This is a genomic window from Bradyrhizobium sp. CCGUVB23 (assembly GCF_024199885.1).
GTDB lineage: Bacteria > Pseudomonadota > Alphaproteobacteria > Rhizobiales > Xanthobacteraceae > Bradyrhizobium.
In genome coordinates, this window is the sequence record NZ_JANADQ010000001.1 from 3488408 (window position 1) to 3546078 (window position 57671).

General features: G+C 62.2%; 50 protein-coding genes, 1 tRNA gene and 1 pseudogene (1 of these 52 cut by a window edge). 23 read left to right on the forward strand and 29 right to left on the reverse strand.

Annotated features, from left to right (window positions below; all coding sequences use genetic code 11):
• Positions 1–36 precede the first annotated feature (36 nt).
• Genes NLN62_RS15915 through NLN62_RS15925 form a run of 3 tightly spaced genes read left to right on the forward strand, consistent with a single transcriptional unit; the run spans position 37 to position 2254 of the window.
• A complete protein-coding gene (locus NLN62_RS15915) occupies positions 37–1200 on the forward strand; it encodes a PLP-dependent cysteine synthase family protein (protein ID WP_254109350.1) in 1164 nt (387 codons plus the stop codon).
• Positions 1197–1685, forward strand: coding sequence for a CMD domain-containing protein (locus tag NLN62_RS15920; RefSeq protein ID WP_027527021.1), 489 nt, complete (start codon positions 1197–1199; stop codon positions 1683–1685). The genes NLN62_RS15915 and NLN62_RS15920 overlap by 4 nt, the downstream gene beginning before the upstream one ends.
• Positions 1682–2254, forward strand: coding sequence for a peroxidase-related enzyme (locus NLN62_RS15925; RefSeq protein ID WP_254109351.1), 573 nt, complete (start codon positions 1682–1684; stop codon positions 2252–2254). Before NLN62_RS15920 ends, NLN62_RS15925 begins: the two co-directional genes overlap by 4 nt.
• Positions 2255–2278: 24 nt before the next feature.
• Here NLN62_RS15925 and NLN62_RS15930 read toward each other — a convergent pair whose 3' ends face one another.
• On the reverse strand, positions 2279–2479 hold the full coding sequence (locus NLN62_RS15930; protein WP_156944741.1) for a hypothetical protein: 201 nt from the start codon (positions 2477–2479) through the stop codon (positions 2279–2281).
• 285 nt (positions 2480–2764) lie between these two features.
• Here NLN62_RS15930 and NLN62_RS15935 point away from each other — a divergent pair, with 285 nt between their 5' ends.
• The gene (locus NLN62_RS15935) at positions 2765–3325 is read left to right on the forward strand and encodes a carboxymuconolactone decarboxylase family protein (RefSeq protein ID WP_027527018.1); all 561 of its coding nucleotides are present in this window, start codon (positions 2765–2767) and stop codon (positions 3323–3325) included.
• Between the two features lie 21 nt (positions 3326–3346).
• On the opposite strand, the gene NLN62_RS15940 is transcribed toward NLN62_RS15935, so the two are convergent.
• Positions 3347–4927: a diguanylate cyclase gene (locus NLN62_RS15940; RefSeq protein ID WP_027527017.1), complete on the reverse strand. Its 1581-nt coding sequence runs from the start codon at positions 4925–4927 to the stop codon at positions 3347–3349.
• A 391-nt stretch (positions 4928–5318) separates the two neighbouring features.
• Between NLN62_RS15940 and NLN62_RS15945 the strand changes: the two genes are divergently transcribed.
• Both NLN62_RS15945 and NLN62_RS15950 read left to right on the forward strand, forming a co-directional pair.
• Positions 5319–5570 carry a hypothetical protein gene (locus NLN62_RS15945; RefSeq protein ID WP_027527016.1) on the forward strand — a complete coding sequence of 84 codons (252 nt, stop codon included), beginning with the start codon at positions 5319–5321 and terminating at the stop codon, positions 5568–5570.
• A 345-nt stretch (positions 5571–5915) separates the two neighbouring features.
• Complete coding sequence (locus NLN62_RS15950) at positions 5916–7223, forward strand: TadE/TadG family type IV pilus assembly protein (protein WP_254109352.1); 1308 nt, start codon at positions 5916–5918, stop codon at positions 7221–7223.
• A gap of 151 nt (positions 7224–7374) precedes the next feature.
• Here the strand turns inward: NLN62_RS15950 and NLN62_RS15955 are convergent, their stop codons facing one another.
• The 7 genes and pseudogenes from NLN62_RS15955 to NLN62_RS15985 form a co-directional block, all read right to left on the reverse strand.
• Positions 7375–8925 (reverse strand): amidase family protein, encoded by a 1551-nt coding sequence (locus tag NLN62_RS15955; RefSeq protein WP_254113518.1) that lies wholly within the window; start codon positions 8923–8925, stop codon positions 7375–7377.
• A 177-nt stretch (positions 8926–9102) separates the two neighbouring features.
• Positions 9103–9952: pseudogene (locus NLN62_RS15960) on the reverse strand (IS3 family transposase); the annotation flags it as partial.
• 75 nt (positions 9953–10027) lie between these two features.
• Complete coding sequence (locus tag NLN62_RS15965; protein ID WP_254109353.1) at positions 10028–10552, reverse strand: hypothetical protein; 525 nt, start codon at positions 10550–10552, stop codon at positions 10028–10030.
• A complete protein-coding gene (locus NLN62_RS15970; RefSeq protein ID WP_254109354.1) occupies positions 10549–11133 on the reverse strand; it encodes an ABC transporter substrate-binding protein in 585 nt (194 codons plus the stop codon). Before NLN62_RS15970 ends, NLN62_RS15965 begins: the two co-directional genes overlap by 4 nt.
• Before the next feature lie 46 nt (positions 11134–11179).
• Complete coding sequence (locus NLN62_RS15975) at positions 11180–12514, reverse strand: hypothetical protein (protein WP_254109355.1); 1335 nt, start codon at positions 12512–12514, stop codon at positions 11180–11182.
• Positions 12515–12516: 2 nt separating this feature from the next.
• Positions 12517–13854 carry an O-antigen ligase gene (locus NLN62_RS15980; protein WP_254109356.1) on the reverse strand — a complete coding sequence of 446 codons (1338 nt, stop codon included), beginning with the start codon at positions 13852–13854 and terminating at the stop codon, positions 12517–12519.
• Positions 13851–14798, reverse strand: coding sequence for a hypothetical protein (locus tag NLN62_RS15985; protein ID WP_254109357.1), 948 nt, complete (start codon positions 14796–14798; stop codon positions 13851–13853). Before NLN62_RS15985 ends, NLN62_RS15980 begins: the two co-directional genes overlap by 4 nt.
• Before the next feature lie 494 nt (positions 14799–15292).
• On the opposite strand from NLN62_RS15985, the gene NLN62_RS15990 reads away from it, so the two are divergent.
• A complete protein-coding gene (locus NLN62_RS15990; RefSeq protein WP_254109358.1) occupies positions 15293–15877 on the forward strand; it encodes a hypothetical protein in 585 nt (194 codons plus the stop codon).
• A 59-nt stretch (positions 15878–15936) separates the two neighbouring features.
• Here NLN62_RS15990 and NLN62_RS15995 read toward each other — a convergent pair whose 3' ends face one another.
• Together NLN62_RS15995 and NLN62_RS16000 are read right to left on the reverse strand one after the other, a co-directional pair.
• Positions 15937–16581 (reverse strand): TRAP transporter large permease subunit, encoded by a 645-nt coding sequence (locus tag NLN62_RS15995; protein WP_254109359.1) that lies wholly within the window; start codon positions 16579–16581, stop codon positions 15937–15939.
• The gene (locus NLN62_RS16000; protein WP_035664501.1) at positions 16581–17069 is read right to left on the reverse strand and encodes a TRAP transporter small permease subunit; all 489 of its coding nucleotides are present in this window, start codon (positions 17067–17069) and stop codon (positions 16581–16583) included. The genes NLN62_RS15995 and NLN62_RS16000 overlap by 1 nt, the downstream gene beginning before the upstream one ends.
• 931 nt (positions 17070–18000) lie before the next feature.
• Here NLN62_RS16000 and NLN62_RS16005 point away from each other — a divergent pair.
• From NLN62_RS16005 to NLN62_RS16025, 4 genes are all read left to right on the forward strand, one after another.
• Positions 18001–18291, forward strand: a complete 291-nt coding sequence (locus NLN62_RS16005; RefSeq protein WP_245288229.1) for a hypothetical protein — start codon at positions 18001–18003, stop codon at positions 18289–18291.
• Between the two features lie 531 nt (positions 18292–18822).
• Positions 18823–19089 carry a hypothetical protein gene (locus NLN62_RS16015; RefSeq protein WP_156944738.1) on the forward strand — a complete coding sequence of 89 codons (267 nt, stop codon included), beginning with the start codon at positions 18823–18825 and terminating at the stop codon, positions 19087–19089.
• Positions 19090–19338: 249 nt separating this feature from the next.
• The gene (gene lpxD, locus NLN62_RS16020) at positions 19339–20364 is read left to right on the forward strand and encodes a UDP-3-O-(3-hydroxymyristoyl)glucosamine N-acyltransferase (protein WP_027527012.1); all 1026 of its coding nucleotides are present in this window, start codon (positions 19339–19341) and stop codon (positions 20362–20364) included.
• 394 nt (positions 20365–20758) lie between these two features.
• Positions 20759–21802, forward strand: a complete 1044-nt coding sequence (locus NLN62_RS16025) for a class I SAM-dependent methyltransferase (protein ID WP_371932990.1) — start codon at positions 20759–20761, stop codon at positions 21800–21802.
• Between the two features lie 232 nt (positions 21803–22034).
• Here NLN62_RS16025 and NLN62_RS16030 read toward each other — a convergent pair.
• Positions 22035–22124, reverse strand: a tRNA-Ser gene (locus tag NLN62_RS16030).
• A gap of 199 nt (positions 22125–22323) precedes the next feature.
• On the opposite strand from NLN62_RS16030, the gene NLN62_RS16035 reads away from it, so the two are divergent.
• Positions 22324–22662 (forward strand): hypothetical protein, encoded by a 339-nt coding sequence (locus NLN62_RS16035; RefSeq protein ID WP_027528042.1) that lies wholly within the window; start codon positions 22324–22326, stop codon positions 22660–22662.
• A gap of 180 nt (positions 22663–22842) precedes the next feature.
• Here the strand turns inward: NLN62_RS16035 and NLN62_RS16040 are convergent, their stop codons facing one another.
• The 3 genes from NLN62_RS16040 to NLN62_RS16050 all read right to left on the reverse strand — a co-directional run bounded on the left by NLN62_RS16040 (position 22843) and on the right by NLN62_RS16050 (position 26837).
• Positions 22843–24306, reverse strand: a complete 1464-nt coding sequence (locus tag NLN62_RS16040) for a trehalose-6-phosphate synthase (protein ID WP_254109360.1) — start codon at positions 24304–24306, stop codon at positions 22843–22845.
• A 239-nt stretch (positions 24307–24545) separates the two neighbouring features.
• Entirely contained in the window at positions 24546–25355 is an 810-nt protein-coding gene (gene otsB / locus NLN62_RS16045) for a trehalose-phosphatase (RefSeq protein ID WP_254109361.1), read from the reverse strand.
• A 3-nt stretch (positions 25356–25358) separates the two neighbouring features.
• Positions 25359–26837, reverse strand: a complete 1479-nt coding sequence (locus NLN62_RS16050; RefSeq protein WP_254109362.1) for an MFS transporter — start codon at positions 26835–26837, stop codon at positions 25359–25361.
• 128 nt (positions 26838–26965) lie between these two features.
• Here NLN62_RS16050 and NLN62_RS16055 point away from each other — a divergent pair, with 128 nt between their 5' ends.
• Positions 26966–27367 carry a DUF3175 domain-containing protein gene (locus tag NLN62_RS16055; RefSeq protein ID WP_051390281.1) on the forward strand — a complete coding sequence of 134 codons (402 nt, stop codon included), beginning with the start codon at positions 26966–26968 and terminating at the stop codon, positions 27365–27367.
• 242 nt (positions 27368–27609) lie between these two features.
• Here NLN62_RS16055 and NLN62_RS16060 read toward each other — a convergent pair whose 3' ends face one another.
• Together NLN62_RS16060 and NLN62_RS16065 are read right to left on the reverse strand one after the other, a co-directional pair.
• The gene (locus NLN62_RS16060; RefSeq protein WP_254113523.1) at positions 27610–29613 is read right to left on the reverse strand and encodes a methyl-accepting chemotaxis protein; all 2004 of its coding nucleotides are present in this window, start codon (positions 29611–29613) and stop codon (positions 27610–27612) included.
• 438 nt (positions 29614–30051) lie between these two features.
• Entirely contained in the window at positions 30052–32091 is a 2040-nt protein-coding gene (locus NLN62_RS16065; protein WP_254109363.1) for a methyl-accepting chemotaxis protein, read from the reverse strand.
• Positions 32092–32351: 260 nt separating this feature from the next.
• Between NLN62_RS16065 and NLN62_RS16070 the strand changes: the two genes are divergently transcribed.
• A complete protein-coding gene (locus NLN62_RS16070) occupies positions 32352–33518 on the forward strand; it encodes an FIST N-terminal domain-containing protein (RefSeq protein WP_027526342.1) in 1167 nt (388 codons plus the stop codon).
• Positions 33515–34873: a hybrid sensor histidine kinase/response regulator gene (locus tag NLN62_RS16075; protein WP_254109364.1), complete on the forward strand. Its 1359-nt coding sequence runs from the start codon at positions 33515–33517 to the stop codon at positions 34871–34873. Before NLN62_RS16070 ends, NLN62_RS16075 begins: the two co-directional genes overlap by 4 nt.
• A gap of 397 nt (positions 34874–35270) precedes the next feature.
• Here NLN62_RS16075 and NLN62_RS16080 read toward each other — a convergent pair whose 3' ends face one another.
• From NLN62_RS16080 to NLN62_RS16100, 5 genes are all read right to left on the reverse strand, one after another.
• Positions 35271–35957 carry a response regulator transcription factor gene (locus tag NLN62_RS16080; protein ID WP_254109365.1) on the reverse strand — a complete coding sequence of 229 codons (687 nt, stop codon included), beginning with the start codon at positions 35955–35957 and terminating at the stop codon, positions 35271–35273.
• Between the two features lie 103 nt (positions 35958–36060).
• Positions 36061–36747: a response regulator transcription factor gene (locus NLN62_RS16085; RefSeq protein WP_027526345.1), complete on the reverse strand. Its 687-nt coding sequence runs from the start codon at positions 36745–36747 to the stop codon at positions 36061–36063.
• Between the two features lie 138 nt (positions 36748–36885).
• Positions 36886–38073: a c-type cytochrome gene (locus NLN62_RS16090; RefSeq protein ID WP_371932991.1), complete on the reverse strand. Its 1188-nt coding sequence runs from the start codon at positions 38071–38073 to the stop codon at positions 36886–36888.
• Between the two features lie 127 nt (positions 38074–38200).
• Complete coding sequence (locus NLN62_RS16095) at positions 38201–39916, reverse strand: PQQ-dependent methanol/ethanol family dehydrogenase (RefSeq protein WP_063621772.1); 1716 nt, start codon at positions 39914–39916, stop codon at positions 38201–38203.
• A 294-nt stretch (positions 39917–40210) separates the two neighbouring features.
• A complete protein-coding gene (locus NLN62_RS16100; RefSeq protein WP_027526348.1) occupies positions 40211–40660 on the reverse strand; it encodes a carbon monoxide dehydrogenase subunit G in 450 nt (149 codons plus the stop codon).
• A 508-nt stretch (positions 40661–41168) separates the two neighbouring features.
• Between NLN62_RS16100 and NLN62_RS16105 the strand changes: the two genes are divergently transcribed.
• The 4 genes from NLN62_RS16105 to NLN62_RS16120 all read left to right on the forward strand — a co-directional run bounded on the left by NLN62_RS16105 (position 41169) and on the right by NLN62_RS16120 (position 46224).
• Positions 41169–41654 carry a (2Fe-2S)-binding protein gene (locus NLN62_RS16105; RefSeq protein WP_027526349.1) on the forward strand — a complete coding sequence of 162 codons (486 nt, stop codon included), beginning with the start codon at positions 41169–41171 and terminating at the stop codon, positions 41652–41654.
• A gap of 83 nt (positions 41655–41737) precedes the next feature.
• Complete coding sequence (locus NLN62_RS16110; RefSeq protein ID WP_254109367.1) at positions 41738–44080, forward strand: xanthine dehydrogenase family protein molybdopterin-binding subunit; 2343 nt, start codon at positions 41738–41740, stop codon at positions 44078–44080.
• 14 nt (positions 44081–44094) lie between these two features.
• Positions 44095–44895, forward strand: coding sequence for a xanthine dehydrogenase family protein subunit M (locus NLN62_RS16115; protein WP_027526351.1), 801 nt, complete (start codon positions 44095–44097; stop codon positions 44893–44895).
• Between the two features lie 204 nt (positions 44896–45099).
• Positions 45100–46224, forward strand: coding sequence for a CaiB/BaiF CoA-transferase family protein (locus NLN62_RS16120; protein WP_254109368.1), 1125 nt, complete (start codon positions 45100–45102; stop codon positions 46222–46224).
• Between the two features lie 199 nt (positions 46225–46423).
• Here the strand turns inward: NLN62_RS16120 and hppD are convergent, their stop codons facing one another.
• Entirely contained in the window at positions 46424–47542 is a 1119-nt protein-coding gene (hppD, locus tag NLN62_RS16125) for a 4-hydroxyphenylpyruvate dioxygenase (protein ID WP_027526353.1), read from the reverse strand.
• 121 nt (positions 47543–47663) lie between these two features.
• Here hppD and NLN62_RS16130 point away from each other — a divergent pair, with 121 nt between their 5' ends.
• Both NLN62_RS16130 and NLN62_RS16135 read left to right on the forward strand, forming a co-directional pair.
• Entirely contained in the window at positions 47664–48143 is a 480-nt protein-coding gene (locus tag NLN62_RS16130) for an Lrp/AsnC family transcriptional regulator (RefSeq protein WP_254109369.1), read from the forward strand.
• A gap of 182 nt (positions 48144–48325) precedes the next feature.
• Positions 48326–48637 carry a DUF1272 domain-containing protein gene (locus NLN62_RS16135; RefSeq protein ID WP_027526355.1) on the forward strand — a complete coding sequence of 104 codons (312 nt, stop codon included), beginning with the start codon at positions 48326–48328 and terminating at the stop codon, positions 48635–48637.
• Positions 48638–48759: 122 nt separating this feature from the next.
• On the opposite strand, the gene fahA is transcribed toward NLN62_RS16135, so the two are convergent.
• The 5 genes from fahA to NLN62_RS16160 form a co-directional block, all read right to left on the reverse strand.
• Positions 48760–50031, reverse strand: a complete 1272-nt coding sequence (gene fahA / locus NLN62_RS16140; RefSeq protein ID WP_254109370.1) for a fumarylacetoacetase — start codon at positions 50029–50031, stop codon at positions 48760–48762.
• Positions 50032–50195: 164 nt separating this feature from the next.
• Entirely contained in the window at positions 50196–51542 is a 1347-nt protein-coding gene (hmgA, locus tag NLN62_RS16145) for a homogentisate 1,2-dioxygenase (protein ID WP_254109371.1), read from the reverse strand.
• 2 nt (positions 51543–51544) lie between these two features.
• Positions 51545–52501 (reverse strand): MBL fold metallo-hydrolase, encoded by a 957-nt coding sequence (locus NLN62_RS16150; RefSeq protein WP_254109372.1) that lies wholly within the window; start codon positions 52499–52501, stop codon positions 51545–51547.
• Positions 52502–52520: 19 nt separating this feature from the next.
• Complete coding sequence (locus NLN62_RS16155) at positions 52521–52745, reverse strand: DUF2783 domain-containing protein (RefSeq protein WP_027526359.1); 225 nt, start codon at positions 52743–52745, stop codon at positions 52521–52523.
• Between the two features lie 29 nt (positions 52746–52774).
• A complete protein-coding gene (locus NLN62_RS16160; RefSeq protein WP_254109373.1) occupies positions 52775–54388 on the reverse strand; it encodes an FAD-dependent oxidoreductase in 1614 nt (537 codons plus the stop codon).
• A gap of 110 nt (positions 54389–54498) precedes the next feature.
• On the opposite strand from NLN62_RS16160, the gene NLN62_RS16165 reads away from it, so the two are divergent.
• On the forward strand, positions 54499–55035 hold the full coding sequence (locus tag NLN62_RS16165) for a MarR family winged helix-turn-helix transcriptional regulator (protein ID WP_027526361.1): 537 nt from the start codon (positions 54499–54501) through the stop codon (positions 55033–55035).
• Positions 55036–55156: 121 nt separating this feature from the next.
• Here the strand turns inward: NLN62_RS16165 and NLN62_RS16170 are convergent, their stop codons facing one another.
• Positions 55157–55963, reverse strand: a complete 807-nt coding sequence (locus NLN62_RS16170; protein ID WP_254109374.1) for an N-acyl homoserine lactonase family protein — start codon at positions 55961–55963, stop codon at positions 55157–55159.
• A gap of 361 nt (positions 55964–56324) precedes the next feature.
• Here NLN62_RS16170 and NLN62_RS16175 point away from each other — a divergent pair, with 361 nt between their 5' ends.
• Positions 56325–57671, forward strand: the 5' portion of a protein-coding gene (locus tag NLN62_RS16175) for a caspase family protein (RefSeq protein WP_254109376.1). It continues 237 nt past the right edge of the window; only the first 1347 of its 1584 coding nucleotides appear in the window; its start codon is at positions 56325–56327; the stop codon falls past the right edge of the window.

Sequence of the window (57671 nt, forward strand, 5' to 3'; positions counted from 1 at the left end):
CTTGATGCGCAAGAAGAATTATGAGAGATTTTTGTCATGCCAAAGGAGCCAGTCCCTTTCCGCCATCAAGACCCGGCCGGACCGGCCTACAGGCGCGGCTGGGTCGACGAGGCCGTGGCGGCGATCGAAGCGGACCAGTGCCGCACGGCTGATACGCATCTGATCCGCCTGATCGTGCCGGCGCTGGCAGGCATCGACATCTATCTCAAGGATGAGTCGACCCATCCGACCGGCAGCCTGAAACACCGGCTGGCCCGATCGCTATTCCTCTACGCGCTCTGCAACGGCCACATCCGCGAAGGTACGCCTGTGATCGAGGCCTCGTCGGGATCGACGGCAGTCTCGGAGGCCTATTTCGCGCAGATGATCGGCGTGCCCTTCTATGCCGTGATGCCGCGCACGACCTCGGCGGAAAAAATCGCCGCGATCGAGCATTACGGCGGCAACTGCCATCTGATCGACGACGGCCGCGCGCTCTATGCGGAAGCCGCTGCGCTCGCCGCGCGGCTGAACGGCCACTACATGGATCAGTTCACCTTTGCCGAGCGTGCCACCGACTGGCGCGGCAACAACAACATCGCCGAGTCGATCTTCACCCAGCTCAAGGGCGAGCCGCGCCCGGTGCCGGACTGGATCGTGATGGGCGCCGGCACCGGCGGCACTTCGGCGACGATCGGCCGCTATTTGCGCTATCGGCAATATCCGACACGACTGTGCGTCGCCGACGTCGAGCATTCCGCCTTCTTCGACTGCTTCAGCACCCAGGACCGCACGCAGATCTGCGAGCGGCCCTCGCTGATCGAAGGCGTCGGCCGTCCGCGCTGCGAGCCCTCCTTCGTGCCCGGTGTGGTCGACCGCATGATGAAGATTCCGGACGCCGCGACGATCGCCGCGATGAATTTGCTGACACGCCGGCTGCGCCGGGCGGTCGGCGGATCCACCGGCACCAATTTCCTGGCGCTCTGCCGGCTCGCCGACGAGATGCGCAACGCGGGCGAGACGGGATCGCTGGTGACGCTGATCTGCGATTCCGGCGAGCGCTACCGTCAGACCTACTATGAGCCGCAATGGCTCGCCGCGCGCGGGCTCGACCCCGCGCCCTATGAAGCCGAGTTGTCGGCCTTCCTGGAAACAGGCAAGCCGCTCAGCTTTGCGGTCGCGGATGCCGCGAACCCACAGAGTTCGCGAGGTGCCGCGTGACGCTGATCGAAACGATGGCCGGCGTGCCCGAGGGGTCACGGCTTGGTCAGGCGCTGAAAGCGCGTGCCGAGATTCTTCGGCTGAGCGAAGCCGCCCATGACGCGGTGCTGGTGCCGCGGGAGCCGGGCGGGCTGAGCCACGGCCTGCGCGCTGCGCTCGCGGCACGGATGTGCCGGCATGTCGGCGATGCCGCGCTGACCGCACATTACGAATCCTATCTCGCGCATTCGCATGATCTGGATGTCGTCGCCCTCGCCGAGCCCGGCGGCGCTTGCGGCAATGCGCTGGACGACGCCATGGCGCGTCACGCCGACCTGTTGACGCTCTCCCCGCGCGAGGCGACGCGACAGGACATCGAGACGCTGAAGGCCGCCGGCGTCAGCGAGGCCGACATCGTGCGGCTCTCGGAGCTCGCCGCCTTCGTGAACTATCAGTTGCGGGTCGTTGCGGGCCTAAAGCTTCTCAAAGCAGTCGAGGCCCGATGAGCAAGGTCGTTCACACCTTCACCGCTGCGATACCGACCTGGTCGCCCTACGTTACCCCGGTCGAGCTCGCCTCCGCAACGCCGGAGCAGCTCGCGGCGATGAAGGTCACGCCGTCGAACAAGGGCGTGTCGCCTTACGTGCTGACGCTGGCGCACGATCCGGAATCGCTCGAGGTCCGCTCGCCGCTGTTCAACATGATCATGTACGGCAAGAACGGCCTGTCCTCTGCCGAGCGCGAGCTCGGCGCGCTCAGCGCCTCCATCGTCAACCGCTGCATCTACTGTGCGGCCGTCCACGCCTCGCGCTTCATCGGCCTTACGGGGCAGAACGATGTCGTCGAAGACATCTTTGCCGACGAGCGCGACGCCACGCTGGAGACGCGGCAGCAGGCCTTGTTCGATTTCGCCACGAAACTCTCGACCACGCCGATCGAAGCCACGGCGGACGACGCACGCGGGCTGGCTGACGCAGGCCTCAGCGAGCTCGAGCAGCTCGACCTCGTGCTGTCGGCTGCGATCTTCGGCTGGGCCAACCGGCTGATGCACACGCTGGGCGAACCGCGGGCGTGACGCCTGATGTCACCGGTTGGGAGCTCAGTCCTCCCATGTCCGAATGCTGAGCGCCGGCGCCAGAAAATCGGTCCAGAGCAGATAGCCGCCCAGCAAGGCCAGGAAACCACCGACGAAGAGCAGCCGGAAATAGACGGCTTCACTCAAAAAAAGCTCAACGCCCGCGATATACAAGCCGGCGGCGAACATCGCGCTGGCAAGAACAAACACGACGAACTTTCGCATCCCGGGCGCTCTCTTGATCAAACCTACCCGCCTTTGTCGGCGATCGGGAGAGACCGGTTCGCAAACTCGAGCCTAATTCCGCCAACCAGGGTTATGGCGCCATCGCAGCGTCACGAAGCGTCTTCGCAAGCCCGTCAGCCGCGGCGAGATTGGCCGGCAGCACTGCCGCGGAATTTACGGCGCCTGCGACCTCAAAAGACCGCGATGCGCATGTCACGGCAACTTCACTTGCCTCGCGCGAGCATGCGGGCGACGTTCGCCGTTCCCAGAACGAGGAGACCTGCCGTGCGCCTTCCCATTCTCGATCCGAAAGAGCTGACCGCCGAGCAGAAGCCGCTCTATGACGACATGCGAGCGGGCATCAAGGATCATTTCAAGGGCTTTGTGAACATGCGCGAGGACGGCGCGCTGCTCGGCCCCTGGAATCCGTGGCTCCGCGAGCCGCGCTTCGGCGGGCCGGTGTGGGAGCTGGTCAAGGCGATCGCGTCGAACCCATTGCTGCCGGCGCCGGTGCGCGAGGTCGCGATCCTCGTGACCGGCTCGCATTTCCGCTCCGGCTACGAGCTCTATGCCCATGTACTGGTCGCCGAGCAGCGCGGCCTGTCCGACGAGAAGCTCGCGACCATCGTAGCCGGCCAGCGGCCGGTCGACCTGACCAAGCAGGAGGCCGTCGCCTACGACATGGCGTCCTCTCTCGTGAGCGGTGGCGTGCTGCCCGAGCTGACCTGGCGCGCGGCGGTGAAGGAGTTCGGCGAGCACGGCGCGGCCGAATTGTCTTATCTCGTCGGCGTCTATTGCATGGTCTCGGTCACGCTGAACACGTTCGACGTGCCGGTGCCGGATTAGACGCCGGCCTCGCTTGCCCGATCACTCCGCCGCCTTGCTTGCGGGCGGCGGTGGCGACCAGGCGATGCAGCGATTGCGGCCTTCAGCCTTGGCCTGGTAGAGCGCGTGATCGGCCGCGCTCATCAACGCATCGGTGCCGGACATGCTGACGCTGGCCTCGGCGATGCCGATGCTCACAGTGACGCCGAACCGGATCTTGTGGGCGACGATGTGCGAGCTCATCACGCGCTTGCGGATGCGCTCGGCGACCGTTCTCGCACGGGACAGGCTGGTCTCGGGCAAGAGGACCGCGAACTCCTCGCCGCCAAGGCGGCCGACGATATCAGACTTGCGCTTGCCATCGAGGCACGCGGCAGCGACCGTCTTGATCGCGGCGTCGCCGACCCCATGGCCATAGCGGTCGTTGACCGACTTGAAGTGATCGATGTCGAGCATCAACACCGAGACCGAGCGATAATAGCGCTGGAAGCGGCTCCATTCGGCATCGAGGCTTTCCAGGAAATGGCGGCGGTTGAAGAGGCCGGTGAGCGGATCGGTCGTGGCCAGCGTCTCCAGCATCTTGGCCTTTTGCGTGAGGTCGGTGATGTCGACATAGGTCAGCATGCGGCCGCCATTCGACATCGTCGTGCAATGAGCGCGGATGCGCCGACCATCGGGCGTCTGAAGGTCGCGCACGTGATCGCCGGCCTTGACCTCTTCGACGCGCTTGGCCGGAAACCTTGCCAGCTCGCCTGGGGGAAGATCCGGCGCGCTGGCACGATGCACGCGCCGCACCAGCGACGCGTAGGCCGGCCGGGCCGCCGCTTCCTCTTCGCTCACCTCCCAGAACCGCCGCATCCGCCGGTTCATGAAGCTCGCGTTCAGGTCGGAGTCGAGGAGAAGCACGCCATCCTGGACGTTCTCCAGCGCGTCACGCAGAAGCTTCAGTTCGTCGGAGGAGCGCACGATATCGGTGACGGGGGTGTAGGTCAGCATCCGCCCGCCATCGGGCAGAGGGGTACACTGCACGCGCATGACATCGCCGTTGGTTCGGCGCAGATCGACCGGCGTGGGATCTCCTGCCTCAATCTGGCGAACACGCATTGCAACGAGCGCATCGAGCTCCGCGGCCGGCACTTCGTAGGCCCCGGTATCCCTTCCGTGATAGAGCAGCGTGAGGATTGAGGGATTGCTGTCGGCGACCTCCTCGGGCAGCCGCCACATCTGGCGGAATGACCGGTTGATCAGGCGCGCCCTGAGCTGCGCGTCGAGCAGCACGATGCCGGTCGGCACGTGATCGAGCGCGGCGCGCAGCGCCAGCATCTGGCTGCGCATCAAGGCGTCGCCGCGCCGCGCCGGCGGCCCCTCGTTCCTCGCCTCGCCACTGGCCCTGCCGAGAGCGACACCGATCTCGCGGTCGGAACGCCAGACCACGCGACAGGCCAGCAACTCGTCGTCCGCCAGCTTCAACTGGAACTGGTCAGGCACGCCAAGGCCGGTGTCGAGCTGGAGCATCGCCCCCTCCTCCGACATGCGGCGCACCACGCAATCGAGCGACGATTGCCCAAAGTTGAAGATAATCTTCCCGGCCAGGAACGTTCGTTCCGGCGTCAAGCGGGGCATCACAACCTCCCAGACGAAACCGGTTTCAGTCTGCCGCAGCGCTCCTTGCGGCAGGATAACGCAGCTGGCGATTTCACGAGAAAGGCTAACGATCGGTTGACGCGCGCAGCTCAAGGCGCGCCCGGCGCGCGAAAACGCCCGTTGCTCATCAGTGCGCACGAGTGGCGGCCGCGCACCACCATCCGGACAATTCCGGGACATCGGACATCCACTCAACCGAAAGATCCACTCCGCCCGAAAATCAGTTGCGCACGACGTAAATGGGCGCCCGCAGCGTCAAGCCGCATCCGCAATGTGTGGACTGCCCGGGCGCGCGCGGTTACCCTGCCGTGATCGCAACGACACACTCGCCTGCCAGGCTCGAGCAACCAGACGAGAGAGGATGAAAGCAATGAAGACATCACGCCGTGTTTTGCTGGCCGGAATGGCGGGACTCGTCGCCGCACCGCAGGCCGCAAGCAGCGCCTTCGCTTCGACCGCCGATGCCGCGGACACGACGGTCGCCGAAGAACGCTTCGCTAGGCTGATCGCAGCCGCGCACGCGCCCGACATCCTAGGCGCACGGCAGGCCGAGCACTACGCGGAAACGCATTGGCGCGAGTATGTGGCGGCCGCGCGAGTAGTGCTCGGCGCAAGAGGGTGAGAACGTCTTCTTCCTTCTCCCCTTGCGGAAGAAGGTGGCGCGCGTAGCGCGCCCGTCCTCAGAGGACGCTGAAGGGAAGCTTCGGCGATGGCGCCGCATGAGACGTTCTATCTGCGCGCTCAATTGAGAGAGCGGCACTTCGGAGTACTACCGACTCGATCTCAGCAGTACCACGGGATGATCGACGCCCGCCTCTCCATGTCGATGATTCGATACTGTTTGCCGCGAGTGCGCGACATCCTCAGCAACACACCGGAAACGTCTTCTCACGCATTGAGCAACCGACCCGCAAGCATCTGGGCGCTACGTTGAAGCGTTCAATTCTTCGCTCAGGGGTTCGCCAAGTTGACGTTTGCCACCACGCGTTTTGGTCGCCTGCTCTCGCGTTTCCGCTGCGATCGCAGCGGCAATATCGTTGTGATCTTCGCCATTGCATCGCTGCCCGTTCTCGCCGCCGTCGGCGCCGCGGTCGATTACTCCCTCGCGGTGCGGGCCCGAGCCAAGCTGATGGCGGCACTCGACACCGCGGTGCTGGTCGCCACCGCCAAGAGCGAGATCACAAACACCGCAGCCACGGCACAGAGCAATGCACTGAATACGTACGCCGCGCAGATGTCCGCTTACGGCATGACAACGAGCTCGGTGACCATGACCGTGACGGACACCGTGACCACCCGGACGGCTACCGGTACGGCAACATTGTCCGTTTCGAATTATTTCATGGGTCTGCTGGGTTACAAGACCATGACGGTGTCGGCGAGCTCGTCGGCGGCGGCCTCGCTCCCTAGCTATATCGACTTCTACGTGCTGCTCGACAACTCGCCATCGCAGGGGCTGGGCGCGACCACTGCTGACATGACCGCCTTGCAGGCCGCGACCTCCGACAGTTGCGCCTTCGCCTGCCATGACACCTATACGTCGAGCTCCAAGAAGACGAAGCAAACCAACAGCTACTATTCGATCGCGAAGAAGCTCGGCATCACGATGCGGATCGACCTGGTGCGGACCGCGACGCAGTCATTGACGGATACGGCCACGTCAAGCGAGCTCGTCAGCAACCAGTACCGCATGGCCGTCTACACCATGGGAAGCGATTGCGGCTCCATCGGCCTGACGACGATCTCATCGCTCACGTCGAGCCTCTCGTCGGTCAGGACGGCCGTCTCTTCGGTCGACCTGATGACGATTCCCTACACCAACTACAACAACGATATGTGCACCGACTTCGACGGCATTCTGTCATCGATGAACAGCACGATTCCGACTCCCGGGACCGGTACTGCATCCTCGCCGCAAAAATGGCTATTCTTCATCTCGGACGGGGTGGCCGACTACTACTACTACCCGTCGAGTTGCTCCGAGACCGTCATCGCTTCGTCGGGGCGATGCCAGGAGCCGCTCACGACCACGATCTGCGATACGATCAAGAATCGTGGCATCAACATCGCGATCCTTTACACCACGTATCTCGCGATCACCAGCAACAGCTGGTACACCACCTACATCGCGCCCTGGCGCAGCTCGATCGCGACCCAGATGAAAGCCTGCGCAACCTCAGGTTATTACTACGAGGTGTCGAGCGACAGCAGTATCAGCGACGCGCTGACCGCGCTGTTTCAGAAGGCCATCTCCTCTGCACACCTGACGCAATAGCCGCCGCCGGAAGGCCCCGCGCCCTTCGCGCGAAGCCGCGAGCATGATCCGGAAAAATGTGAAGCGGTTTTTCGAAAGGATCATGCTCAAAACCATAACCCAGCTAAGGCGCGATGACGATTCATCTCAATCTCATCGCGCTTTAGCGGGCTCAATCCATCATCTCCCAGAGCCGGTGCGCCAGCACGCCGGCGCGCTTCTCGATCGCCGCTGCGGCATCGAGCGCAAGATCCTCGCGATAGCGGCCGGCGATCAGCTGCACGCCGATCGGCTTGCCGTCATGCAACGTCACGGGGACCACGGCACCGGGCAGCCCGAGCACGTTGATCGCGGAGATGAAGCGGATGTCGTTCCAGAAGATCTCGCGCACGCGCTCGGGGCTGAGCGTATCCTCGCGCGGGCCCGGCGTCGGCTTCACCGTGGTCGGCGCCAGCACCACCGGATAGTCCTCGAAGAACAATTGCCAGGCGCGGATATGGCCGTTGCGCGCGGCGGTGGCCTGCATCCAGGACTTGAGATCGAGCACGTTGGCCTTGGTCTTCATGCCGTTCCACGCCTTGTGGAAGTCCTCGGAGGTCACCTTCAGCATGCCGGCTTCCTGCATCACCACGGTCTCGTTGGTGATGATGTCGCACCAGGTCTGCCAGACACCGCTGATGTCGGGCAGCTCGACCTCGCTGACACGATAACCGGCACGTTCGAGATGATCGGCCGCCTGCCGCAGCGCATCGCGCACCGACGGATCGACGTCCATGTCCGCCGGGATCTTTGCCAGCGCGACCTTGATCGGGCCCTTCGGCGTCGGACCCGACAGCGGCGCCGGCACCCACCAGGGATCGCGCGGATCGCGCTGGCTCATCACCTCGAGCGCCAATTTGATGTCGCCGACATGGCGCGCGAGCGGCCCCTGCGCCGACATCAGATGCGCAAGCATCGGACGCTCGGAGGTGGCGCTCTGGTTGAACGCGGGGATGCGGCCTTGCGTCGGCTTGATGGTGACGACCCCGTTGCAATGCGCCGGCCAGCGCAGCGAGCCGCCGATGTCGTTGCCATGCGCGATGGTACCGATGCCGGCAGCGACCGCCGCGCCCGCGCCGCCGGACGAGCCGCCGCAGGTGATGTTCTGATTCCAGGGATTGAGCGTCAGCCCGTGCAGGGGATTGTCGGTGAAACCGCGGAAGGAGAATTCCGGCGTGTTGGTCAGCCCGATGACGATCGCGCCGGCCTTCTTCAGGTTGCGCACGACCGGCGAATCCGACGGCGCGATGATGCTCATGTTCGCCGGCACGCCGTTGGGATTTGGCCGGCCCTGATAGTCGACGTTCTCCTTGATGGTGATCGGCACGCCATGCAGCAGGCCGAGCTCGCCGCCCTTCGCCCGCTGCTTGTCCGCGGCATGCGCCGCCGCAAGCGCCTCATCCGAGAGATCGACGACGACCGCGTTGAGCTTCGCATTCACCGCACGCATCCGCTCCAGATGCGCCTCGACGGTCTCGACCGCTGAAATGGCGCCACCGCGAATCGCACCCGCGGTGTCGGCTGCCGACCATTGCCAGATCGCCCCCTTGGGCCGCCGGGCCGGGGCAGCTTTGGTCGTCGCCTTCGCTATCTTCCTGGCTGCTTTCTTGGCCGACTTTTTGGTTGCCTTGGCGACGGCGCCCTTGCGCGCGCGGCGATTGCCGGCCGCCTTCTTCGTTACCATCGTTCTGGACGCATTCTTTTTCTTCTTCTTCGTTGCAGCCTTGGCCACTACTTTTCTCCTGACTTTGCGCGGCGGAGGTTACGTGCGGCATGCGCGCATGTACAGGTGCGTTTCTGCATGCAAAGGTGAGCGAGCGATGCGGCGTATGGTCAGTGGCGATCGGCCGGCGATGACCGTGTCCTTGCTCCAGGCCAGCATGGCGTTGCAGGTGAACTCGGTGCCATGGTCGGACACGATCATTCCTGGCTTGCCGCGTCGCTCGACGATTGCCGTCAGTTCGCGGGCGACGCGCCGTCGTGAGATCGACGTCTCCGGAATGGCGACCAGGCATTCCTTAGTGACGTCGTCGACGATGTTGAGAATGCGGAAGCGCCGGCCGTTGGCGAACTGGTCGTGGACGAAGTCCAGCGACCAGCGCGCGTTGGGCCTCGCCTCGATCAGGATCAACGGGTCCCCACAGCTTTGCGGCGAGCCCGCCGCTTGCGGACGGTGAGCCCTTCCTCGCGATAAAGCCGGTAGATCCGATTGATCCCCGAGGGCTCTCCCTCCCGTCGCAGCAGGACGAATAGCCGGCGGTAGCCGAACCGCCGCCGCTCGTTGGCGAGATCGCGCAACCGGCCGCGCAGAGCCGCGTCCGCAGGGCGGCTGGAGCGATAACGGATCAACTTCCGATCCGCGCCCACGATCGAGCACGCCCGCCGTTCCGACAGGCTCATGACGGCCTGCAGATGCGCGACCGCAGCGCGCTTGGCGGCGGGCCCTACCATTTTTTTGAAAGCAGCTCGCGAAGGGCGGCCGCGTCGAGCATCTGCTCGGCCAGAAGCTTCTTCAGCTTCGCGTTCTCCTCTTCCAAGGCCCTCAGCCGCTTCGCCTCGGAAACGTCCATGCCGCCGAATTTGGCCTTCCAATTGTAGATCGTCGCTTCGGAGATTCCATGCTTGCGAGCCAGGTCAGCCGTCTTCGCCCCAGCCTCATGCTCCTTCAATACAGCGATAATCTGCTCTTCCGTGAACCTTGCTCGCTTCATCTGTCCGTCCTTCTTCGGGCCGGACTCTAACTCCTTCTGGAGGAAATACTCAGTGGCAGGTCATATCCGGCCTGCCTAATATCGCGTGCTTGGAGCAGCGATATCCCATGACTGGCCATTAAAGCGCATCAAATGCAAAGCACGACCAAAACGAGCTCGCTCTTCTCGCGCAGCTTCAAAGTCTCTTTGAATGCACTGTGATGTGAGGTTACCTGCGCAGCCCTGCAGCAAAGCAACTGTCGATCTCGCCTGGAGATAAGCTCTCATGACAGCTTCCGACGGAGACACGGTGTCAGGAAGATATCGGCTTTTGAAGATTTCCCATTCCTCACTCTCAGCAGACGTCAGAACTATGCGAATCCTCTGATTAGCCAAGGAAAAAATACCGTTATGAGTTCCCATTTCTTGCTTCGCAATAGAAACTGCTGCATCGCTCAAAACCATCGTAGGCTTCCAGTCCACCACTTCTGCTGCCTGCTCCAGCAGTTTGATCTGGAAATCAGGCTGACCAAAGATTACTAGAAAGTCTGCATTGTGCCCGCTTACCCGTGAGACCCGATTGCCGAGAAATTTAGGATCTCCGTCGATGTTGGTAATCATCGACCGAGCATTTTTTCCCCCAAGCCACCATAAAACCCAGCTAAAAATTGGTGCGCGGAACGGCTCTCCTCGTGAATGATTGCAATTTTAGCGCCGGGCATTTCTTTCAGCATATACTCACCGAAAAATTTCCCCTGAACTTCAGGCGGTGTTTTCAGTGACTCCGAGTCTTCATCTGGGTCGACATCAAACACTTGTGGGACTTTTTTGAAACGAACATAGGGGCCGATTGCATTGTTTGCCTCTTTGTTCATTCGAAAAAGTAATGTCACTTTATCGACTTCAACAAGCTTGCGAGTCAGATCCAGGGTCCTCTTGAGACTTCCCTCGTCGTCATAAGAGACCAAATCTACGTCGCGGCCGCCAATACCGCCGTCATCGTTGATTTTTCGAAAATAGGCAGCCGCAACCATCAGGGAGCCTGCGCGATCAAGGTCGGCGTTCAGGAACGAGCCAACACTTCCAACTTCGATTTTTGGAAGAGAAGGCTCGGTGCCTCTGACAGTAGAATGCATGCCTAGAATTATTAGGGCTGAAACCACCGCCGTAGAGAGCAATTCTGAAATTTTGAAGTAGATCATCCGCCCGTCATGCCACGTTCGGGTTTGGTCGCATTCGCGTTCGAGTTTAGCGATTTTTGACATCGCGCGTCCGAAAGAGCGCCGAAGTGCTCGATACGCCCAATGCCACAAGAGGCACACTTAGCAAACCTCCGGAGAGCATCGCGGTTTGGACTGCGCCTGCCATTAGATGGAGGACACCTAGAAGCGCTGAAGACAGCGCCGCGACCACCATTGGGGACTTGTCACTTGGAAGGAAAAGAAGGTCGATTAGTCTGCAAACGCTTCCCACAAAAAGACTCGCCGCGGCCACACCCAGGAATGAAAAATCGGCGTAAGCGTCGGCTATAAACATCGAGTTGCTGATTGAACCCGATTGGCTTCGCCAAAGGTAAGAGACGTCCGCGAAGGCGGGATGGAAATCCGTGCCCAATAAGAGGGCTATTGGCCGTATATTCGTTCCCCAACTATGAGACAAGTAGTACGGAAACGCCGTGAAGAATTCCAGAACCGCTTCATTCGGCACGAAGAACGCTCGTCGGAAGAAGAAATTTATTGCGGTGGCCCCAAGGGCGGTCTCGGGAATGGTAAGTCTGATCAACGGATAAAATATCGCAAGCAGCATCACCGAGCCAAATGCCACTACGGGCCACGTAAGCCGATTTCGTAAACACAGTAGGCAGGCGAATCCAAGCTGAATGATCAAGAATGCAACCGGCGCTCTGCTCAAGGTTTCCATCCGCCCCAACAGTATAGTCAGCAGCAATAGGAGGGAGCCGAGCAAAAGTGTTTTCGATCTGGACGTCCAACTCTCTAGGATTCCCCAAATGAGAAAAAAAGGAGCGATTGAAGTTAGCACTAGCCGATAAGCATAGGTGTTGCTGCCCCCAAAAAGGAGGCGGTACTCGTCCTTTGCTGAAGCAAAATTTGGAGCGCTCAAAAACCCTAAAATAACTCCGAAATGATCCTCACGAAGCGAGATTAGAGCCATGTAGGCAAAAAGCGATAAGTTAGTTGCGACGAGCAGCATCGCGAAATTACTGTTTTTGCTAAGGGGTCGGTGCTCCCAATGTTTCAGTGCGCCGTCGAGTTCATATTGCTTTCCTGACAAGAATTTATCGGCGAGTTCGATTCCACCGATGCATCCCAAAAACATGATCGCAATTGAAAGATTGAGAGAAATGACTCCGTCGGCAAAATAGGGGGAATTGGCCAATTGGCGGTAAACTAAAGAGCTTTCATTGTAATATAGCATGAAAATCAAGTACGCAGGGCCATACAAGGCTAGCAAGAAACCCATCAGCATTGATGTCGTGGAAATATACCCGCGCGTCTTCAGAGTAAAATAAGCTGTGGCGCCCACCATCGATGCGGAGGCTATGAGATAGCTTTCGACCAACATCGTTACAATGCCAATTGGCGCAGAAGGGCCGTTGGAACCTTCGTGTTGATCTCAACCGTCAGCTGTTGTCGCCGCGAGTCAGCGATGGCCCCAAGAAGCAGCCCTAGAAAGAAAACGAAAGGGTATGAATACGCTAAGGCACCAGAAAACATTTCCATAAGAACGAACATCAGGAAACACGAATTGGCTAACCAAGCGTCTTTAGTCTTTGTCGCGTTCATCCCAACAATCATCGGCTTAGCCAAACTGACCGCATATAAAGTCGCTCCGACAACACCCAATTCGTAGAGCGCCTCTAAAATTGAATTGTGAGGGTAAAGCGAAGCTGACGGCGACGCCAACAACCAGTCTGGCGGTCTGTAGCCATAGTCGATGGGAAACATTCCAAATCCCCTACCAAAAATAAAGGATGCAGGGTCCATCCAGATTGCCTTTAGAGCAAACGAGTAGATTGCAATTCGTGTATTCGGGGGAGGATCAGCCTTTGACAATTCATTGATAGTTCGTACCCAGATCGGAAGATGCTCGAGATCGTCCGCGAACACAAAGAGCAGAAGCCCGGCCAAAACCGAGATTATGATTGTCCAACCAAGAATATTTCGGGAATACCACCGAGAACGGATTAAAAGTGCAAAGATCAGTCCGGCCGCAGCACCCCTCGCTTGAACTAAAATTGTCAAAGCGACGGCAGTACATAGTGAGAGACTGATAAGCGCCTTCTTAATGACACTACTCAAATCGGCGCAAAGATAGGCCGCTGAAAGCGCTCCAAGCGCCAGATATATTCCAACGTTCTGATAGAGTTGCGAGGTATCCGCGCCCGATAGAAGTACCATTCGTCCCAAACCGAAAACGTCAGCGAAATAGCCGTCTTGATACACGTCGCCCTGCGTCAGAATAAAAGCCGATAGGAAAAAAACGTAGATCGCCGACGCTGATAGCAAAATCCATGCGAGCAGCTTCATTCGCAGTGCCGTGACGAAACCAAGAGCCAAAAACATGGGAAGAAACGTAACGGTCCCTACCAAATACGTACTAGGAACGTCGTCGCCGGATACCACCAAGAAATTAGCAACAACGAGAGCATAGAAAGCGGTTATAAGAAGTAGCTCCGTCTTAACTTCCCAGGCTCGCGTGACGTGCAATCTAGAATTCATTGCCACACTGGCAATGCACAGGAGCAAAGATGCCACAAAGATTTCAGTAGAACCAAAGAACTGAAACGGAACGAAGCTTTTTGCAAACGTCGCAACTGTCGCGGTCGCAACCGTCGCGGAAGCCGCAGAGCTTTCAATGTTGGCAGTATCCGCCGCCCAATTTCCGCTTGTTTGAACGCTCACGTCGGCAGCCTGGTTCGCCTAATCATAATGACAATCAGGTACGCTGCCGCCAACGACGCGATAATTGCTGCGATGACCAAGAACAATCGCCGTGGTCCGATATTTATTGGAATTGTCGACGGTTCAAGCAAGACGCTTGGATCGCAGACGAACAAAAGTTCTTGCTCGCTAGCTGCTTTCAACTTGAGCTGACCCTCTCTGGCCTGCTGCAAGTCGGAAATCTCGCGATTTAGGCGACCCCGCTCCTCGTCGATTCGCCTCTGATCAACCTCGCGGTTCATAACCGCGTCTCTCGCTTCTCTAATGTCTGTTTCTCTGGCAAAAAGAGCTTGCATATCTTTGGAATAGCCAACCGCTTTCAACGCTTCGTCGATTTGCGAACGGGAGGCACTCACCAATTCCTGAAGAGCCTTGGATCTATGATCCAATTCCTTGAGTTCGCGTATCGCGCGGTCGATCCGCTGCGTCAGATTTTCAACAATCCGAATAGCGCTCTGAACGGTTAGGTGTATCGTCGCCCTCGCGTTTTCGGAAAAGCCGACTTGATCGAGAACGATTTGATCCAGAATCAACGTTTGAAACTTTTTGAATCTGTCCTCATCGCCGGCACTCACGATGTTCTGCAAACTGATAGACTGTCCGATAGAGCCAACCTTCAGATCTTGAAACTGCCTCAAACTAGCATCTGATGCGCCTTGGGACGCAAGATTTACCAGGACTTTTGAAAGATACAAATCCGACGTGAGTTTGGAAATCTGATCTATCGGTATCAATGCTTCCCACCGATTCGAACTTAGCGCAGTCGCAACCCTAATCGAAGATTTTACAGCCACTCTGGTTGGATAGATGGAAATAGCGGCCACCGAGGCGATGCTAATTGCCGCTGCTGTAACCAGAAAGATTTTAAGGTTTTCCCTGATGGGTTCGAAAATTCTTCCGGTCATTGGTAGCGCTATTCCCTTAAAAGTGAAGGACTATCTAAGTTTTCTAGGTTGCGTCAGCAATGCAGTCTTTGCACATCGTCGTCACAGCAGCTCAAGAGTTGCGAGGGATCGAGAACTAGAACCCCACTTCCGCTCTTTGGGCTTTTACGTGACGAGGGGGCCATGCAGGAATGCCAATTTGGCGAACGAAGGCGTTTTGAGCAATCGCCGTGGCTGACATCAAGTTTCGCTGCATCGGTCTCAACAAACTGCTGCTTCAATACGCCGATGAAGCTCTCGGCAACCGAGCGTCGCGACGAGCGAGCATCTGGTCTTAGGGGATTGCAGCCAAACTAGTCTTGTTATCATGCGCCAACATATTGGGACTTTGGGCCACACGCGCCCCTTGCGGCCCTAAAGAGCAATCGAAGCATAGTACAGCAACATCTGATCTTGATCAGGCTGCGAAATCAGCGAAACACTCGTGAGAAGAAGAAACGGGTCGGGGACCTCAGTTGGACAACGAAGGCGCAGGGCGAATCCATTGGGACTTCCAGGACCATTCTGGTGATGGTCCCGATACTCAAAAATGCCAGTCATGGCCCAGTTACACCGCGGAAGTAGTTCGCGTATCCGACTCTAAAGAATTAGAATACCGCGTAAAAAGTCAGACTGCATATCTTGCCTTCCACGACATTATTCGATCGGACGGCGAAGATAGAGTTGATGGCTCAATTCGCTCTACTCGCCAAGATTACCGCAACGCGCTTACGTTTTTGCCAGGTGGATGCTCGGCTGAGGGTTGGATAAAGTTTAAAAGACGGCAGTCTTTAGTAGTCGCGGTTCATCTGAGTCCCACTGCTGAAGAGGCAAACGATTTTCGTTTGACTGAACTTCCCCCTGCTTTGTACTTTGAAAATGAGCCATTGAAAGCCACGCTCCTAAAAATTCAAGCTGTCGTAGATCGATCTTCGATTGAAGAATCTTCTTACGCAGAAGCCCTCGGCATGGTCTTGTTGCATGAATTGAGAGAAGCGATGGGGGTCCGAGCTATATTGCCTCGGACGCGAGGCGGACCCAAAAGCCATGCATCGTGTTAACGAATATATCGATGCGAATTATTCCCGAAATATTTCTTTGTCCGAGCTGTCAGTTCTCGCTAGGACAGCGCCAGACATAGTGCGAGGAAGACGCCGCCCGGCACCAGCGCCGCGTGAAAAATGTCCTGTGTGTTGACCACGCGGTCGCTGCGGCCGGTGGCTGTCACCGCCATGGTGTGGGCCGACAGCATGGCATCGCTGAGCAAGATTAGCACCAGCGACGGCGGCACCAGCACGCCAAGCGTCGCCGCGACAGCGATCACGGCATGACGTGCCGGCGCCGCGATCCCCTCAGCGGCCAGACGCGGCGAGACCACGCGGGAGAGCGCTAGCACGCTGGCGCCCACCGAGCCGTTCATCGGACCGAGCAGCGCGCCGAGCAGCATGCCCGAGACCAGCGGCGCCGCCGGACTGCGCGGCAACACCGCGTTGCCGGCACGATAGAGCGCATCGGCGACCGGAAGGCGGTCGAGTAACAGACCCATGGTCACATAGAGCGGCAGCGCCTGGAGCAGGTCATTCTCAAGAAGGTTGACGAGCCGGACCGGCAGCGCGCCCAGCGTCGCCAGATCGAATGCGCCGGACACTACGCCGAGCACGGCGCCACAGCCGGCCATTGCGATCAGGACGACGGCCGCGGGCAGGCCGGTGCAGACGATCGCGACGCCGACCAGCACCAAGAGCGCGAGCCCCAGCCACGCCATCAGTCGCCCGCCTCGCGCGGGCGGAAGATGTCGACGAGCGCCTGGCCGAGCACGAGCGCCGCCATCAGCCAGAGCGCGATCTTGACCAGGAAGTAGCCGGGATTGCCGGAGTCCTGGAACGCTTCGAGTTGCCAAATGCTGGAGGAGATGATCCTGTTGCCCGCGATCAGCACGAACAAGGCCCAGGGCAGCAGGCCGATAGCTGCGCCGAGCCGCGCCAAGATCGCCCGCGCTCGCGGGGAATAGTGCCGCGCAAGCAGGTCGGCCGAAAGATGCGTCCGCGCACGCGTCGCCGCGGTGACGCTCACCGCGACGAACAGCGCAAAGGCGATCTGCCCGAGATCATTGGCCTCGCGCGAATAGCGCTGAACGACGTCGCGCAGCGGCCATTGCAGGAAGAGCAGGACGATCAGCGGCAGCGCCAGCCATTTGGCTGCGGCGACGATGGAGCCGATCATGCGATCAAGGCTGCGGAGGAGGATCATCATGGCGCCACCCAATATCTCGACCAGAGTGGCCTGCCGCCTGAGGCGCGACAAGAGCCAAGGGGTCGCAAAGGGGTGGCGGAGAGAGTGTTTGTTTCTTCCCCCTGGCGCAATCGCGGCCCACCGCGCTGGGGTCGTTTCGCTGCCGGTAAGACGGCCGCGGCGCACTGGCAAGGGGTTGGGGAGCGCGCGCCGAGGCCGCACAGGCCGAAGGCAGTACCGTTCGATCCAACGGTGAAAGCACTCCTCTTGATCGAGGTAATCTTGATCTGGATCAACCGCGCGCGCGGTGGTCATAGGAACGTTCCGGGCCGCGCGGGAGCGAAAGATGAACTTCAACAAGCGTGCGTTCGGTTTTTCTCTTCTATGGTTTGCGATTTTGGTGGCGCTGATGGTCTGGCTGTACGGCGTAGTCCATCATTGACGCGCTGCCTGGCGCGACGAGATCGCCCCGTGGAGCAGCCGTCCACAATAGTCCTGACGCGCCGCGTCACAAAGCTTTCACCACGGCAGTCACTGAGCGAGTTTGCAACGTTTACTTTGGGGCGGCGGCCCCGGTAGCCCCGCTAGCGCCGGTGGTTACGCCACGCCGCTCGTCACGTCGCTCCTGCCGTCCAGCACGACGATCCTCACGTCGGTTCTGGCGACCCTCGCGCCGCTCTTCTCGGCGCTCCATTCCGGCGGTCTGGGCTTCCGCATCGGAAACCGCCAAGATCGGCATCGCGCCCAGTGCTCCGGCCATCAGCGAAAACACCGTTCGGCGCGAAATCAGTCCCGATTGGATTTCTTTAGTCATGTCCAATCTCTGTGGATCTTTCCTGCCCGCAAGAGGGGCAAATGGTTGACCCGCGACGTGCTGACATTGACTTGGATCAAGGGTCCGGCGAACTGGCGGATGCGATGTGATCCGGGCGGCTGCCACAGAGGTACGCAGATGGGCATCTTGAGCCGGATCATACCTGGGCTTATCGCAGCCGGCGCCGATGCCAAGGGCTGCATTAAAGGCGCTATCGCTGGCGGCGTCGCAGGCCGCTATGCCGGTCACGGCGTGGTGGGTGCCGCCGCGGGCTGTGCCTTTTTGGGCCGCAGGCTGCTGCGACCGGTGAGATCATGTCGCCATTCATCATCTGAGAGACCTGGGTCCCCGTGCACGATTGAGTTTTACTCGTTATCTCGATTGAGGGGCGGTTCCGAACCGGTCTGCTCATCAGCGAGCCACGCATAGATGCGAGATGATGGGATCAGTTGCTTAGGCAAATGGGGATTGATCGTACCCGCGAATAATGACTGGCCCTCTGCAAGTTTTAATCGGGCGAAGGCTTTTGCTTCGGCTTCTGTCGTAAAGGTCCTTGTCTCGCGGGGGCTTCGCTGCTTAGGCAAGATGCCCCGTCTGGGAATTTCAAAGGTGACATACCACGTCGGCGTCATCGCATCACCAGCTCGTCACTCCAACTCCGAGAAGCGCCGAACTGTGGGCGCCTGTCTCGACCTAATTTTTGATCCAAGTCAATCACAGTGCGGTTCGAGCGAGAGGTCTAGAACTGCGCCGCTCTCTAGTTGCTTTGAACACAGCGAACGTTTGGGAACTGTTGGCAATCCTGCGGCTGTTCTATGCAGTTTGTGCCAGAAACCCGAAAAATGGCTGCGTCGGAGATGACCTTAATCCATTGATATGGATCAAATGATGTGTTCGCCATCGGGAAGTATCGGCAACAGATCGGCACTGATATCGGCACTGATCAAGAGGAGGCCTATCATGATGCGAACTGCAATGCAGATTTCATTCGTCGCGATCGCCCTGGCGTGCGGATTTGGTGAGATCAATTGGTTCGCGAGAGACGGCCTGTCACTCATTCAAAGCGCAGAAGCCAGAGTGGGACGACCGGCAACACCGATGAGCGTCGCTGGCGTTGCGCGCAGACAGACGCGGCGAGCAGTTGTAGGTGGCGCTGCGGTCGGTGCGGCAGCCGCCGGTACGGCATGTGTTCGCGTATTGGTGAATGGTTCATATGTGTGTCGCTGACGCACCTTCTGGACCGATACCGTGGGTGACGCGTATCGCTGAACGTGTGGTTGCCGCTTTTGGCAACAACGAATTCGTTCGAGAACGTCGCGGGCACGGAAGCGTGCCCGCGTGTCGTCCAGCGACACCGCGACGAGTGGTGTGATTGTAGCTTGAATAGGTCTTACCATCGCCGACTTCGGCGAGAGGTGTAGATCGGCGATTGCGCAGGTTGCATCTCGTAGAGATAGCCTTGGCGGGAAACGGGATATGGTCGAAGCAACCACGGGCAACGCGAGGTTCTTTCGCCGAAGTGGGCCGTATTCTCTGGCGGCCGTTGCGGGAGTGGCACGTGGAATTGCTGACGAGCGCGATCTGCTGTTCGAAGGCGTGGCCCCCCTGCAAACAGCTGGCCCCAATGAAGTGAGCTTTCTGGATAACCGACGTTATGCATCGGCGCTCAATCAGACACTGGCCGGTGCTGTGATCGTGCATCCTGAAATGGCCGCGCGAGTGCCTACTGGAACGGTGGCGATCGTAACGGCCGAGCCTTACGCTGCTTGGGCGCGTGTCGCTGCGCTGTTCTATCCCGTACCGCCGGTTTCTCCTGGTATCCACCGTTCGGCAATCGTGGCGGAGGAGGCTCTCGTCGATCCGTCAGCGGAGGTCGGGCCATTGTCTGTGATTGAGGCCGGAGCAGAAATAGGACCTCGCTCTCTGATCGGTCCTTGCGCGGTTATCGGAAGCGGCGTGATCGTCGGGCGAGATTGTCGCATAGGCGCACATGTGAGCTTGAGTCACGCGATGTTGGGGGCGCGCGTCTACGTCTATTCCGGCGCCCGCATCGGGCAGGAAGGGTTTGGATTCGCCTGCACCAGAGACGGATTTCTTTCGGTCCCCCAGCTGGGCCGGGTAATTCTGGAAGACGATGTTGAGGTCGGTGCCAATACGACGATTGATCGAGGATCATCGCGCGACACGGTGATCGGCGCTGGATCTCGTCTCGATAACTTAGTGCAGATCGGCCACAACGTGGTCCTCGGCCGATGTTGTGTCATTGTCGCTCAGGTCGGCATTTCGGGTTCCACCGTGCTTGAGGATTTTGTCCGCGTCGGGGGACAAGCCGGTATGACTGGCCATGTTCGGATCGGTCAAGGTGCAGAGATTGGAGCGCAAGCAGGCGTAATGTCGGATGTGGCCCCAGGCGCGAAAGTGCTTGGAAGCCCTGCGCAGCCAAAGCGGGACTTCTTCCGACAACTTGCCACCCTCAAAAAGATCGCAAGAATAAAGGGATAGGAATGCTTGTACTGCACGCATGGCTTTAAACATGCAGGCGAATATCCCTTGCGACTTCCATAGTTAGTAACGCCGCAGTACCGGTGTGTCCGCGACGAACGGACCAGACTTAGACGCACCACCCAAGAGCCGTTTAAACGGATCGCCGTGCATCTGTTTCGCGGACACTACAGAATGGACTTGCGGGGACCACGGAGGCTACCACGTGCGTTTGTTGTCCAAACTGCTTCGACGCTTCATACGACAGGGCACTCTGCGGGTCCGTGACGCCGAGGGGACGGTCCATGTCTTCGGCGAATGCCTGCCCGGACCCGAGGTCGCCATCCGCCTTCACGATCGCAAGCTTTACTACAAGCTGTTCATCAACCCGGAACTATACGCCGCCGAGGCCTATATGGACGGCAAACTGACGCTGGAGGACGGTAACGAAATCCAAGATTTTCTGCTTCTCTTCTCGGTCAACCGCGCCGGGCTTTATTCGTACGGCTCACAGAAGCTGATGCGACGGGTGTGGCGTGGTCTACGCCGCTGGCATCAGGCCAATCCGATCGGGCTTGCGGCCATCCACGCCCGCCACCACTACGACATCTCGACCGAACTTTATCGCCTGTTCCTCGACGATCAGATGCAATATTCCTGCGCTTATTTTCGAGACCCCGAGCATGAGACGCTCGAACAGGCGCAGCGCAACAAGTTGATTCACGCCACCAGCAAACTCCGATTGAAGCCCGGGATGACTGTCGCTGAGATCGGCTCCGGCTGGGGCGGCTTCGCCATCCATCTGGCGCGCGAGACCGGCGCCCATGTCACGGCGGTCAATGTTTCACCCGAGCAGATCAAGGCAGCACGTGTTTATGCCGAGGCTGCCGGCGTGTCCGACCGAGTCGTGTTTCGCGAATTGGACTATCGTCAACTAAACGGCCAATTTGACCGGGTGGTGTCTGTCGGCATGATGGAGCATGTCGGCATCGGACATTTTGACGAGTATTTCCTCAAAATCCGCGAACTCCTGGCCCCTGATGGCTATGCCTTTGTCCATTGCATCGGCCGGATGTCGCAGCCCGGCACCACCGGTCCTTTCATCCGCAAATACATTTTTCCCGGCGCCTACGTGCCAGCACTATCCGAGACCTTCGCTGCCACGGAGCGCTGCGGTCTGTGGTGCGACGACATGGAAGTGCTTCGGCTGCATTATCGCTACACCGTCAAACACTGGCGCGAGCGCTTCGCCAAAAATAGAGTCCAAGCTGCTGCAATCTACGACGAACGGTTCTGCCGAATGTGGGAATTCTACCTAGCCGCTGTCGAACTCGAATTCCTGCATGGCTCTCACATGGTGTTTCAATTGCTGCTGTCGATCAAACGCGATGCGGTGCCGATCACGCGCGATTTTATAGCCGACACCGAGCGGGCGGCCTGGGCTAGAACGACTGGTTGAGCGCCGGCGACCCAACGTTTCGGCTGCAGAGGTCCGAGGATTGTTCGGGTGTCTGGCGTGTCCGCGGTCGCGTCGCTCGGCACAGCAGCGTTGGGCGGCACTACTTTAACGTATTTTTGCCACCGCTCGACCTTCCTTCTCAGAAGCGATAGTGTGGGCGCGTAGATTATTCGAGCGATTTGGCGCTGCGCTGGACGCGGACCGGGTTTCAGCCCTGCGCTCGGCACAGCAATGGCGGAGAGAGTGGGATTCGAACCCACGGTACGGTTTCCCGCACACACGCTTTCCAAGCGTGCGCCTTAAGCCACTCGGCCATCTCTCCGGAGCGCCTTCTCTTGAAGGGGCGCCGCTGATTTTGCAAGGGACTGTGAGCCGATCGACTGAAAAATCCCTAAGATGTTGTATTTAAAAGGAATATTTGCGCCCCTTGGGCGCGTCTTGAGGGCCCCGGGGCTGAACCGGAGGGGGCTCCGGCGCGACGATTCACGGAAGCCTGCTTCAGACACATCAGAAGGGACACCATGACCTGCTTCCGAGCCATCGCCGCCCTTGGTTTTTTATCCGCTCTCTCGATGATCTCAGCCCCGGCGCTAGCACAGATGTGCACGCGCCAGGGCGTCGACGTCACCTGCGATGACGGCCGGCGCGGGGTACTAGCGGGCGATGCCATCATCTGGCCGGACGGCACGCGCTCAAGCGCCTCGCCGCATCCGAGCGTGATCATCGGCAACAAATCATCTGTCCATGTCGGCCAGGGCGTGTTCGTCGGCCAGGGCAAAGGCATGGTACCGATGGACGATCCCAACGCGCCCAACAAGCGGCAGTGTGCGATCCTGGACGGCGTGTCGTATTGTTATTGAGGTGCGTCTTCCCTTGGCGCGAAGCGCCGGATGAGGGTTGCATCCGCAAGCTCGAGCGACAATGGATTCGCGGAGAGAGACCCCTCACCCGGCTTCGCTTCGCGAAGCCACCCTCTCTCCCGCAAGGGGAGAGGGTGATCGAGATCGCGGCGCTGATATCAAGACAACTTGGAGCGCTAGCTACATCAACCGCACACCTGAAATCGCCGACCTCAGCCAGCGCAGCGCCTGCGGGGATTGGGCGGTCAATGGCGCAACAGTTGACTTCTCGGTCCGGCTCCGCTCCAGCTCCGCGACGAAGTCGGCGGACCATTGCTGGATAGTGTGCCCGCGCAGCTTCTTCATCATCGCCTCCCAGCGCATCTTGCGCTCGGTGAGCGGCATCGAGGCCGCGATCGAGATCGCGCGCGCCATGCCGTCGATGTCGTGCGGATTGACCAGCAGCGCGGCGTCGAGCTCGTTGGCGGCGCCTGCGAATTTCGACAGCACCAGCACGCCGGGATCGGCCGGATTTTGCGCGGCGACATATTCCTTGGCAACCAGGTTCATGCCGTCATGCAGCGGCGTCACCACGCCGACCTGCGCGGTGCGATAGAGGCCCGCGAGCACCGCCTGGCTAAACCCCTTGTTGAGATAGCGGATCGGTGTCCAGTCGACCTCGCCATGGCGGCCGTTGACGTCGGTCACGAGACGCGCGACCTCGTTCTGGAGATTGCCATACGCCTCGATGCCACCGCGCGAGGGGTTTGCGATCTGAAGCAGCGAGATGCTGCGCGAAAATTGCGGCTGCTCGGTCCACAGCCGATCGAACGCGCTGATGCGATTGACCAGGCCCTTGGAATAGTCGAGCCGGTCGACACCGATGGCGAGCTTCTCGCCGTTGAGGCTGCGGCGCAGCCGCGACACGTCGGGATGCGAGATCGACTTCGCGGCATATTGCGCGAATTTTTCTGCATCGATGCCGATCGGAAACACCTGGCACCGCGTGCGGCCATGCTTGGAGCTGACGATGCCGTCGTCGACCGTCAGTCCGAGTTCGTGACCGACATAGGTGAGAAAATTCCGGCAATCCTCCCCGGTCTGGAAGCCGATGAGATCATAGGCGAGCATCGCCTCGATCAGCTCGCGATGATGCGGCACGCCCTGCATCACCGCGGGCACCGGCCACGGCGTGTGCAGGAAGAAGCCGACGGGATCCTCGACGCCGAGCTCGCGCAGCTCCGCTCCGAGCGCGAGGAAATGATAATCCTGCACCCAGAATGCGGTGCGCTCTTTGCGGAAACGCAGCAGCGCACGCGCCATGAAGGCGTTGACCTCGCGATAGCTGAGATAGTCGCCTTGCGAGACGCGAATGAGATCGCTGCGCGAATGCAGCGCCGGCCACAACGCCGAATTGGCAAAGCCCTCGTAATAGCCGCCGTAATGCGCCGCCGGCAGATCCAGCGTCGCCAGCGCACCGGTGCCGAGCGCCTCGACCTCGGCGAAGGGTTCCTTCTGATGACCATCGCGCACCCGGCCTGAGGAACCCACCCAGATCGCTCCCGAATGTTCCACCACGGGAAGCAGAGCGGCAGCGAGGCCGCCCGTCATGGGTTCGTTGGCTTTACCGCGCGCGACGCGATTCGATACGACGACGAGATTCACAGGGTCGTCCCCTCCTGTTATTCCGCCTCGTTTAACTGGCGTTCATCAATATGGTTCCTGTTCATGGTTTCAACCAATTGAAACCAAAATCAGGCGCGCGCATCGGAACTATCTTTTGTCCTTCGAAACGAAAATCCGACGCAAAGACAGTTTTCTGCGTTCCCTTACCGCAGCAAAAATCGCGCGTGCGCAACGCGGTTCCGAGGCCTTTATGGCTCTGGCGTGGCGCTGCCTTGCTTTTACCTTGTATCGCCGTCGAGCAGATGCGCGAGGAACTCGCGCACATCACTGGGTGAGTCGAAGTGACCATTCACGCCACGCGCGCGACGCCCCACCGAGAATGCGAGCCCGTTCATATCGGGCATGATCGCGAATACCGTTTCATCGGTAACATCGTCGCCGATGAACAGCGGACGGCGGCCCCTGAACGGCTCATGCGTCATCAATTCACGCACGCCGCTCGCCTTGGTGAAGCCGGAATGCTTGATCTCGCAAACGAACTTGCCTGGCAAAACCTCGATCGGTGCATTGGGCAGGTCGGCGCGGATCAGCGACACCGCCGCATAGATCGCCTTCTCCGCATGCGGAGCGAGACGATAATGCAGCGCGAGCGAATACCCCTTGTCCTCGAGCAGAATGCCGGGCGAGAGCTTTGCGATTGCGGCGAGCCGTCGCTTCAACTCCTTGTCCATCGGGGGAGCGTGGCTTGCCACCGCCTCGCTGTCCAGCTCCAGCCGCATTTCGGCGCCATGGCCGCCGACGGCGGGGAATTGATCCGGCGCGAAAATCAGATCGATGTCGTTGAGCGAGCGTCCGCTGACGAGCGCGAGCGCGCCGGAGGTCCGCTCGACAAGGCCATTGAGCGTCTTCGAGAGGCCGGGCGGCACCCAGACCTCGCGCGGCGTCGGCATCAATTCGAGCAGCGTGCCATCGATGTCGAGCAGTATCGCCGTCTCGCTGAGATGCGGCACCAGGGCGTGCGGCACCGGCACCGTCTCCGGCGTCTCGTCATCGTCCATGGTTCGTATGTCCATCACTTCCGAAGTCATAGCCTACTCCATAAAGGCAAGCGGCCGCGCGATTTGTTCGAGCGATTTACGTTCCGCGGCGACGGCGTAGCGCCCCGCCACGATTGCGGCCGCGATCATCAGTGCCGACCCCAAAAGATAGCCTGCGAATACGCTGGTGCGGGACCCGGTGTCGATCAGCGCGCCGAACAACGCAGGACCCACGACGCCGCCAATGCCGGTGCCGATCGCATAGAACACCGCGATCGCAAGCGCGCGCACCTCCAGCGGAAAGGTTTCGCTGACAGTGAGATAGGCGGCGCTCGCGGCCGGCGACGCAAAGAAGAAGATCACCATCCAGGCGATCGTCTGTCCCCGCGCGCTCAGCGCGCCGATCGCGAACAGATAGCCCGAGATTGCAAGCAACAGGCCTGACAAGCCATAGGTCAGCACGATCATCGTGCGGCGGCCGAGCGTATCGAAGAAGCGGCCGAGCAACAGCGGGCCCAGAAAATTGCCGGCGGCGAACGGCAAAATGTACCAGCCGACGCCATCGGCGCTGATGCCGTAGAAATCGGTCAGGACCAGCGCGAAGGTGAAGAAGATCGCGTTGTAGAAGAAGGCCTGTGCGCTCATCAGCACCAGTCCCACCAGCGCGCGCTGGCGATAGACCGTGAACAGCGTGTGCACGACCTCGCCGAGCGGCGTATGGTGGCGCATCTTGAGGCGGATCTTCGCGAAAGCGGTCCCGCCCTGCTGGTGGCCGATCACGGAGCGCTCGATGTCGTCGACGATCGCGTGGGCTTCATCGGGGCGGCCGTGGATCATCAGCCAGCGCGGGCTCTCCGGGATCCACATCCGCATGAACAGCACGACCAGACCGATCGTCGCACCGATCAGGTAAGCGAGGCGCCAGCCGAGATCGGGACCGATCACGGCGGGATCGAGCAGGATGATGGCGCTCACCGCGCCCATGGCGGCGCCGATCCAGAAGCTGCCGTTGATGACGAGATCGGTCCAGCCGCGATAGCGCGCCGGCACCAATTCCTGGATGGTCGAGTTTATCGCGGTGTATTCGCCGCCAATGCCGGCGCCAGTGAGGAAACGAAACAGCGCGTAGCTCGCGATGTTCCACGACAGCGCGGTCGCTGCGGTCGCGGACAGATAGACCGCCAGCGTGATGAAAAACAGTTTCTTGCGCCCGATGCGATCGGTCAGCCAGCCGAAGCCGAGCGCGCCCAGCACCGCGCCGGCAAGATAGGCGGAGTTGGCGAAGCCGAGATCGAGATTGGAGAAGTGCAGCGTTGTGCTTTGCTTCAAGGCGCCGGAGAGCGCGCCGGCCAGCGTCACCTCCAGCCCGTCGAGAATCCAGGTTATGCCGAGCGCCAGCACGACACGGGTGTGAAAGCCGCTCCAGGGCAGCGCGTCGAGGCGCGAGGGGATGCTGGTCTCGACGATGCGATCATGCGCCGTCGCCGAGGCCGCAGAATCAAAATTCAGCGCTGGGGTTTGCTGCAAGTCCATCGCGCTATTGCTGGAGGTGCGGCCTGATTCAGTCCGCGACCATCGACAACGTTTGCGGCGAAGTCAGGTTCCATCAGGAACCGCTTCACAGCGCAGCAGTTTTCAGAGGAGCTGCAAGGAGTTAACGCATGGCTCAGGTCAGAAAGTCGACACATTCGCGCAAAACCGCAAAGCGCAAGGCGACGCATCGCACATCAAGCCGCGCACGGCGCCATCCCGCCTCGCGCAAGACGTCGAAAACGACATCGAAACGCGCAGCGCCCAAGCGCTGGTCGCAGCGGGTGACGAAGGAGAGCGACGCGCTCGATCTCAAGCGCGGCGTGTTCAAGCAGACAAGCGCGAAGAAGATCGCCGCGTCCCTGAAGCGCTCGGCCGAGCACTCCAGACGCCGCAAGTCCGGCGCCTATCGCTCGGCGCTGTCGATGCTGACCTTCTACATCAACCGCGCCGGCAAGACCTTGCCGAAGACACAGCGCACGCGGCTCGAGCGCGCGAAGGTCGAGTTGAAACGGGCGTTCGGGAGGGAGTGAATTCAGGTAGCGAATTTCACTCAGCTCGTCATCCCGGACAAGCGCAGCGAAGCGGAGCGCAGATCCGGGATCCCCGCGCGAGCGCACCGCGCTCGTCGCGAGAGCTACAGGATTGGGTTTGGCGAAGACTCGGAGTTACCAGCTCGCACCACAACCACTCCCTGGGGTCATGGATCCCGGCCTTCGCCGGATGACGGCGGAGTGGGTAGCGCGGTCGTTGTGTCCAACAAACTCGTTTGACCTCACGCCGCCCTTATGTTCGCCATGAAGCGGTCGAGCTCGGCGCGCAGGCGAGTGCTTTCGCTGGAGAGCGTCTTGGCCGAGTGCAGCACCTCTTCCGAGGCCGAGCCGGTTTCGGCGGCGCCGCGGTTGACCTGGCCGATGTCGGTGGCCGCTGTCTGCGTGCCCTGCGCGACGTTCTGGACGCTGCGGGCGATCTCCTGCGTCGCGGCGCCCTGCTCTTCCACCGCGCTGGCGATCGACGTTGCGATGGTCGAGATCTGGCCGATGGTGGCGCCGATCTCCTTGATCGCGGCAACCGACTCGGCCGTGGCGCCCTGCATGCCCGTGATGTGCGAGGAAATCTCGTCGGTCGCCTTCGCGGTCTGGCTTGCCAGCGACTTCACCTCGCTGGCGACCACCGCAAAGCCGCGGCCGGCTTCGCCGGCGCGGGCCGCTTCAATCGTGGCATTCAAGGCCAAAAGATTGGTCTGTTCCGCGATCGCCGTGATCAGCTTGACGACCTCACCGATCTGCTGCGCGGCATGCGAGAGTTTGCCGATCCGGCCGTCGGTCTCCTTGGCCTGCACGACGGCGGCCTCCGCGATGCGACTGGAATCGCGGACCTGGCGGCCGATCTCCTCGACGGAGGCCGAGAGCTCTTCGGTCGCGGTTGCGACCGACTGCATGTTGGAGGAGGCCTGCTCTGAGACGCCGGCAACCTGGCTCGACAGCGTCTGCGTCGTCTCCGCGGTGCGGGTCAGCGTGGAGGCTGCCGATTCGAGCTGCACGGCTGAAGCCGACACGTTCGAAACGATGGCGCCGACCGCGGTCTCGAAATCATCGGCAAAGCGGATCAGCTCGGAGCGGCGCGCTGCGGCCGTCTCCTTGCTCTGGGCTTCGCTCGCCGCCGCATCGCGCTCGGCTTTCGCGACTGCCTGCATCTTGAACTCTTCGACCGCGCCGGCCATCTCGCCGATCTCGTCCTTGCGGCCGAGCCCCGGCAGCACGACCTCGAAATTGCCCGAGGCGAGCTCCCGCATCGCCTTGCACATCGCGATCATCGGCCGCGAGATGCCGTTGCCCAGCATCAGCGCGAGCACGGCACCGATCGCGAGGCCTCCCAGCGCCAGCATCAGGATGAGCCGCTCGGTCTCGCCGATCGCTGCATTGGCGCTGGCCTCGATGCGCTGCTGATCAGCCGTCAGGTCCGACCTCAGTTCATTCGAGAGTTTCAGGATGGCACTGGCCGACTTCGTCATCTCGCCGTTCAGCTTGGCAACCGCCTTCACGTTGTCGGACAGTTTTGCGAAGGAGGCGCGGTACTGCTTCAGGAGATTGCCGATCTCGGTGACGCGGTCGGTGATCTTCTGCTCGCTGGCATAGATCGAGACCAAAAGGGTCTCCAGGAACTTGATGCGCGCCGTGATACCGTCGGCCGCCTTCGTCTCGGGCTTGGCGACGAAGGCGCTGACCGAGGTGGAGACGGCGAGATATTGCGAGGTGATGTCCTTGGCCGTGGTCTGCACCGACGGCAGCCCCGCCAGCGCCGCAGTGTCGGCGAGGTCGTCGAACTTGAAACGGATCTTGTTGCCGACGGCATTGAGCTCTTCGCCTGCGATCCTGGTGTTCTCGCGCGTCAGCGTGACGATGTCGGCGAAGACTTTTGCGAAGGCCTGGAATTCCTGTTGCAGCTTGCCGATCTGCTCGCGCCGCGCCGGCGCCGTGGTGGCGGCCATCGATTTCGCGATCGCCGACTTGAGGTTCTCCTCGGCGGCCTTGGCCGCGGTCTCATCGTCAGCCGCGCCGGTCAGCGTGTAGGCCCGCGCCAGCGCCTGGTAGGAGATCAGGTCGCGATCGACGCCCCGGGCAAGGTCCGCTTCCGACACGCTGGTCCGGTAGGACGTCACGGCGCCCGCGACCCGCTCGAAGCCGAGATAGGCGAAGGCCATGCTGGCAGCCAGGATGACCAGCACCGCGGCAAAGCCGAGGATGATCTTTGCTCGGAAGCGCAACGTCGGACGCATCGCTCGCTTTACCTTCGTTGCTTGCTTCGACGTTTCCTTCAAGGTTTCCTTCGAAGTTTCCTTGGACTTGACGGACATGCCCCACCCCATTTCACCTGCGGCCAGCCAGCCGCAATCCAGGAGCAGCCCGCTCCCTGACTCCCAGGGAAAATACGGCGGAAAGGATAAGCCGCGGTAAATTTGCGGCGGTGCGGGCGGTGGCAGGCCGATGCTCGAAAGGCATCCTCAACTGTCGTCCCCGGGGGCGCGCAGAGCGCGAGCCCGGGACCCCCGCGCGAGCGCACCGCGCTCGTCGCGAGAGCCCCAGGACGGGGTTTGGCGAAGACACGTGGTTACCAGTTCGCGCCGCAACCACTCCCTGTGGCTATGGGTCCCCGCCTTCGCGGGGACGGCAGCCGAGTGTGGGCGACGACGCAATGCCTAAAGCGCGGCGAATACTCACGCCGCCCTTATGTTCGCCATGAAGCGGTCGAGCTCGGCGCGCAGGCGAGTGCTTTCGCTGGAGAGCGTCTTGGCCGAGTGCAGCACTTCTTCCGAGGCCGAGCCGGTCTCGGCGGCGCCGCGGTTGACCTGGCCGATGTCGGTGGCCGCTGTCTGCGTGCCCTGCGCGACGTTCTGGACGCTGCGGGCGATCTCCTGCGTCGCGGCGCCCTGCTCTTCCACCGCGCTGGCGATCGACGTTGCGATGGTCGAGATCTGGCCGATGGTGGCGCCGATCTCCTTGATCGCGGCAACCGACTCGGCCGTGGCGCCCTGCATGCCCGTGATGTGCGAGGAAATCTCGTCGGTCGCCTTCGCGGTCTGGCTTGCCAGCGACTTCACCTCGCTGGCGACCACCGCAAAGCCGCGGCCGGCTTCGCCGGCGCGGGCCGCTTCAATCGTGGCATTCAAGGCCAAAAGATTGGTCTGTTCCGCGATCGCCGTGATCAGCTTGACGACCTCACCGATCTGCTGCGCGGCATGCGAGAGTTTGCCGATCCGGCCGTCGGTCTCCTTGGCCTGCACGACGGCGGCCTCCGCGATGCGACTGGAATCGCGGACCTGGCGGCCGATCTCCTCGACGGAGGCCGAGAGCTCTTCGGTCGCGGTTGCGACCGACTGCATGTTGGAGGAGGCCTGCTCTGAGACGCCGGCAACCTGGCTCGACAGCGTCTGCGTCGTCTCCGCGGTGCGGGTCAGCGTGGAGGCTGCCGATTCGAGCTGCACGGCTGAAGCCGACACGTTCGAAACGATGGCGCCGACCGCGGTCTCGAAATCATCGGCAAAGCGGATCAGCTCGGAGCGGCGCGCTGCGGCCGTCTCCTTGCTCTGGGCTTCGCTCGCCGCCGCATCGCGCTCGGCTTTCGCGACTGCCTGCATCTTGAACTCTTCGACCGCGCCGGCCATCTCGCCGATCTCGTCCTTGCGGCCGAGCCCCGGCAGCACGACCTCGAAATTGCCCGAGGCGAGCTCCCGCATCGCCTTGCACATCGCGATCATCGGCCGCGAGATGCCGGTGCCGAGCAGGAAGGCGAGGATGGCGCCGAGCAGCGTGCCGCCGGCAGCCAGCATCAGGATCAGATGTTCGGTCTGGTCGATGCTGGCCTCGGATTCTGTTTCCAGCCGCTGCTGCTCGGACACGAGATCAGCCTTCATCGCCGTGGCGCCCTGCATGATGGCGCCCGCCGAGCCGCTCATCTCGGTGACGAGGTCGTCGATCATCCTGGCATTGGCGACGAGCTTCTCCAGCGCTTCGCGATAGGCCGCAAGCAGGCCCTTGGCGTCCTTCAAGCCGGCGACGATCTTGTCGTCCATCGAATAGACCGCGTTGAGCGAATTCTCGACGAATTTCAGCCGCGCCAGCGCGTTTGCGGCAAGCGCCTGGTCGGAATTGAGGACGAAGTTGGTCGCCGCCGCGCTTGCGGTCTGGAACTGGGCATTGACTTGCTTGGTGCCGAATTCGATCGCCTGCGCCTCGGAATCGGAGGCGTTGTTGCCGATGTCGTCGAGCTTGTACTTGAGGAGGTTGGCGTTGCGCTGAAGCTGGTTCTCAACCAGAAGCGCGCTGTCGCGCTTGGCTTGCAGGATCTTGGCAAAGGTCGCGGAGAAGTTCGAAAACTCCTTGGCGAGCTTGCCGAGGCTTTCCAGCCGCGCCGGCCTCTTGGCGCTCTTGATGGCCTGATCGACGGCCTTCTTCAGGCCGGCTTCGGCCTCCAGCGCTACCTTGGCGTCATCTTCCTTTCCGGTGACGACGAAGTAGCGGGCGGCCGAACGATAGGCCAGCAGCTCGCGATCGATGTTGCGGGCGAGGTCAGCCTCGGAAACGCTGGTACGGTAGGAGCCGACGCCGGCCGAGACCCGCTCAAAGCCGAAATAGGCGAAGGCCATGCTGACGGCCGAGATGACGAGCACGGCGGCAAAGCCGAGAATGATCTTGGCGCGGAACTTCAGGGTCGGAAAAAATGTGCGCTTCGACTTCGACGCGGTACGCCCGGCCATTCCAACCCCCAACTTATGTTCTTGCAACATTCATGCGGCCCGGAAGCAGCCCCTCCCGAACCGATGCGGAAAATTAAGGCAGAAACGTCAAGGGGCGGTAAATTCGTCCGGCCTGCATCCTGCGTGGAGAAAGTTCCTGTCCAAGGCCGTCCGGGCGCCGTGTTGCGGCTAACCGGAAAACGCCTTACTCTTGGGGCACTTGTCGGGCACTTATCAGGCTCTTGGCGTAGACCGAGCCAGTCCTCGAGGGGAGAGACGGAGTGGGGCAAACCGATTTTCGGTTTGGCGGAGCGTCCGGCGTGGCCGTTGCCAAATCGAAGGCTGCGAGCGTCGATGAAGCCGTGGCCGAGCTCGCGGCCCAGCTCCCATCCGACGAGATGGCGCTGATCCTGGTCTTCCTCTCCCCTGCTTACGACCCCCATCACTTCATCACCGAGATCACCCGGCACTTCGATGACACCCAGGTCTGCGGTTGTACGACCGCTGGCGAGCTCGCCCCGGATGGCTGGGACGAGAACAGCGTCGTGGCGCTGGCGTTCAGCCGCGCCGACTTCTCGGCAGTAATCCGGCCCATTCTCAATCTCGACAGCTTCCGCGTCGAGGACGGCCGCAGGATCGGCGGCGAGCTCCGGCACGAGCTGCTGCGGGTCACCCCGCAGGTCGACCGTGGAAATCCCTTCGGCCTGGTCTTGATCGACGGCCTGTGCCGCCGCGAGGAAGCGGTGATGTCCGCCATCTATGCTTCACTCGACGACATCCCGGTCGTCGGAGGATCGGCGGGCGACGGGATGCGCTTCGAGAAGACCTGGGTGTTCTTCGACGGCAGGGCCCACACCAATGCCGCCCTCCTGATACTCCTGAACACGTCGCTGCCGTTCCGGGTCTTCAAGTGCGACAATTTCGAGCCGCGGCCGCAGAAGATGGTGGTCACCGAGGCCGACATCGAAAATCGAACGGTCAGGGAGCTGAACGCGGAGCCTGCGGCGAAGGAATATTCGCGCATGGTCGGGATCATGGACGCCAAACTCGACCCGTTCTCCTTCGCGTCCCACCCCGTACTGGTGCGCGTCGGCGGCTCCTATTACGCGCGATCGATCCAGCGCGTCGAACCGGACGGCTCCTTGCATTTCTTCTGCGCCATCGACGAGGGCATGGTGCTGACCGCTGCGACGTCGCGAAGCCTGGTCGGCTCGACGCGCGAGACCTTTGCCGAAATTCGCGATGAGATCGGAGACGTGTCGCTCTTCATCGGCTTCGAATGCCTGTTGCGCCGGCTGGATGCCGAGCAGCATCAGCTCGCCCGCGACATGTCCGAGCTGTACCGGCAGAACCGCGTCGTCGGCTTTCACACCTATGGCGAGCAGTTCGGCTCGATGCATGTGAACCAGACCTTCACGGGCGTCGCGATCGGAAGGCGCCCGTCGTGACGGAGACGTGGCAGGACCCTCAATCGGTCGAGCAGCTTCAGCGGGAAGCTGCGAAGCTGAAGAAGATCAATGCCGCGCTGATGTCCCGGGTCGAGCGCTCGATGGATCAGCAGCTCAATGCCTTCTCGCTGTTCGAGACGGCCATTGCGCTAGATCACCAGGTTCGCGACCGGACGCACCAGTTGCGCGAGGCGCTGCATTCGATCGAGCGCGCCAATGAGGGGCTGTACCGCGCCAAGCAGCAGGCCGAGGCCGCGAGCTCGCTCAAATCCTCTGTGCTGATCTCGGTCACCCACGACCTGTTGCAGCCGTTGAACGCGGCGCGCCTGACGCTGTCGGCGTTGACCGAGATGATGGAATCGCAGGAGGCGGGCCAGCTCATCGATCAGGTCGACCGCTCGCTGGTGACGCTGGAGGACCTGCTGCGCTCGCTGCTGGAGATCGCAAAGCTCGACGCCGGCGCGCTCAGGCCCGACGTGCGCGCGGTCGCGCTGGCGCCGTTGTTCGAGCAGCTCCGCAACGAGTTCGAGCCGATCGCCGCGCGGCAAGGTCTTTCCTTGCGCATCCGCACCTCACAGCTTGCGGTGACGTCGGATGCGATGATGCTGCGGCGGATCCTGCAAAACCTGCTTGCCAATGCGATTCGCTATACCCGCAGCGGCGGCGTCGTCATGGGATGCCGGCCGAGGGGGGAGCGCATCTGCGTTCAGGTCTCCGACACCGGGCCGGGAATTGCGCAGGCGCAGCAGGAAGCGATCTTCCGCGAATTCCAGCGTGGGGAAGCGAGCGCCACCGACCAGGCCGGTTTCGGGCTCGGCCTCTCCATCGTTCGCCGTTTCGCAACGGTGCTCGGACACGAGGTGCGGTTGTCATCGCAGGTCGGTCGGGGATCGACCTTTGCCCTCGAGCTGGAGCCAGCCGACCTCACTGAAGTCAGCGACGAGGTGCACGAGGTCAAGCTGGCCGAGCGGCACTATGGCGGGCTCGAAGGCGCCAAGATCCTGTTGATCGAGAACGATCCGAACGGCTCCGAGGCCATGGCCGCCCTGCTGGAAGGCTGGGGCTGCGACGTCGCGACCACGCGATCGGCCACAGACGCATTGCTGCGCCTCAGCGAGCTCGGCGGCGCCCCCGATGCCGTGATCGCCGATCTCCATCTCGACCACGGCGAGAGCGGCCTGTCGGCCGTCGCCGACATCCGCCGGCATTTGCAGCTGGACGTGCCGGCCATGATCATCACGGCCGACTACTCCGAAAAGGCCGCGAAGGAAGCCAGCCTCCACGGGCTCGAGGTGCTGAAGAAGCCGATCAAGCCCGCCGAGATGCGCGCGCTGCTGTCGTTCCTGTTGACTTGAGGCGGGATGGATCGGGGTCATCGACCGGCCGTCACAAAATCCGCAAAATAACCCCATGCAAAGTAGAAGCGGGCGGCGGTGACGCCCTACGCCTTATCCGAAATCGCTTGACGCGTCGGGCAAATCACCGGCAAAAGCGTATCGTCGCGAAGAGCGGCATGGCTATCGCATATGGCGCTTGAGAAGCTGGTGAAAGTGCTCGGCCTCATGGTTCGAGACGCGCCGCGGGCGGTGCTCCTCACCATGAGGGTCAAAAATTTTCGCCGCGAAACAAGACCTCATCCTGAGGAGCCCGCAAAGGCGGGCGTCTCGACGGATGGGCCGCAAAGACGTCGCTCACCCACGGTCCTTACGGCGGAGCGAGGGAGACAATTGAGACCCAATCGCGGCCGTCCCGCTACTCCGACTGCGCGCGATCGTGCTTCGCTCCCGCCCGGTCGCTTGCCAGCGTCGCGAAATCTATGCGGGACATTTCGACGATCGCCTTGGTGCGGCTCAGCACGTTGAGCTTGCGCAGGATGTCGGAGACGTGGACCTTCACGGTGGTCTCCGAGATCTTCAGCTCATAGGCGATCTGCTTGTTCTGCAGGCCGCGCTTGAGCATTTCGAGGACGCGCAATTGCTGCGGCGTCAGATCGTGCAGGCGCTTGATGAGATCCTGCGCGGGGCCGGCGGCGCGTTGCGTACGTGTCGCACGATAGGCGCCGGGGACGCAGACCGCGCCGCGCAGCACCTCGCCGATCGACTGCGCAAGATCCTGCTTGGACGAGGATTTGAGGATGTAGCCGGCGACGCCGAGCGACAATGCGCCGGAAATGATCTGCGGATCCTGATGCCCGGATACGATGACGACGGGAATTTTGGGAAACGCCTTGCGGATGCGGATGATGCCTGAAAGACCCGTCGTGCCCGGCATCGACAGATCGAGGAGAATGAGATCGAGCCCAGATGTCGTCGACAACAGCTCCAGCGCGCCGTCGATCGAGATCGCCTGAACGATATCGGCCTCGGGCGCCACCATCTGTAGCGCCCCTTCGAGCGCCTCGCGAAACAGCGGATGGTCTTCGACAATCAGAAATCGCATCACGCGTGAGCCATTCCTAAGATGTTGCCGGGTCCAACGTTGAGATGAGAATGCCTCAGCCGAGCCCAACCGGGTTGATCCAGGTCAACAACGAGAGCGCGCATTATTGCGGCCTGCCGCGATCGGCCCGCGCATAGGGCCGGCCCTTGGGATCGGGCAGGTCCATCTTGCCGATCTCGATGATCGCCTTGTTGCGGCTGAACAGGCCGAGCTTGCGCAGGATCTCAGTGATGTGCGCCTTCACGGTGGACTCCGCAAGCTGAAGTTCCTGGGCGATCTGCCGGTTCGGATAGCCGCGGCGCAGGAGGTCGAGCACGCGAAGCTGCTGCGGCGTCAGCTCGCGCAGCTTGACCGCGAGCGCCTTGCTGGTGTCGGCGCGGCGCCGCTGCGGCGTCGCGACAAAATCCTTCGGCACCGAGACCGATCCGCTCAGCACACCCTCGATCGATTGCGCGAGCTCGCGTTTCGACGTCGACTTCGGCAGATAGCCGGCAGCGCCCAGCGCCAGCGCCTCGCGGACGACGTGCTGATCCTCCTCGCTCGACACGATGGCGACCGGCAGGCGCGGATAGGTCTCGCGCAGGCGGAGAAAGCCGGAGAAGCCGGTCGCATCCGGCAGCGAGAGATCGAGCAGCGCGAGGTCGATGCCCTGTTCGGCCGAGAGGATATGCAGGGCGTCCTCGATCGACATCGCCTCGAAGATCCGCGCCTCCGGTAATGCCAGCCGCACCGCATTGCCGAGCGCCTCGCGAAACAGCGGATGATCATCGATGATCAGGAAGCTGGTCATGGCGCCTTCCCAAGAGTCGATCGCACAAGACTTCACCGCAGGAGCGGAAGCGGCGCATTCCTGCGGCGACCGTCCGGCACCGGGAGGATGCCGGATGGACGCTACCACATCCTCCCGATCGCGTCCGGTCAAGATCGTTCAGTCGTTCGATTCGGACTGGACCGTCAGCAGGAAGGAATAGATGTTGTCGAATTGATCGTCCGTGAAGACTTCCTTCCAGGCCGGCATGCCCTTGGCAGGCCGTCCTTCATGCACGGTGGTCCAGTATTTCTCGCGCATCTCGTCGCCGTAGCGGTGACGCAGCAGCCGCAGATCGATCTTCTTCTCGCTCTGGATCGCGTCGGGACCGTGACAATGTGCACAGGTGCCGTTGAAGATCTCCTTGCCCGTGCCGACGGCCTCGGCGCTTGGCGCGGCCGCATCGCCCTTGGTCTCGGTCGCCACCACGTTGGCGATCTCAGTCACCCGGGCTCCGGTTCCCGTTCCCGTCGTTATTCCCGCCGGCACCGCCTGGGCACCGAAGCGAACCGGTTGGCCGGTCGGCAAGCCGTATTTCACCGCGAGATCGGCGATCGTCTTCTGAAGCTGCGGCAGGATGGCATCGACGCGATCGCGCAGCTCCGTCGACGTCTTCGCGAAGCCGATGGCCGCGTCCCATGACAGGCCTTCGCCTTCGGTGAGCTCGATCTGGTAGCGATCGCGGTAGGTGGTCTTGTTCAGCCAGCCGGCGACGGGCCCCCAGATGAAGGCAACGTCGGCCTTGCCCTGGTCGAGCGCCTGCATGCCTTCCTCGGGCGACAGCACGGTCACCTTCTGGACGTCATCGCGGCTCGCGAGCAGGTCTTGCGGCGTGCTGGCGAACTGCACGGCGACGCGCTTGCCCTTGAGGCCGTCGACGCCGCCGATCGCCTGTCCCTTCGCCGCCACCAGGGCGTAGCCTTCCTTCGCGAAAGCGTTGGAGAAGATTACGGCCGGCCCCATGAAATCCTCGGAGCGCGGCAGGCCGATCATGGCGTCGCATTGCTTGCCGAGCAGCGTGACGCGCACTGTGCGCTTGCCGAAATAGGATTTGTACCAGTCGTACGCGATCGGCTGGCCGAGCGCCTGCGCCAGGGCCTGCCCGATCTCGACATAGAAGCCCGGCTGCGACGCACTGTCGCTCGAGAACGGCAGATTGGTCGGATCGGCACACAGGCGGAACGGCTGCGCCTCGTCCGCGTGAGCCGTTGCGATGGGCGCGGTCATCGCGGACGCTGCGACCCATACGACCAGCGCTGTCATGGCGCGATTTCGGCTCTTGCCGCTTCCAAGATGATTCCGGCGCATCCTCATCTCCCGTAGTTGGGACTTGTTGGACCAGGCGTTGCGGCACGAGGCATCAACCGATGCCGCAACGATCGTCTGGAAAAAGTGCGCGCGTATCTCGTCACCTCTGAGATACGCGCGCGAGTGGTCACTGGACGGAGAACACGAAGAGCGAACCGCCCTCGGGAGCTGCGGCCGTCATCTTCCCGCCGATACCGCCCAGGAATGCGGGCATCGCAGCGGTGCGACCGACGACGATGGCCACATATTGCTTACCGTCGACCTGATAGGTCACGGGACCTGCACCAATGCCGGAGCCGAGATTCTTGCTCCAGAGCACCTTGCCGGACTTCGCATCGATGGCGCGGAAATCGCCATGGATGTTACCGGCAAACACCAGGCCGCCAGCCGTGGTCAGCGTGCCACCGTTGAACGGCAGGTCTTCCTTGATGGACCAGACCTTCTTCTGCGCGACCGGATCCCAGGCCACGAGCTCGCCCATGAAGCCGCCGGGGCCTTCCTTGGGCGGGAACTCACCACCCAGATAGAACACGCCGCGCTTGTAGGAAATGTCGCTCACCGACCAGTCCATGCAAACATTGTTGGACGGGATGTAGACGAGACCGGTCTGCGGATTGAACGACATCGGCTGCCAGTTCTTGCCGCCGATCAGGTTCGGACAGACGTCCTTGATGGGATGGCCAGGTCCCGGACGCTTCTCGGGGTCTTCGACCGCACGCATGGTGGCGACGTCCCACTTCTGCGCCCAGTTGGAGAAGACATATTTCTCAGCCGAAAGAACCTTGCCGGTCTCGCGGTTGGCGACGAAGAAGAAGCCATTGCGATCCGCCTTCATCAGCGCCGGAACGTTGCTGCCGCCGATATTGAGGTCGGCAAGCACGGCTTCGTTGACGCCGTCATAGTCCCAGGCATCGGCCGGCGTGGTCTGGATGTGCCACTTGATCCTGCCGGTGTTGGGGTCGAGGGCGAGCGTGGAGGCCGTATAGAGATTGGTCAGCTTGCCGAAATCGCCATTGCCCGTCGAGCGGACAGCCGAGTTCCACGGAGCGGGATTGCTGGTGCCCCAATAAACCGTATCACTCTTGGGATCATAGGAGCCGACCAGCCAGGCCGCGCCGCCGCCGTGTTCGGCGGAGTCGCCCTTCCAGGTGTCGCCGCCTGGTTCGTCCGGTTTGGGGACGGTGAAGGTCTGCCACATCTGCTTGCCAGTGTTGATGTCGAACGCGAGCAGCGCGCCGCGCACGCCATACTCGCCGCCGCCGAAGCCTGTGATGACCCTGTCGCGAACGACGAGCGGCGGCGAAGTGATGACCGAACCCTGCTTGTAGTCGACCACCTTGGCGGTCCACAGCGACTTGCCGGTCGCAGCATCGAGCGCCGTCAGCTTGCCGTCGAGGCGGCCGACGAAGATCTTGCCGTCGGCGTAGGTGACGCCGCGATTGTTCACGTCGCAGCAGGCGTATTGCAGCACGTCATCGGGAATGTCGGGCTCCCAGGTCCATTTGCGCGCGCCGGTCGCGGCATCGAGCGCGTAGACGTATTTCGGGCCCCAGGAGCTCGAGACGTAGAGCGTGTTGCCGATCACGATCGGCGAGGATTCGTTCGAGCGCAGCGACGCCAGCGAGAACGAATAGGCGAGCGTCAGCTTGCCGGCGTTCTCGGTGTTGATCTGATTGAGCGGGCTGAAGCGCGTGTTGCCATAGTCGTGGCCGGAAACCGCCCACTGGTTCGCATCGGATTGCGCCTTGAGCACCGAGTCGTTGGCGCGAACGCCCGACGTGCTGGCGGCCAGCATCGCAATCATCGAAATGCCAGCCAAAAAGCCCTTCGTTCCAAAGGTCATGTATTCCCTCCGCGGTGTTGGTGTGCACGCCATGTTGGGCGCCTGAGCGCGCTGCGCTCGTGATGCGCAGTTTGTCTGCGATCCATCGTTGGAAATTACAGCATCGGCTTGGCGCGCTTAGTATAGGCGGAAGGTAGTAGTGCAAATCACTGGCGGCGTTTGCCGCTCATCTCGTTGTCGACGCTCGCGTCTTGCCATTATTTTGCAGCTCGCAATGCACGATCGGATTTGCGGCAACATCGTGCCGCGATCCGATCGTTGCACCTGACGTCGCGCGTCGATCACCTGCGTCAATCACGATGATGGCGCTACCACAGTCGCAAAGCTCTCGAAGAAATTCGCGGCCAGCTTCTTCGACGTCGAATCGATCAGCCGCGAGCCGAGTTGCGCGAGCTTGCCGCCGATCTGCGCGTCGGTCTCGTAGTGCAGGATGGTGACGTCGGGCGATTCTTCCTCGAGCCTGACTTTCGCGCCGCCCTTGGCGAAACCTGCGACGCCGCCGGCGCCTTCGCCGATGATGCGATAGCCGTTGGGCGCGTCGATATCGGCCAGCGTCACCTTGCCGCTGAACGTCGCCTTCACCGGACCAACCTTCAGCACCACGGTTGCCGTCATTTCCGTCGGCGATGCCATCTCGAGCGATTGGCAGCCGGGAATGCAGCGCCTGAGAATGTCGGGATCGTTGAGCGCAGCCCACACCTTGGCCTTCGACGCCGGGATCCGCTGACTGTCGTTCATCTGCATCGCTTCCACCCTCCTGTTTGCTTGTAGGGCCCGACTAGGGGGCGGCGTCCGCTTTCGATCAATCGCCAGCAAGTACTAGGGCGCCCCAATCGCCGCGACGGCCGGACCCTGCCAGAGGCGCCTCCAATAAAATCAATGACTTAGCTCGCAAAAACCTACTACCAAGATCGCGATTACAAAGCCGTGAGCGCGTGCTCCTATTCGCTCAACGAACAAGGCATCAAAGGGAGAAACGACGCGCGACAGGGCTGAGGTCCGAGCGCGAGCGACGTCGCGCGGCGGCATGGAAGGCACGCCGACGCAGGCGCGAAGCAGATCTTTCCGAAAGCGTCTCACGGGCCGCGCCACGCAGCTGGCGGCGGCACGAAACGTCATGATCGAATCGCGCGCCTGCGACTGGTCACGATGACCTTTCCATGACGCACGGTCCCCAAAATCCCAGTTGCAAAGTTCCGTTCGCGCTGTCTCTAATTGGAATAACGACAAAACACATATGGGAGGTACTCACGTGTCTACAGTCAAACTGACAGTGAACGGCAAGGCTGTCTCTGTCGATGTCGAGGACCGCACGCTGCTGGTCCATCTCCTGCGCGATCACCTCAACCTCACCGGCACGCATGTCGGCTGCGACACCAGCCAGTGCGGCGCCTGCGTCGTGCATATCGACGGCCGCGCGGTAAAATCCTGCACCATGCTGGCAGGCCAGGCCGACGGCGCAAACGTCACCACGATCGAAGGTCTTGCCAAGGGCGACGAACTGCACCCGATGCAGGCGGCGTTCCGCGATAATCACGGTTTGCAGTGCGGCTACTGCACGCCGGGCATGATCATGTCGGCGGTCGACATCGTGCAGCGCCACGGTGGCCAGCTCGATGAAGCCACCGTCCGCCACGAGCTCGAAGGCAATATCTGCCGCTGCACCGGTTACCACAACATCGTGAAGGCGGTGCTGGATGCCGCCGGCCGCATGAAGGTCGCGCAGGCCGCCGAGTAAGCGGCGACCTCGCCTAATCGAACAACCGCCGCAGCTTTCGATGGAAAGCGCGGTCAAACAAATTCCGGTCGGGAGGACAGGACATGGGTGTTGAAGGCATCGGCGCAAGCGTTGTGCGCAAGGAAGACAAGCGTTTCATTACCGGCAAGGGCCGGTATGTCGACGACGTCAAGCTACCGGGCATGACGTATGCCCATTTCATCCGCAGCCCCCACGCGCACGCCAAGGTGAAAGGCATCGACGCCTCCGCGGCGTTGAAGCTGCCGGGCGTGGTCGCGGTGCTCAACGGCAAGCAGATCGTCGACGACAAGGTCGGCAACCTCATCTGCGGCTGGGCCATCACCTCCAAGGACGGTAGCCCGATGAAGATGGGCGCATGGCCGGCGATGGCGCCGGAAACGGTGCGCTTCGTCGGCCAGGCGGTCGCAGTCGTGATCGCCGAAAGCAAGAACCTGGCGCGTGACGCCGCCGAAGCCGTGGTCGTCGATTACGAGGAACTGCCCGCTGTCGCGAACGTGACCGACGCGATCAAGGCCGGCGCGCCTCAACTCCATCCCGAGGCACCCGGCAACCAGATCTATGACTGGGTCATCGGCGACGAGAGTGCCGTGAACGACGCCTTCTCGAAGGCAGCCAATGTGGTGAAGCTTGACCTCACCAACAACCGCCTCGCACCGAACCCGATGGAGCCGCGCTCGGCGGTTGCCGACTACAACGAGGCGGAAGAGCATTTCACGCTCTACACGACATCGCAAAATCCGCATGTCGCGCGGCTCGTGCTGTCGGCCTTCTACAACATCGCGCCAGAGCACAAGCTGCGCGTGATCGCACCCGACGTCGGTGGCGGCTTCGGCTCCAAGATTTACATCTACCCCGAGGAGATGGTGGCGCTGTGGGCGTCGAAGAAGACCGGCCGTCCGGTGAAATGGACCGGCGACCGCACCGAGGCCTTCCTCACCGACGCGCATGGCCGCGACCATGTCACGCATGCGGAGATGGCGTTCGACGCCAACAACAAGATCACCGGCCTGAAGGTGAAAACCTACGCCAATTTCGGCGCCTATATGTCGCTGTTCTCCTCGGCGGTGCCGACCTATCTCTACGCGACGCTGCTGTCGGGCCAGTACGACATCCCGGCGATCCATGCCGAGGTGATCGCCGTCTACACCAACACCACGCCGGTCGATGCCTATCGCGGCGCGGGCCGGCCCGAGGCGAGCTACCTGGTCGAACGGATGATGGAGACGGCGGCACGGCAACTGAAGGTCGATCCTGCCGCGCTGCGCAAGACCAACTTCATCACGCAGTTCCCGCACCAGACGCCGGTCATCATGGCCTATGACACCGGCGACTTTAATGCTTCGCTCGATGCAGCCATGAAAGCGATCGACTATGCCGGCTTCGCAGGCCGCAAGGCGCAGGCGAAGGCCCAAGGCAAGCTGCGCGGCATCGGCGTCTCCTGCTACATCGAGGCCTGCGGCATCGCTCCGTCGAAGGCGGTCGGCAGCCTGGGCGCCGGCGTCGGCTTGTGGGAATCGGCCGAGGTACGCGTCAACCCGGTCGGCACCATCGAGGTCCTGACCGGTTCACACAGCCACGGCCAGGGCCATGAGACGGCGTTCGCTCAGCTCATTTCGGAACGCTTAGGGGTTCCGATCAGCCAGATCTCGATCGTCCATGGCGACACCGACAAGGTGCAGTTCGGCATGGGCACCTACGGCTCGCGCTCCGCGGCCGTCGGTCTCACCGCGATCCTGAAAGCGATGGAGAAGGTGGAGTCCAAGGCCAAGAAGATCGCGGCCCATCAGCTCGAAGCCTCGGAAGCCGACATCGTCATCGAGAATGGCGAGTTCAAGGTCACCGGCACCGACAAGTCGATCGCGCTGCCGATGGTCGCGCTCGCGGCCTATACGGCGCACAATCTACCTGACGGGATGGAGCCGGGCCTGAAGGAAAGCGCCTTCTACGACCCCTCCAACTTCACCTTCCCGGCCGGCGCCTACATCTGCGAGCTCGAGGTCGATCCCGCCACTGGCAAGACGTCGTTCGTCAACTTCGTGGCGGCCGACGATTTCGGGCGCCTGATCAATCCGATGATCGTCGAGGGCCAGGTCCATGGCGGCCTCGCACAAGGCATCGGCCAGGCGCTGCTCGAGCACGCCGTCTATGACGCCAACGGACAGCCGATCACGGCCTCGTTCATGGATTACACCATGCCGCGCGCCGACGATTTGCCGTCGTTCAAGCTCAGCCACACCACGACCCTTTGCCCGGGCAATCCGCTCGGCATCAAGGGCTGCGGCGAGGCCGGCGCGATCGGCGCGTCCGCTGCCGTGATCAACGCGATCACGGATGCGATCGGCAAGAACAATTTGGAAATGCCCGCAACCCCTGACCGGGTGTGGCGCACGATCCACGCGGCTTAAGAGGAGGAACGAAGATGTACCAGACCACTTATCATCGTGCCTCCTCTGTCGACGAGGCAGCCGCGCTGTTCGCCAAGGGCAGCGAGGCAAAATATCTCTCCGGCGGCCAGACGCTGCTGCCGGTGATGAAGCAGCGGCTCGCCAGCCCCTCCGACGTGATCGACCTTGCGAAGATCAAGGAGCTGATCGGCGTTGATGCCTCCGGCGACACGCTGACCATCAAGGCCGCGACACCGCATTACGACGTCGCGACCAGCGACGCCGCGATGAAGGCGATCCCGGCGGTTGCGTATCTGGCCTCACTGATCGGCGATCCCGCGGTGCGCTATCGCGGCACGATCGGCGGCTCGCTCGCCAACAACGATCCGGCCGCCGACTATCCGGCCGCCGTGCTGGCGCTGGGTGCGACGATCAAGACCAACAAGCGCTCGATCGCGGCGGACGACTACTTCAAGGGCCTGTTCGCGACCGCCCTTGAGGACGGCGAGATCATCACCGCCGTGTCGTTCCCGGTTCCGGCGAAGGCGGGTTACGCCAAATTCCCGCACCCGGCCTCGCGCTTCGCACTGACCGGCGTGTTCGTTGCCCAGACCAAGTCGGGCGACGTCCGGGTGGCCGTGACCGGCGCCTCGCAGAGCGGCGTGATGCGCGTTGGCGCGATCGAAGCCGCGCTCAAGGCGAACTGGGCGGCGTCAAGCATCGACGGCGTGACGATCCCGGCAAGCGGCTTGCTCTCCGATCTGCACGGCTCGTCCGACTACCGCGCCAATCTGATCAAGGTGATGGCGCAGCGCGCGGTGGCCGCCGCGGGCTGATCGCGCTTTAGCGTCTCGACGCAAATTTTCCGCGGCGCGCAGCAATGCGCGCCGCTTTTATTATGCGCCCATGCATCAAAAGCGCTTGCCTCGTCGGGTCGAAGGCGAGAAAATTTAATCGACGGATTAACTCGCCCCGCAGAGGAACGTCCAACGGGTGCCGCGTCTCCCGCGCCCGTCTTGCGACCCCGAGGAAACAACAACGTGCTCGATCAATCAGCCCAGGAAAGATCAGAAGGCTCCTCCGTCCGCGCCTCCGGCCCGCTCGCAGGTTTCCGCATCGTCGAATTCGCCGGCATCGGCCCCGGTCCCTTCGCCTGCATGCTGCTCGCCGACATGGGCGCCGAGGTCGTCACGCTCGATCGCGTCGGCGCGAAGAAGAGCATGAAGTCGGTGGCCGGCCGCGGCCGCAAGGTGATCGAGCTCGACCTGAAGGACAAGGGCGCAATCGCGCAGGTTCTCGACCTGCTCGCCAACGCGGACGCGCTGATCGAAGGTTTCCGTCCCGGCGTGATGGAGCGGCTCGGGCTCGGCCCCAACGTCGTGCTCGCGCGCAACCCAAAGCTCGTCTACGGCCGCATGACCGGCTGGGGCCAGGAAGGACCGCTGGCGAATGCCGCGGGCCACGACATCAACTACATTTCCATTACCGGCGCGCTGGCCGCGATCGGCACGAAGGATGCGCCGGTGCCGCCGCTCAACCTGGTCGGCGATTTCGGCGGCGGCGCGCTTTATCTCGTGGTCGGCGTGCTCGCGGCGCTCCTGGAAGCGCAAAGGTCCGGCAAGGGCCAGGTGGTCGACACCGCGATGTGCGACGGCGCGGCGTCGCTGATGTCGTTCTTCTTCGACATGACCGCGATGGGCCGCTGGACCGAAGGCCGCGACCAGAACTTTCTCGATGGCGGCGCGCATTTCTACGGCGTCTACGAATGCGCCTGCGGCCATTTCATCTCGATCGGCTCGATCGAGCCGCAATTCTACGCGCTGCTGCGGCAACACGCCGGGCTCACCGACGCCGATTTCGAGGCACAGATGGACCGCAAGGCCTGGCCGGCGCTGAAGGAGAAATTGAAGGCCGTCTTCAAGAGCAAAACGCGCGAGGACTGGTGCAGGATCATGGAAGGCACCGACATCTGCTTCGCGCCGGTGCTGACGATGTCGGAAGCCACCGAGCATCCGCACATGGTCGCGCGCAACGTCTTCATCGAGCGCCACGACGTGAAGCAGCCGGCGCCCGCGCCGCGGTTCTCGCGCACGCCGTCAGTGGTTCGCGAGCCGGAAGCGGCGGACATTGGGACGGTGACGAGCGCGTGGAAGGCGGGGCGGTAGCGGCGCTGCCGCCGCACTCCCCGCTCGTCGTCCCGGGGCGCGCGAAGCGCGAGCCCGGGACCCATAACCACAGGAAGTGGTTTGACGAAGACTCTGGGTTACCGCTTTCGCGCCACAACCACTCCCTGGGGTTATGGGTCCCGGCCTTCGCCGGGACGACAGTTGTGTTTGATGAGACAGCGTGCCCAACAACGCGTGCTTAAGCCGCGTCGTCCACCTTCAGCACGCCGCGCCGAATCTGATCTTCCTCGATCGATTCGAACAGCGCCTTGAAATTCCCCTCGCCAAAGCCGTCGTCGCCCTTGCGCTGGATGAACTCAAAGAAGATCGGGCCGATCGCGTTCGCCGAGAAGATCTGGAGCAGCACCTTGGTCTGGCCGCCGTCGACGACACCCTCGCCGTCGATCAAAATGCCGTTGCGCTGCAATCGCGCGACGTCCTCGCCGTGCCTGGGCAGCCGCGCGTCGACCTTCTCGAAATAGGTGTCGGGCGGTGACGGCATGAAGGGTAGGCCGGCCTCACGCAGCCCCTCGATCGTGCCGTGGATCTCGCGGCAGCCGCAGGCGATGTGCTGAATGCCTTCGCCGCGATAGACCTTCAGATATTCTTCGATCTGACCGGACTCGCCCGCATCCTCGTTGATGGGAATGCGAATCTTGCCGTCGGGGCTGGTCAGCGCGCGCGAGAACAGGCCGGACGCGCGGCCCTCGATATCGAAGAAGCGGATCTGGCGGAAGTTGAAGAGCTTCTCGTAGAAGCCAGCCCAGACATCCATGCGGCCGCGATGGACGTTGTGGGTGAGGTGATCGAGATAGAACAGGCCGGCGCCGACCGGGCGCGGGTCACGGGCGCCAAGCCATTCGAACTCGGCATCATAGGCCGAGCCTTTCGCGCCATAGCGATCGACGAGATAGAGGAGGCTGCCGCCGATGCCCTTGATCGCGGGCACATCCAGCGTCTTCTGCGCGGACGTTGCCTCGGCCGGCTCGGCGCCGAGCGCGATCGCGCGGTCATAGGCCGCCTTCGCATCGACCACGCGGAACGCCATCGATGGCGCGCACGGCCCATGCGCGGCGACGAAATCGAAGCCATGCGTGCCGGGCTCCTCGTTGACGAGGTAATTGATGTCACCCTGGCGATAGACTGTGATCTTCTTGGTGCGGTGGCGCGCGACGGGTGCAAAGCCCATCAGCGTGAACAGCGCGTGCAGCTCTTGCGGATTGGGATGGGCGTATTCGACGAACTCGAACCCGTCGGTGCCCATCGGATTGTCGGCGCTGATGGTGGCGGGCGGTGCATCGTGCGGAAACGGACCCATTGGCGATCTCTCCCGGATTGTTCGCCTGAACTATCCTTCATGGGGCGCGCAATGGGCGTGCAAACGGGACGCGATTCCGGTAGCATATGCATGGTTTGTGCATGAAATGGACAAATGACGCATGATCCAGGTCGACGCCTTCGATCTCAAGATCCTGACCGCGCTCCAGGATGACGGCCGCCTCACCAACCAGGAGCTCGCCGACATCGCGGGGCTCTCGGCCTCGCAATGCTCGCGGCGGCGGATGCGGCTGGAGGAGGAGAAGGTGATCGCGGGCTACCATGCCGACCTCTCCAGCGAGGCGCTCGGCTTCGGCGTCGTCGCCTTCATCCAGGTGACCCTGGCGACGCACTCGCCCGACAATGCCAAGCGGTTCCGCACCCTGGTCGGCCGCATCGACGAGATCCAGGAAGCCTATTCACTCACCGGCGACGCCGATTATGTGCTGAAGGCCGTGCTGCGCGACCTCAAGGGGCTCTCCAATCTCGTCAACGACGTGCTGATGCCGCACCAGAGCGTCGCGCATGTGCGCTCCTCGATCGTGCTCGACCGTCTGAAGGAGAGCTCGCGGCTGCCCTTGAAGGGACTCACGCCTGGCTGAAATCGAGGGAATTGCGGCATTCGCGCGAGGGGCGCGATCTGCGATGATCGGCGCTAGCCTATTTTTGTTTGAGCATGATCTCCGCGCAAACGCCTTCCGCGTTTGTCGCGAGGGAAGACCGCTCCACACTTTGCGCCAACGCGGCCCTTCGGGTCCGAATCATGCTCGGGGAGATTTCAGCCATGGCCCTCCAGCTTCGGCCGAACTGCGAATATTGCGACTGCGACCTGCCGCCGAATGCTACGAATGCGCGGATCTGCTCCTATGAATGCACGTTCTGTGCGGACTGCGTCGAGACGAAACTCTTCAACGTCTGCCCGAACTGCGGCGGCGGCTTTGCGCCGCGCCCGATCCGCCCCGAGAAGGAATGGCGGCCCGGCGTGTGCGTGACGAAGCACTTGCCGTCGGACAAGCGGGTGCATTTGAAATACAGCGCAGAGGTTGTCGCGGCGCATTCGGCCAGAATCCGCGGCGTGCCTCCGGAGGAGCGGTAGACTCTCGCCACACCGTCATTGCGAGGAGCGAAGCGACGAAGCAATCCAGAATCTTTCTGCGGAAGGATTCTGGATTGCTTCGCTGCGCTCGCAATGACGGAGTGTGGCGTTAGAACGTCGCCTCACTCCGCCGGTAGAATCGTCCCCTCGACCTCGCCGAAGCCGACGCGGTAGCCGTCGCCCTGGCACCAGCCGCGCATCGCGAGGCTGTCACCGTCTGCAAGGAACGATCGCTTCACCCCGCCGGGCAATTCCACCGGCTCGGTGCCGTTCCAGGATATCTCCAGCAGGCTGCCGCGCTGGTTCTTCTCCGGGCCCGAGATCGTGCCGGAGCCCAGAAGATCGCCGACATTCATGGCGCAGCCGCCGGAGGCGTGGTGCATCAATTGCTGCACCGACGACCAGTACATGTACTTGAAATTGGTGCGGCTGATGCTCGTCGCCGCATTCGTGCCGGCGGCGCGCAAGGAGACGTCGAGCTCGATATCGTAGTTCTGCGGCCGATCCTGTCTGAGATAATCGAGCGGCGCCGGGCTCTGCTCGGGACCTTTCGTGCAGAACGGCTCCAGCGCCTCGCGCGTCACCACCCACGGGCTGATCGAGGTGGCAAAGGCCTTGGCGAGGAACGGGCCCAGCGGCACATATTCCCACTGCTGGATGTCGCGCGCGCTCCAGTCGTTGAGAAGGACGAAGCCGAAGATCATCTCCTCGGCCTGTTGCTCGCTGAGCATGCCGCCCATCGGCGACGGCTGCCCGATGACGACGCCCATCTCCAGCTCGAAATCGAGCCGCTTGCAGGCTGCGAAGCTTGGCACCTCGGCCGTCGGCGGCTTCAACTGTCCGCGCGGCCGCTTCACCCTGGTGCCGCTCACGACCACCGTCGAGGCGCGGCCGTTATAGCCGATCGGCATGTAGAGCCAGTTCGGCTGCAGCGCATTGTCCTTGCCGCGGAACATCACGCCCACATTGGTGGCGTGCTCCTTGGACGAATAGAAATCGGTATAGCCGGAGACCGCGAACGGCAGATGCAGTCGCACGTCGCGCATCGGCACCAGGGCCTGCTTGCGCAGCTCCTCGTTGTCGCGCAGCTCCGGATGGTCGCGACGCAGCAGCTCGCTGATTCGCGCCCGCGTCTTCGCCCAGACTTTTGGTCCCAGCGCCATGAACGGATTGAGTGACGGCGCGGAGAACACGCCGAGCGGGCCCACGTCGAGCCGGGAATCCTGCTCGAGTTCCCAGAGGTCAAGCACGTAGTCCCCGATCGCAACACCAACCCGCGGCGCCAGATAGGCCGCCGTCGAGAACACGCCGTATGGCAGGTTCTGGATCGGGAAGTCGGAGGACGGATCGACGTCGATGAAGGAGCGGAGGCTGGGGTCGTTGGGTTGGGGCACGAGACTCTCCGGGATTGAGGTCGTCATTCCGGGATGGTCCGAAGGACCAGACCCGGAATCTCGAGATTCCGGGTTCGATGCTTCGCATCGCCCCGGAATGACAGCACGGGAGGAAACGCGTGGATCGCCGGGTCAAGCCCGGCGATGACGAGCAAAACAAATCATCACGGCCTATTCGGATCGAAGCGTTTCTCGAGGCCCTTCCAGCAATCGGCATAGTCGTCCTGGAGCGTCGACGACTTCGCGGCATGCTCAGTGACGCGCTGGGGGAAGCGGGTCTCGAACATGAAGGCGAGCGTGCCGGTGAGCTTGACGGGCTTCAGCTCGCCGTTGCTCGCGTGATCGAACGCGTCGCGGTCGGGGCCGTGCGGCAGCATGCAATTGTGCAGCGAGATCCCGCCCGGCACAAAGCCTTGCGGCTTCGCATCATAAACGCCGTACACCAGCCCCATGAACTCGCTCATGATGTTCATGTGATACCAGGGCGGACGGAAGGTGTTGTCGGCGACCATCCAGCGCTCCGGGAAGATGACGAAGTCGATATTCGCCGTGCCCGCCGTCTCCGACGGCGAGGTCAGCACCGTGAAGATCGAGGGATCGGGATGGTCGAAGGCGATCGCGCCGACCGGCGAGAAGCTGCGCAAATCGTATTTGTAGGGCGCGTAGTTGCCGTGCCAGGCGACCACGTCGATCGGCGAATGCGGCAGCGTCGTCTTGAACAGGGAGCCGCCCCACTTCACGTAGAGCTCGGTCGGCGTGTCCTTGTCCTCGTAGCAGGCCACCGGCGTCAGGAAGTCCCGCGCGTTGGCAAGGCAGTTGGCGCCGATCGGTCCGCGCTCCGGCAGCGTGAAGGCGCCGCCATAATTTTCGCAGAGATAGCCGCGCGCGGGCCCGTTCGGAATCTCCACGCGGAATTTGACGCCGCGCGGGATCACCACGATCTCGCCGGGCTCGGCGTCGATGCGGCCGAACTCGGTGACGAGACGAAGATTGCCCTGCTGGAGCACGAACATCAGCTCGCCGTCAGCATTGTAGAAATGCTGGTCCACCATCGATTTGGTGACGAGGTAGACATGCGCGGCCATTCCGGCCTGGGTGTTGACATCCCCGGCCGTCGTCATGGTCTGCACGCCCTCAAGGAACGTGATCTCCTCCTTCGGGATCGGCGTCGGGTCCCAGCGGAGCTGCGCAATCGGCAGATCGTTTTCATGGCACGGTGCCGAGCGCCACAGGCCGGCATCGACCTTCTCGAAGCGTCCCGAATGCTTCACCGACGGGCGGATGCGATAGAGCCAGGAGCGCTCGTTGGTGCCGCGCGGCGCGGTGAAGGGCGAGCCCGAGAGCTGTTCGGCATAGAGCCCATAGGCGCAGCGCTGCGGCGAATTGCGCCCCATCGGCAGCGCGCCCGGCAGCGCCTCCGTCTCAAAGCTGTTGCCGAAGCCGGACATGTAGCCCGGCGTGACCTGGGCCGTGCTGCGAACGATTTGATCAGGCGAGGTGTTGATGTTCATGACTATCCTCCTCCTTGCAAGGCAGCCCACATCTCCTGGTCGCGCTTGTCGGTCCAGATCACGGGGTCGTCGATCCCCGACGCCTCGTCAAAGGCGCGCGACACGTTGAATGGCAGGCAGTGCTCGTAGATGGCAAAGCTCGAAAACTTGGGATCCATCACCTCGCGCGTCGCCGCCATCGTTTCCTTCAGCGTGCGGCCCTTGGCGACGGAGATTTCGGCCGCGCCATAGAGCGTGGTGACGAAATCGCGCGTCATCGCGATTGCCTCGCGCGCGGTCGTGGTCCCCTTCAGCGCATCGCCGCGGCCCGGCGCGATCGCCTTCGGATTGAAGTTGCGGATCTCGTTCAGCGTCAGCGGCCACTCCCGCAAATGCGCATCGCCGCAATAGCAGGCCGAGTGGTATTCGATGAGATCACCGGAGAACATCACCTCGGCATCCGGCACCCAGGCGAGGATGTCGCCCGAGGTGTGGCCGGCCCCGAGCTGCATCAGCCGCACCTCGCGTTTGCCGAGATAGATCGACATCTCGCCTTCGAAGGTGAGCGTCGGCCAGGTCAGGCCGGGAATGCTTTGCGCATCCTGGAACAGACGAGGAAATCGACCATACTCGGAATCCCAGTCCTGCTTGCCGCGCTCCTCGATCAGCCGATAGGTCTCCTGCGAGGCGACGATGCCTTGCGCCTTGTAGGCGGACGCGCCCAGCACGCGGACGGCGTGATAATGCGACAGCACGACATATTTGATCGGCTTGTCGGTGACGCTGCGAACGCGCTCGATCACCTTGTTCGCCATCGCGGGCGTTGCCTGCGCGTCGAACACCAGACAGCCGTCCTCGCCGACGATGACGGCGGAGTTCGGATCGCCCTCGGCGGTGAAGGCATAGAGATCAGGGCCGATCTCGGAGAAGGTGACCTTCTTCTCCGCGAGATCGCCGGTGGATGCGAAGGTCTTCGCCATCAGTTCGTTCCTTGCACGGTTATTGTTGTTGCTGTTGCTGCTGCTTGCCGTCGACCATGCGGCGCCTGGCGAGCACGATCGCTTCCCGGAGAACGTCGATATCGCCGATATGGTTGGCGAGGATCAGGACCAGAGCGGCGTCAAAATCCGCGCTCTGCTCCTCGCTGAGACCACGATGCGCCTCGACGATGGCGCGGAAGGCGTCATCGGGCCGCGCGAAGTTCGAGCTGGTAGAGAGAGCCATTCTCGCAAAACCTTCAGTTCAAGCCTTGTTCAATTCAAGCCTTGGGCGCGCGACAATGCCGCTGCGACCATCGCCTTTGTCGGATGACGAAAGCGTGCCGCGACGTAGCCATCGGGCCGCAGCAGATAGGCCGTGTCAGACCCGGCGTCGTAGCGCTTTGCGGCGAGCCCGCCGGGGTCGACCAGTCCGCCTTCGCCGCCGACGCGGATGTCCTTCACGTCGCCGGGCAGCTCGATCGCCGCACCATTGCCAAACCCGAGCACGGCAAATTGCGTTCCGCCCTTGCGGAACATATCGGTCAAATAGGCGCCCTCCCCCGCACGCGTCCTGACCGGCGCATCCAGCATGGAACAGCCGGGCCGCGGGCCACCGTTCCACGTCTCCACGTCGGCCGAGGACAGCGGCGAGTTGTAACTACAAGGCACCGAGAGCCGGCCGCCATTGACCATGCGCTTGCCGAACTCGGTCTCTTTCGCCAGCGACAGCACCGCCTTGCGCAGCCGCGCCTCCTGGTGCGAGTTCGGCGCCATGAAGTCCGTCGAGCGGGTCGATTCGCGGATGTTCTCGTCCGCCGCCATGCTGCGCTCGACGTGGTAGCTCTCGAGCAAGGTCGCCGGCGATTGGCCGCGCAGCACCCGATCGAGCTTCCAGGAGAGATTCTCTGCGTCCTCAAGTCCCGAGTTGGCGCCGCGCGCGCCGAAGGGCGAGACCTGGTGCGCGGAGTCGCCGGCAAAGATCACGCGGCCATGGATAAAGCGGTCCATGCGCCGGCACTGGAATTTGTAGAGCGAGATCCATTCGAAATCGAACTTGTCGTGCCCGAGCATGCGCGCAATCCGCGGCCGCACGTTTTCCGGCTTCTTCTCGACGCCAGGGTCGGCATAGCGATTGAGCTGGAGGTCGATGCGCCAGACGTCATCCGGCTGCTTGTGCAAGAGCGCCGAACGTCCCGCATGGAACGGCGGATCGAACCAGAACCAGCGCTCGGTCGGGAATTCCGCGGTCATCTTGACGTCGGCGATCAGGAATTGATCCTCGAACACCTGACCGGCGAAGTCCGCACCGACCATCTGCCGCAGCGAGGAGCGCGCACCGTCGCAGGCGATAACGTATTGCGCGGAGAGGCGATAGGCGCCTTCGGGCGTCTCGATCGTCAGCAGGGCGGAATCGTTGCGTTGCTCGAGCGCCGTCACCTTGTTGCACCAGCGCAGGTCGATCTCCGGCAGATCGTTGATGCGATCGACGAGATAAGCTTCCGCATAATATTGCTGGAGATTGATGAAGGCGGGCCGCTTGTGCCCCTCTTCCGGCAAGAGGTTGAACTGGTAGAGCTGGGACTCGCCGTGGAAGATCCTGCCGACGCTCCACACCACGCCCTTTTCGACCATGCGGTCGCCGACGCCGAGCCGGTCCCAATATTCCAGCGAGCGTTTCGAGAAGCAGATCGCGCGCGAGCCCTCGCCGATCCGGTCGGCATCGTCCAGCAGCACCACGCGCTGGCCGCGCTGCGCCAGATCGATCGCGAGCGACAACCCGACCGGCCCCGCGCCCACCACCACGATCGCATGCTCGGCCGGAGTCTGGCCGGGGCGATCCTGGTCCGGGTGGCGGCGATAGCCGAACTGGGTTTTTGCCTGCGCCATGCGCTAACCTTTCGCTCTGGTCAGGAGGGGACTTATCTGCTAGATAGTCTCACGTGCAACTATCTTGGACCGGCCGCCGCCGTCCGTCAACTGGCATTCGGAGCGATTTTTTGGCGAGGACATCCAGCGAAGCCGCGCTGAAGGCGAAGGACGCGAACGAGGCGTCGCCGAAGGCGCGGCTCGATCTTTTCAAATTCGTGCCGTTCCGTCTGAATCGCCTGGCGGCGGAAGTGAGTTCCGCACTCGCGGTCGAATATCAGGAGCAGCACGGGCTCGACATTCCGGCCTGGCGCGTGCTCGCCACGCTCGGCTTCCGCAACGATGCCTGTAGCGCGCAGTTCATCTCGCAATGCACCCGCACGCATAAATCCACGATCAGCCGCGCGGTGACCGCGCTGCTACATGCCGACCTGATCGAGCGCGTCGAGAACGAAGCCGACCGCCGCGAATTCCGCCTGCAACTCACCAAGAAGGGCCGCGCGCTCTATGAAGAGCTGTTTCCGCAACTGTTGCGGCGGGAGGACGAGATCCTCAGCTGCCTCTCCGCGCAAGAGCGCAAGCAATTGTCGGCGCTGCTCGGCAAGATCGAGCAGAGCCTCGACCTGATCCAGACCAGCGAAGAGGCGGACGCGAAGCAGGCGTATTAGTCTGCCTTGTCATTCCGGGGCGCCGCGACTGCGGCGAACCCGGAATCCATCGCGCCACCGGTTGCGCGGATGAATAAATTCCGGTTCGCTCTACGCGCGCCCCGGAATGACGGCTAGGTCGTCACTTCACGAACGACTTCATCGGTGGCAGATGTAGCGCCCAGGCGTCGACGCTGTCGCTCGCGCGCGGATAGATCTCGGTGACCAGCGGATCGTGGCCGGGGATGAAGCGATCGGGATGGCCGGCGAGGCGCTCGATCGTCTCCCAGCCTGCGGCCATGTCGCCGACGTTGTAGACGATCGGGAACGGGCTGCGCCGCTGCAGATTGGCGTAGTAGTGCGCCGCGTCGGAGGCGAGCACCACTGGCCCGCGCGCGGTCTCGACCCTGACGACCTGCAAACCGTCGGAATGACCGCCGACGCGGTGCACGGTCACGCCCGGCGCGACCTCGCCGTCGCCGGAATAGAAGCCGACGCGCTCGCCATAGACATGGCGCACCATCTGCGTGACGTGCTCGACCGAGAACGGATGTCGCAATAAGCCGTTGCACATGCAGCGGCCCGTCGCGTAAGCCATCTCGCGCTCCTGCAGATGGAAACGCGCATGCGGAAAGCGATCGAGATTGCCGGCGTGGTCGTAGTGCAGATGCGTCACGATGATGTCGGCAATGGCTGAGGCCTTGACGCCAAAATGCTCGAGCGCGTCGACCGGATTGAGCGTCAGCTTGCGGGCGCGCAAGGTGGCTTCCTCGGCGTTGAACCCGGTATCGACCAGGATATCGCGGCCGCCCCCGCGGATCAGCCAGACGAAATAGTCGAGATCCTGCGCGGTGCTATCGTGCGGGTCCGGCGACAGGAAGTTCATGTGGGGGGTGCGGGGCGACATCGTCGCGTAGCGCAGCGCGTAGACTTCGTAGAGGTTTCCCATGGTTGCACTTTTTTCGTTGAGGGGAGCCTAAAGAGCGGTCGCGAGCAGCAAGCCATCGCCGGACGCAAAGGTCAAACGCCGCCTTTCGCCCGGCCCGCATGTGAGACCGATCACATTTTTGTCGCGATGGACGCGCTAAGAGGTGTTCCCGCCGGGCCCCCCTCCGATCGAGCGATGCCGTGACAGCCGCTTTCGTCCCTCCCATCTTTCCCGCGACGTCGCGGTCAATTGTCGCGATAATGCCTGTTCTCCAAGCGGTTGACGCCCCCACCCCCCGGTTTGATAATGCAAATTGCGTAAGTTAAGGTCGCCGCGGCGCAAAGCTCGCGAACGGCGCCTTTTTGGCTGGACCGCGCTCGTTATGAAGATTCGCTTTCTTTCGCTTCTGCTCTTGATGTTCTTGGTCGTCCTGACCGCTCCATCCTTTGCCGCCGGCGACCGCTATGCGCTGGTCATCGGCAATGCCAAATATCCGGACGCCGACAGCCCGCTGAAGGAGCCGATCACCGACGCACGCGACGTCGCCGACGAGCTCAAGCATGACGGCTTTACCGTCGATGTCGGCGAGAACCTGACTGGCGACGGCATGCGCCGCGCCTTCGACAAGCTCTATGGCAAGATCAAGCCGGGCGCGGTCGTGCTGATCTTCTACAGCGGCTTCGGCATCCAGTCGGCACGCCAGAGCTACATGATCCCGGTCGACGCCCAGATCTGGACCGAGTCCGACGTGCGCCGTGACGGTTTCAGCATCGAGACAGTGCTCGGCGAGATCAATACTCGCGGCGCCGGCGTCAAGATCGCGCTGATCGATGCCTCCAGGCGCAACCCGTTCGAGCGGCGGTTCCGCAGCTTCTCCGCGGGCCTCGCGCCGGTGATCGCGCCGAACGGCACGCTGGTGATGTATTCGGCCGCCTTGAGCTCGGTGACCTCGGATGGCGGCGGTGACCGCAGCCTGTTCGTCCAGGAACTTTTGAAGGAAATCCGCGTCCCCGACCTGATGGCGGAGGAAACGCTGAACCGCACCAAGATGGGCGTCACCCGCGCCTCGCGAAACGAGCAGGTGCCGTGGATCTCGTCCTCGCTAGCCGAGGATTTCTCCTTCATTCCCGGCGCCGGCGGATCGCGGCCGACCGCCACGGCGCAGCCGGCCACGCCGCCGCCGGCCCCACCCGCCCCCACACCGCCGGTGGTTGCAAACAACCCGCCGCCCGCGCCGACACCCGTCCAAACTCCGGCTGCGCCGGCGCCGCCGAAGCCGCAGGTCGAAGCGAATGTAGCGCCGCCTCCCGCACCTGCGCCTTCTCCCGCGCCAGCCCCTGCGCCATCACCGAAACCGCAGGTTGATGCGGCGATTCCCGCGACGCAGCCGCCAGTGAAGCCGGCCGACGTCGGCACCAGCCCCAATATCGGCGGCAACACCGACACTGGGCCGAGCCAGGCCGCGCTGGCCGACGATCCGACCATCAAGAGCCTGACCGCCAAGATTGCGGCCAACCCCGACGACGTGAACGCGCTCTACCGGCGCGGTCAGGTCTATGCCAGCAAGGGCGCCTATAACCTTGCGATCAAGGATTTCGACGACACGATCCGGATCAATCCCAAGGACGTCGAAGCCCTGAACAACCGCTGCTGGACCCGCACCGTGATCGGCGACCTCCAGGGCGCACTGAAGGATTGCAACGAGGCCCTGCGGCTGCGCCCGAACTTC

What these genes read in the sequence shown, in the direction of transcription:
- NLN62_RS15915 (WP_254109350.1), top strand. Translation starts at nt 37, where the DNA reads ATGCCAAAGGAGCCAGTCCCTTTCCGCCATCAAGACCCGGCCGGACCG.
- NLN62_RS15925 (WP_254109351.1), top strand. Translation starts at nt 1,682, where the DNA reads ATGAGCAAGGTCGTTCACACCTTCACCGCTGCGATACCGACCTGGTCG.
- NLN62_RS15930 (WP_156944741.1), bottom strand. Translation starts at nt 2,479, where the DNA reads ATGCGAAAGTTCGTCGTGTTTGTTCTTGCCAGCGCGATGTTCGCCGCC.
- NLN62_RS15940 (WP_027527017.1), bottom strand. Translation starts at nt 4,927, where the DNA reads ATGCCCCGCTTGACGCCGGAACGAACGTTCCTGGCCGGGAAGATTATC.
- NLN62_RS15945 (WP_027527016.1), top strand. Translation starts at nt 5,319, where the DNA reads ATGAAGACATCACGCCGTGTTTTGCTGGCCGGAATGGCGGGACTCGTC.
- NLN62_RS15955 (WP_254113518.1), bottom strand. Translation starts at nt 8,925, where the DNA reads ATGGTAACGAAGAAGGCGGCCGGCAATCGCCGCGCGCGCAAGGGCGCC.
- NLN62_RS15965 (WP_254109353.1), bottom strand. Translation starts at nt 10,552, where the DNA reads ATGATTACCAACATCGACGGAGATCCTAAATTTCTCGGCAATCGGGTC.
- NLN62_RS15970 (WP_254109354.1), bottom strand. Translation starts at nt 11,133, where the DNA reads ATGATCTACTTCAAAATTTCAGAATTGCTCTCTACGGCGGTGGTTTCA.
- NLN62_RS15975 (WP_254109355.1), bottom strand. Translation starts at nt 12,514, where the DNA reads ATGTTGGTCGAAAGCTATCTCATAGCCTCCGCATCGATGGTGGGCGCC.
- NLN62_RS15985 (WP_254109357.1), bottom strand. Translation starts at nt 14,798, where the DNA reads ATGACCGGAAGAATTTTCGAACCCATCAGGGAAAACCTTAAAATCTTT.
- NLN62_RS15995 (WP_254109359.1), bottom strand. Translation starts at nt 16,581, where the DNA reads ATGGCGTGGCTGGGGCTCGCGCTCTTGGTGCTGGTCGGCGTCGCGATC.
- NLN62_RS16000 (WP_035664501.1), bottom strand. Translation starts at nt 17,069, where the DNA reads ATGATGATCCTCCTCCGCAGCCTTGATCGCATGATCGGCTCCATCGTC.
- NLN62_RS16005 (WP_245288229.1), top strand. Translation starts at nt 18,001, where the DNA reads ATGGGCATCTTGAGCCGGATCATACCTGGGCTTATCGCAGCCGGCGCC.
- NLN62_RS16015 (WP_156944738.1), top strand. Translation starts at nt 18,823, where the DNA reads ATGATGCGAACTGCAATGCAGATTTCATTCGTCGCGATCGCCCTGGCG.
- lpxD (WP_027527012.1), top strand. Translation starts at nt 19,339, where the DNA reads ATGGTCGAAGCAACCACGGGCAACGCGAGGTTCTTTCGCCGAAGTGGG.
- NLN62_RS16025 (WP_371932990.1), top strand. Translation starts at nt 20,759, where the DNA reads ATGGACGGCAAACTGACGCTGGAGGACGGTAACGAAATCCAAGATTTT.
- NLN62_RS16035 (WP_027528042.1), top strand. Translation starts at nt 22,324, where the DNA reads ATGACCTGCTTCCGAGCCATCGCCGCCCTTGGTTTTTTATCCGCTCTC.
- otsB (WP_254109361.1), bottom strand. Translation starts at nt 25,355, where the DNA reads ATGACTTCGGAAGTGATGGACATACGAACCATGGACGATGACGAGACG.
- NLN62_RS16050 (WP_254109362.1), bottom strand. Translation starts at nt 26,837, where the DNA reads ATGGACTTGCAGCAAACCCCAGCGCTGAATTTTGATTCTGCGGCCTCG.
- NLN62_RS16055 (WP_051390281.1), top strand. Translation starts at nt 26,966, where the DNA reads ATGGCTCAGGTCAGAAAGTCGACACATTCGCGCAAAACCGCAAAGCGC.
- NLN62_RS16060 (WP_254113523.1), bottom strand. Translation starts at nt 29,613, where the DNA reads ATGCGTCCGACGTTGCGCTTCCGAGCAAAGATCATCCTCGGCTTTGCC.
- NLN62_RS16065 (WP_254109363.1), bottom strand. Translation starts at nt 32,091, where the DNA reads ATGGCCGGGCGTACCGCGTCGAAGTCGAAGCGCACATTTTTTCCGACC.
- NLN62_RS16080 (WP_254109365.1), bottom strand. Translation starts at nt 35,957, where the DNA reads ATGCGATTTCTGATTGTCGAAGACCATCCGCTGTTTCGCGAGGCGCTC.
- NLN62_RS16085 (WP_027526345.1), bottom strand. Translation starts at nt 36,747, where the DNA reads ATGACCAGCTTCCTGATCATCGATGATCATCCGCTGTTTCGCGAGGCG.
- NLN62_RS16090 (WP_371932991.1), bottom strand. Translation starts at nt 38,073, where the DNA reads ATGCGCCGGAATCATCTTGGAAGCGGCAAGAGCCGAAATCGCGCCATG.
- NLN62_RS16095 (WP_063621772.1), bottom strand. Translation starts at nt 39,916, where the DNA reads ATGACCTTTGGAACGAAGGGCTTTTTGGCTGGCATTTCGATGATTGCG.
- NLN62_RS16100 (WP_027526348.1), bottom strand. Translation starts at nt 40,660, where the DNA reads ATGCAGATGAACGACAGTCAGCGGATCCCGGCGTCGAAGGCCAAGGTG.
- NLN62_RS16110 (WP_254109367.1), top strand. Translation starts at nt 41,738, where the DNA reads ATGGGTGTTGAAGGCATCGGCGCAAGCGTTGTGCGCAAGGAAGACAAG.
- NLN62_RS16115 (WP_027526351.1), top strand. Translation starts at nt 44,095, where the DNA reads ATGTACCAGACCACTTATCATCGTGCCTCCTCTGTCGACGAGGCAGCC.
- hppD (WP_027526353.1), bottom strand. Translation starts at nt 47,542, where the DNA reads ATGGGTCCGTTTCCGCACGATGCACCGCCCGCCACCATCAGCGCCGAC.
- NLN62_RS16130 (WP_254109369.1), top strand. Translation starts at nt 47,664, where the DNA reads ATGATCCAGGTCGACGCCTTCGATCTCAAGATCCTGACCGCGCTCCAG.
- NLN62_RS16135 (WP_027526355.1), top strand. Translation starts at nt 48,326, where the DNA reads ATGGCCCTCCAGCTTCGGCCGAACTGCGAATATTGCGACTGCGACCTG.
- hmgA (WP_254109371.1), bottom strand. Translation starts at nt 51,542, where the DNA reads ATGAACATCAACACCTCGCCTGATCAAATCGTTCGCAGCACGGCCCAG.
- NLN62_RS16150 (WP_254109372.1), bottom strand. Translation starts at nt 52,501, where the DNA reads ATGGCGAAGACCTTCGCATCCACCGGCGATCTCGCGGAGAAGAAGGTC.
- NLN62_RS16155 (WP_027526359.1), bottom strand. Translation starts at nt 52,745, where the DNA reads ATGGCTCTCTCTACCAGCTCGAACTTCGCGCGGCCCGATGACGCCTTC.
- NLN62_RS16160 (WP_254109373.1), bottom strand. Translation starts at nt 54,388, where the DNA reads ATGGCGCAGGCAAAAACCCAGTTCGGCTATCGCCGCCACCCGGACCAG.
- NLN62_RS16170 (WP_254109374.1), bottom strand. Translation starts at nt 55,963, where the DNA reads ATGGGAAACCTCTACGAAGTCTACGCGCTGCGCTACGCGACGATGTCG.